This is a genomic window from Streptomyces sp. NPDC093252 (assembly GCF_040683675.1).
Classification (GTDB): Bacteria; Actinomycetota; Actinomycetes; order Streptomycetales; family Streptomycetaceae; genus Streptomyces.
The window spans coordinates 1-56,888 of the sequence record NZ_JBFBEM010000007.1 but is presented as its reverse complement, the minus strand read 5'-3'; the positions used below and the strand labels follow the sequence as shown (position 1 = coordinate 56,888).

General features: G+C 73.2%; 49 protein-coding genes and 1 riboswitch (1 of these 50 running past the window's edge). Of the genes, 23 read left to right on the top strand and 26 right to left on the bottom strand.

The window, feature by feature from the left end; all coding sequences use genetic code 11:
* On the top strand, nt 1-1,865 hold the final stretch of the coding sequence (locus AB0O01_RS16225; RefSeq protein WP_365314404.1) for a discoidin domain-containing protein. 2,398 nt of this gene lie to the left of the window's left edge; 1,865 of the gene's 4,263 nt are visible here — the last part of the coding sequence; its start codon lies off the left edge, out of view; the stop codon is at nt 1,863-1,865.
* Between the two features lie 244 nt (nt 1,866-2,109).
* Here AB0O01_RS16225 and AB0O01_RS16220 read toward each other — a convergent pair whose 3' ends face one another.
* A complete protein-coding gene (locus tag AB0O01_RS16220) occupies nt 2,110-2,550 on the bottom strand; it encodes a DUF6299 family protein (protein ID WP_365313860.1) in 441 nt (146 codons plus the stop codon).
* A gap of 121 nt (nt 2,551-2,671) precedes the next feature.
* Here AB0O01_RS16220 and AB0O01_RS16215 point away from each other — a divergent pair, with 121 nt between their 5' ends.
* Nucleotides 2,672-2,860: a DUF5999 family protein gene (locus tag AB0O01_RS16215; protein WP_365314402.1), complete on the top strand. Its 189-nt coding sequence runs from the start codon at nt 2,672-2,674 to the stop codon at nt 2,858-2,860.
* A gap of 31 nt (nt 2,861-2,891) precedes the next feature.
* Nucleotides 2,892-3,020 carry a hypothetical protein gene (locus tag AB0O01_RS16210; protein ID WP_365313858.1) on the top strand — a complete coding sequence of 43 codons (129 nt, stop codon included), beginning with the start codon at nt 2,892-2,894 and terminating at the stop codon, nt 3,018-3,020.
* A gap of 4 nt (nt 3,021-3,024) precedes the next feature.
* Here AB0O01_RS16210 and AB0O01_RS16205 read toward each other — a convergent pair whose 3' ends face one another.
* Entirely contained in the window at nt 3,025-3,426 is a 402-nt protein-coding gene (locus AB0O01_RS16205; protein ID WP_365313856.1) for a Rid family hydrolase, read from the bottom strand.
* A complete protein-coding gene (locus AB0O01_RS16200; RefSeq protein WP_365313854.1) occupies nt 3,423-4,577 on the bottom strand; it encodes an acyl-CoA dehydrogenase family protein in 1,155 nt (384 codons plus the stop codon). Before AB0O01_RS16200 ends, AB0O01_RS16205 begins: the two co-directional genes overlap by 4 nt.
* A gap of 326 nt (nt 4,578-4,903) precedes the next feature.
* Here AB0O01_RS16200 and AB0O01_RS16195 point away from each other — a divergent pair, with 326 nt between their 5' ends.
* Together AB0O01_RS16195 and AB0O01_RS16190 are read left to right on the top strand one after the other, a co-directional pair.
* Complete coding sequence (locus AB0O01_RS16195) at nt 4,904-6,502, top strand: AMP-binding protein (protein ID WP_365313852.1); 1,599 nt, start codon at nt 4,904-4,906, stop codon at nt 6,500-6,502.
* Between the two features lie 137 nt (nt 6,503-6,639).
* Nucleotides 6,640-7,452: a PaaX family transcriptional regulator C-terminal domain-containing protein gene (locus AB0O01_RS16190; RefSeq protein WP_365313849.1), complete on the top strand. Its 813-nt coding sequence runs from the start codon at nt 6,640-6,642 to the stop codon at nt 7,450-7,452.
* Between the two features lie 248 nt (nt 7,453-7,700).
* Here AB0O01_RS16190 and AB0O01_RS16185 read toward each other — a convergent pair whose 3' ends face one another.
* Both AB0O01_RS16185 and AB0O01_RS16180 read right to left on the bottom strand, forming a co-directional pair.
* A complete protein-coding gene (locus tag AB0O01_RS16185) occupies nt 7,701-10,091 on the bottom strand; it encodes a bifunctional salicylyl-CoA 5-hydroxylase/oxidoreductase (RefSeq protein ID WP_365313847.1) in 2,391 nt (796 codons plus the stop codon).
* A gap of 267 nt (nt 10,092-10,358) precedes the next feature.
* Entirely contained in the window at nt 10,359-11,186 is an 828-nt protein-coding gene (locus tag AB0O01_RS16180; protein ID WP_365313845.1) for an enoyl-CoA hydratase family protein, read from the bottom strand.
* A gap of 461 nt (nt 11,187-11,647) precedes the next feature.
* Between AB0O01_RS16180 and AB0O01_RS16175 the strand changes: the two genes are divergently transcribed.
* Entirely contained in the window at nt 11,648-12,100 is a 453-nt protein-coding gene (locus AB0O01_RS16175) for an ATP-binding protein (protein WP_365313843.1), read from the top strand.
* 21 nt (nt 12,101-12,121) lie between these two features.
* On the opposite strand, the gene argF is transcribed toward AB0O01_RS16175, so the two are convergent.
* The 12 genes from argF to AB0O01_RS16115 form a co-directional block, all read right to left on the bottom strand.
* Entirely contained in the window at nt 12,122-13,129 is a 1,008-nt protein-coding gene (gene argF / locus AB0O01_RS16170; RefSeq protein ID WP_365313841.1) for an ornithine carbamoyltransferase, read from the bottom strand.
* Between the two features lie 184 nt (nt 13,130-13,313).
* Nucleotides 13,314-14,537, bottom strand: a complete 1,224-nt coding sequence (locus AB0O01_RS16165) for an arginine deiminase (protein ID WP_365313836.1) — start codon at nt 14,535-14,537, stop codon at nt 13,314-13,316.
* A 94-nt stretch (nt 14,538-14,631) separates the two neighbouring features.
* Complete coding sequence (locus AB0O01_RS16160; RefSeq protein WP_365313834.1) at nt 14,632-16,515, bottom strand: HEXXH motif-containing putative peptide modification protein; 1,884 nt, start codon at nt 16,513-16,515, stop codon at nt 14,632-14,634.
* A gap of 69 nt (nt 16,516-16,584) precedes the next feature.
* Complete coding sequence (locus tag AB0O01_RS16155; RefSeq protein ID WP_365313832.1) at nt 16,585-16,818, bottom strand: hypothetical protein; 234 nt, start codon at nt 16,816-16,818, stop codon at nt 16,585-16,587.
* 127 nt (nt 16,819-16,945) lie between these two features.
* Nucleotides 16,946-18,061, bottom strand: a complete 1,116-nt coding sequence (locus AB0O01_RS16150) for a caspase family protein (RefSeq protein ID WP_365313830.1) — start codon at nt 18,059-18,061, stop codon at nt 16,946-16,948.
* Nucleotides 18,058-19,260, bottom strand: coding sequence for a hypothetical protein (locus AB0O01_RS16145; protein WP_365313828.1), 1,203 nt, complete (start codon nt 19,258-19,260; stop codon nt 18,058-18,060). Before AB0O01_RS16145 ends, AB0O01_RS16150 begins: the two co-directional genes overlap by 4 nt.
* Nucleotides 19,261-19,442: 182 nt before the next feature.
* Nucleotides 19,443-24,059, bottom strand: a complete 4,617-nt coding sequence (fxsT, locus tag AB0O01_RS16140) for an FxSxx-COOH system tetratricopeptide repeat protein (protein ID WP_365313826.1) — start codon at nt 24,057-24,059, stop codon at nt 19,443-19,445.
* Nucleotides 24,060-25,160 carry an AAA family ATPase gene (locus AB0O01_RS16135; protein ID WP_365313824.1) on the bottom strand — a complete coding sequence of 367 codons (1,101 nt, stop codon included), beginning with the start codon at nt 25,158-25,160 and terminating at the stop codon, nt 24,060-24,062.
* Nucleotides 25,157-26,821, bottom strand: coding sequence for a hypothetical protein (locus AB0O01_RS16130; RefSeq protein WP_365314401.1), 1,665 nt, complete (start codon nt 26,819-26,821; stop codon nt 25,157-25,159). The genes AB0O01_RS16135 and AB0O01_RS16130 overlap by 4 nt, the downstream gene beginning before the upstream one ends.
* A 280-nt stretch (nt 26,822-27,101) precedes the next feature.
* Entirely contained in the window at nt 27,102-29,744 is a 2,643-nt protein-coding gene (locus tag AB0O01_RS16125) for a polynucleotide kinase-phosphatase (RefSeq protein ID WP_365313822.1), read from the bottom strand.
* Entirely contained in the window at nt 29,741-31,306 is a 1,566-nt protein-coding gene (locus AB0O01_RS16120; protein ID WP_365313820.1) for a 3' terminal RNA ribose 2'-O-methyltransferase Hen1, read from the bottom strand. The genes AB0O01_RS16125 and AB0O01_RS16120 overlap by 4 nt, the downstream gene beginning before the upstream one ends.
* Nucleotides 31,307-31,524: 218 nt before the next feature.
* Nucleotides 31,525-32,454 carry an LLM class F420-dependent oxidoreductase gene (locus AB0O01_RS16115; protein ID WP_365313818.1) on the bottom strand — a complete coding sequence of 310 codons (930 nt, stop codon included), beginning with the start codon at nt 32,452-32,454 and terminating at the stop codon, nt 31,525-31,527.
* Nucleotides 32,455-32,695: 241 nt separating this feature from the next.
* Here AB0O01_RS16115 and AB0O01_RS16110 point away from each other — a divergent pair, with 241 nt between their 5' ends.
* The gene (locus tag AB0O01_RS16110; RefSeq protein WP_365313816.1) at nt 32,696-32,941 is read left to right on the top strand and encodes a hypothetical protein; all 246 of its coding nucleotides are present in this window, start codon (nt 32,696-32,698) and stop codon (nt 32,939-32,941) included.
* Between the two features lie 287 nt (nt 32,942-33,228).
* Here the strand turns inward: AB0O01_RS16110 and AB0O01_RS16105 are convergent, their stop codons facing one another.
* The 3 genes from AB0O01_RS16105 to AB0O01_RS16095 form a co-directional block, all read right to left on the bottom strand.
* Nucleotides 33,229-33,702, bottom strand: a complete 474-nt coding sequence (locus tag AB0O01_RS16105; protein WP_355741061.1) for a DUF6099 family protein — start codon at nt 33,700-33,702, stop codon at nt 33,229-33,231.
* A 265-nt stretch (nt 33,703-33,967) separates the two neighbouring features.
* Nucleotides 33,968-34,336 carry a nucleotide pyrophosphohydrolase gene (locus AB0O01_RS16100; protein ID WP_365313814.1) on the bottom strand — a complete coding sequence of 123 codons (369 nt, stop codon included), beginning with the start codon at nt 34,334-34,336 and terminating at the stop codon, nt 33,968-33,970.
* Between the two features lie 37 nt (nt 34,337-34,373).
* Nucleotides 34,374-34,763 (bottom strand): cell division protein SepF, encoded by a 390-nt coding sequence (locus AB0O01_RS16095; protein WP_365313812.1) that lies wholly within the window; start codon nt 34,761-34,763, stop codon nt 34,374-34,376.
* A 265-nt stretch (nt 34,764-35,028) separates the two neighbouring features.
* Between AB0O01_RS16095 and AB0O01_RS16090 the strand changes: the two genes are divergently transcribed.
* The 8 genes from AB0O01_RS16090 to meaB all read left to right on the top strand — a co-directional run bounded on the left by AB0O01_RS16090 (nt 35,029) and on the right by meaB (nt 44,177).
* Nucleotides 35,029-35,808: a DUF4142 domain-containing protein gene (locus tag AB0O01_RS16090; protein ID WP_365313810.1), complete on the top strand. Its 780-nt coding sequence runs from the start codon at nt 35,029-35,031 to the stop codon at nt 35,806-35,808.
* Nucleotides 35,809-35,849: 41 nt separating this feature from the next.
* Nucleotides 35,850-36,035: riboswitch (cobalamin riboswitch) on the top strand.
* A gap of 29 nt (nt 36,036-36,064) precedes the next feature.
* Nucleotides 36,065-36,775: an energy-coupling factor ABC transporter permease gene (locus AB0O01_RS16085; protein ID WP_365313809.1), complete on the top strand. Its 711-nt coding sequence runs from the start codon at nt 36,065-36,067 to the stop codon at nt 36,773-36,775.
* Nucleotides 36,776-36,807: 32 nt separating this feature from the next.
* Nucleotides 36,808-37,158: an energy-coupling factor ABC transporter substrate-binding protein gene (locus tag AB0O01_RS16080; protein ID WP_365314399.1), complete on the top strand. Its 351-nt coding sequence runs from the start codon at nt 36,808-36,810 to the stop codon at nt 37,156-37,158.
* 6 nt (nt 37,159-37,164) lie between these two features.
* On the top strand, nt 37,165-37,923 hold the full coding sequence (cbiQ, locus tag AB0O01_RS16075; RefSeq protein ID WP_365313807.1) for a cobalt ECF transporter T component CbiQ: 759 nt from the start codon (nt 37,165-37,167) through the stop codon (nt 37,921-37,923).
* The gene (locus AB0O01_RS16070) at nt 37,920-38,798 is read left to right on the top strand and encodes an ATP-binding cassette domain-containing protein (protein WP_365313805.1); all 879 of its coding nucleotides are present in this window, start codon (nt 37,920-37,922) and stop codon (nt 38,796-38,798) included. Before cbiQ ends, AB0O01_RS16070 begins: the two co-directional genes overlap by 4 nt.
* Nucleotides 38,799-39,044: 246 nt before the next feature.
* Nucleotides 39,045-40,934, top strand: a complete 1,890-nt coding sequence (locus AB0O01_RS16065) for a methylmalonyl-CoA mutase subunit beta (protein ID WP_365313803.1) — start codon at nt 39,045-39,047, stop codon at nt 40,932-40,934.
* Nucleotides 40,934-43,141 (top strand): methylmalonyl-CoA mutase, encoded by a 2,208-nt coding sequence (gene scpA / locus AB0O01_RS16060; RefSeq protein WP_365313802.1) that lies wholly within the window; start codon nt 40,934-40,936, stop codon nt 43,139-43,141. The genes AB0O01_RS16065 and scpA overlap by 1 nt, the downstream gene beginning before the upstream one ends.
* A 16-nt stretch (nt 43,142-43,157) precedes the next feature.
* A complete protein-coding gene (gene meaB, locus AB0O01_RS16055) occupies nt 43,158-44,177 on the top strand; it encodes a methylmalonyl Co-A mutase-associated GTPase MeaB (protein WP_365314397.1) in 1,020 nt (339 codons plus the stop codon).
* Here meaB and AB0O01_RS16050 read toward each other — a convergent pair.
* A complete protein-coding gene (locus tag AB0O01_RS16050) occupies nt 44,089-44,508 on the bottom strand; it encodes a DUF6415 family natural product biosynthesis protein (RefSeq protein WP_365313801.1) in 420 nt (139 codons plus the stop codon). The two genes, meaB and AB0O01_RS16050, sit on opposite strands and share 89 nt — an antisense overlap.
* Nucleotides 44,505-44,921, bottom strand: a complete 417-nt coding sequence (locus tag AB0O01_RS16045; protein ID WP_365313800.1) for a hypothetical protein — start codon at nt 44,919-44,921, stop codon at nt 44,505-44,507. Before AB0O01_RS16045 ends, AB0O01_RS16050 begins: the two co-directional genes overlap by 4 nt.
* 540 nt (nt 44,922-45,461) lie before the next feature.
* Between AB0O01_RS16045 and AB0O01_RS16040 the strand changes: the two genes are divergently transcribed.
* From AB0O01_RS16040 to AB0O01_RS16030, 3 genes are read left to right on the top strand one after another with little or no spacing between them, the layout of a single operon-like run.
* On the top strand, nt 45,462-46,358 hold the full coding sequence (locus tag AB0O01_RS16040) for a hypothetical protein (RefSeq protein ID WP_365313798.1): 897 nt from the start codon (nt 45,462-45,464) through the stop codon (nt 46,356-46,358).
* On the top strand, nt 46,349-46,879 hold the full coding sequence (locus AB0O01_RS16035) for a GNAT family N-acetyltransferase (protein ID WP_365313797.1): 531 nt from the start codon (nt 46,349-46,351) through the stop codon (nt 46,877-46,879). Before AB0O01_RS16040 ends, AB0O01_RS16035 begins: the two co-directional genes overlap by 10 nt.
* Complete coding sequence (locus AB0O01_RS16030) at nt 46,876-47,430, top strand: GNAT family N-acetyltransferase (protein WP_365313795.1); 555 nt, start codon at nt 46,876-46,878, stop codon at nt 47,428-47,430. The genes AB0O01_RS16035 and AB0O01_RS16030 overlap by 4 nt, the downstream gene beginning before the upstream one ends.
* An 89-nt stretch (nt 47,431-47,519) precedes the next feature.
* On the opposite strand, the gene AB0O01_RS16025 is transcribed toward AB0O01_RS16030, so the two are convergent.
* Nucleotides 47,520-47,975: a hypothetical protein gene (locus tag AB0O01_RS16025; RefSeq protein WP_365313793.1), complete on the bottom strand. Its 456-nt coding sequence runs from the start codon at nt 47,973-47,975 to the stop codon at nt 47,520-47,522.
* Nucleotides 47,976-48,124: 149 nt separating this feature from the next.
* Between AB0O01_RS16025 and AB0O01_RS16020 the strand changes: the two genes are divergently transcribed.
* The 5 genes from AB0O01_RS16020 (at nt 48,125) to AB0O01_RS16000 (ending at nt 53,428) form a co-directional block, all read left to right on the top strand.
* Nucleotides 48,125-49,723 carry an ABC transporter substrate-binding protein gene (locus AB0O01_RS16020; protein ID WP_365313792.1) on the top strand — a complete coding sequence of 533 codons (1,599 nt, stop codon included), beginning with the start codon at nt 48,125-48,127 and terminating at the stop codon, nt 49,721-49,723.
* Between the two features lie 41 nt (nt 49,724-49,764).
* Entirely contained in the window at nt 49,765-50,733 is a 969-nt protein-coding gene (locus AB0O01_RS16015) for an ABC transporter permease (protein ID WP_365314396.1), read from the top strand.
* Nucleotides 50,723-51,652, top strand: coding sequence for an ABC transporter permease (locus tag AB0O01_RS16010; protein WP_365313790.1), 930 nt, complete (start codon nt 50,723-50,725; stop codon nt 51,650-51,652). Before AB0O01_RS16015 ends, AB0O01_RS16010 begins: the two co-directional genes overlap by 11 nt.
* 26 nt (nt 51,653-51,678) lie before the next feature.
* On the top strand, nt 51,679-52,650 hold the full coding sequence (locus AB0O01_RS16005) for an ABC transporter ATP-binding protein (protein ID WP_365313788.1): 972 nt from the start codon (nt 51,679-51,681) through the stop codon (nt 52,648-52,650).
* 79 nt (nt 52,651-52,729) lie between these two features.
* Nucleotides 52,730-53,428 carry an ATP-binding cassette domain-containing protein gene (locus AB0O01_RS16000; protein ID WP_365314394.1) on the top strand — a complete coding sequence of 233 codons (699 nt, stop codon included), beginning with the start codon at nt 52,730-52,732 and terminating at the stop codon, nt 53,426-53,428.
* 7 nt (nt 53,429-53,435) lie between these two features.
* Here AB0O01_RS16000 and AB0O01_RS15995 read toward each other — a convergent pair whose 3' ends face one another.
* The 3 genes from AB0O01_RS15995 to AB0O01_RS15985 form a co-directional block, all read right to left on the bottom strand.
* Nucleotides 53,436-55,115, bottom strand: a complete 1,680-nt coding sequence (locus AB0O01_RS15995; protein ID WP_365313786.1) for an amidase — start codon at nt 55,113-55,115, stop codon at nt 53,436-53,438.
* The gene (locus AB0O01_RS15990) at nt 55,112-55,414 is read right to left on the bottom strand and encodes a hypothetical protein (protein WP_365313785.1); all 303 of its coding nucleotides are present in this window, start codon (nt 55,412-55,414) and stop codon (nt 55,112-55,114) included. The genes AB0O01_RS15995 and AB0O01_RS15990 overlap by 4 nt, the downstream gene beginning before the upstream one ends.
* A gap of 134 nt (nt 55,415-55,548) precedes the next feature.
* The coding region (locus AB0O01_RS15985; protein WP_365313783.1) for a CHAT domain-containing protein at nt 55,549-56,888 on the bottom strand (1,340 nt) is incomplete at its 5' end.

Sequence of the window (56,888 nt, the reverse complement as noted above, 5' to 3'; positions counted from 1 at the left end):
TCCGCACCCTGACCGGCAGCTACAGCGGGGCCATCGCGGCCGGGGCCACCACCAGCCCGATCGCGCTGGGCTCCTGGACCGCGGTCGGCGGCAAGTACACCGTGCGCACGGTGATCGCCGACGACGCCAATGAACTGCCGGTCAAGCGCGCCAACAACACCAGCACCAAGGCGCTCTTCGTGGGCCGCGGCGCCAATCTGCCGTTCTCGATGTACGAGGCGGAGGACGGCGTCGTCGGCGGCGGCGCCCAGACGATCGGCCCGAACCGGACCGTCGGCGACCCGGCGGGCGAGGCGTCCGGCCGCAGGGCCGTCACCCTCAACAACACCGGCAACTACGTCGAGTGGACCACCAAGGAGCCCACCAACACCCTCGTCACCCGGTTCTCCATCCCGGACTCGGCGGGCGGCGGCGGCATCGACTCCACCCTCAACATCTACGTCAACGGCACCTTCCACAAGGCGATCAGCCTGACCTCGAAGTACGCGTGGCTGTACGGCGCCGAGGCGAGCCCGAGCAACTCACCGGGCGCGGGCCCCGCACGGCACATCTACGACGAGGCCAATGTCCTGCTGGACTCGACCGTCCCGGCGGGCGCCAGGATACGGCTCCAGAAGGACGCCGCGAACACCTCGCAGTACACGATCGACTTCATCAACACCGAGCAGGTCGCCCAGATCGCCAACCCCGACCCGGCGCGCTACACCACCCCGGGCGGGTTCACCCAGCAGGATGTGCAGTCCGCCCTGGACCGGGTGCGGATGGACACCACCGGCACGCTGCTCGGGGTGTACCTGCCGGCCGGCACCTACCAGACGACCAGCAAGTTCAATGTGTACGGCAAGGCCGTGCGGGTGGTCGGCGCCGGGCCCTGGTACAGCCGCTTCGCCGCACCGGCGAGCCAGTCGAACACGGATGTCGGCTTCCGGATCGAGTCGTCGGCCAATGGCTCGACCTTCGCCCACTTCTCCTACTTCGGCAACTACAACTCCCGCAACGACGGCCCCGGCAAGGTCTTCGGTGATCTGTCCAATGTCAGCAATCTGACCATCGACAATCTCTGGGTCGAGCACCAGATGTGCCTGTACTGGGCCGCCAACAGCGACAACGTCACCATCAAGAACAGCCGGATCCGGGACACGTTCGCCGACGCCGTCAATATGACGAACGGGTCGCAGAACAACCTGATCCAGAACAACGAGGCCCGCTCCACCGGCGACGACAGCTTCGCCCTGTTCGCGGCCACCGACAACGGCGGCGGCAACAACACCGGCAACGTCTACGAGAATCTGACGTCGATCCTGACCTGGCGGGCGGCCGGAATCGCGGTCTACGGCGGCGAGAACAACGTGTTCCGCAATCTCTACATCGCGGACACCCTGGTCTACTCCGGCATCACCATCAGCTCGCTCGACTTCGGGTATCCGATGAACGGCTTCGGTCCCGGCCAGACCAAGGTGGAGAACGCCTCCCTGGTCAGAGCGGGCGGCCATTTCTGGGGCAGCCAGACCTTCGGCGCCATCTGGATGTTCTCGGCGTCGAAGACGTTCACCGCGATCCGGGTCACCGATGTGGACATCGTCGATCCCACCTACAGCGGGATCATGTTCCAGACGAACTATGTCGGCGGGCAGCCGCAGAACTCCGTCCAGGACACCGTGCTGACGGATGTCTCGATCAGCGGCGCGCAGAAGAGCGGCGACGCCTACGACGCCAAGTCCGGCTTCGGGATCTGGGCCAATGAGCTGCCCGAACCCGGCCAGGGCCCGGCGGTGGGCTCGGCGACCTTCGTGGGCCTGACCCTGAGCAACAACGCGACCGACATCAGGAACACCACCTCGACGTTCACCGTCAACCGGCAGTGACCGACCCGGCTCACTCCTCCGACGCGCCCCGCTTCGCCTACGCGCCGAGCACCGTCTCGGCGAGGAAGCGGGGCGCGTCCCCGTGCGCCAGGCGGCCGGTGGCCACATCGGACGCGGCGGCGGTGCCGGCGCTGGTGGTGACGCCGGGAGCGGGGCGGGAGCAAGGCCGCTCCGCGCGGCTCAGGGGGCCGACTTCCGGCCCCGGGACCGGCGTCCCGCTCCGGCCACGACCGATCCGCGCGCCTCAGGGGCCGACCAGTGTCACGTCCGCCGCGCCCACGGCGTGGAAAATGGGCAACGGCAGCCCCTGGGAGCGCAGTTCGGTCACCGTCGCCTCGACGTTCGCGGCGCCCGGCACGAGGGTGCTGGGCGACGGGCGGCCGGTGTTGGTCCACGGGTGCAGGGCTCCGTCGCACAGCGCGGGGCTGCCGCCGATGCCGTAGCGCACCTGGGGCTGGGCGGTGGGAGAACCCTGGGTGACGGAGGAGCTGACGAAGACGGGGCCGGTGGCGCCGAGACAGCGGTAGGTACCGGAGAGCGTGACGGTCCCGTCGGCGGCGATCCGGCCGTAGGGGTCGACGGTCACCGACGCGAAGGGCCCGGCGGTGGCGGGGGCGGCGGGCGCGGACAGGGCGAGGGCCAGCAGGGCAGCGGCGGCGGCACCGAGAACGGGGCGGACGGACATGGGGGAGCCTCCAGGTGGGGGGTGTCGTTCCGGTACCTGAGGTACCGCGTGGGGCCCGCCGGGGCGGCGGTACGGCCGTCCGACGCCCGTGAACGTCACTCCAACGGTCGGCGCCGGGCACGTGTGCCCACCGGCCCTCGTACCCCGCCCCGACGACGTCACCGCCGTGCCGCACCTGGTGAGCGCCCACCCCGAGCAGGGCTGGAGCCTGCTCTGCGACGGCACGACCGTCTTCGACGACTCCGGTGAACCGCTGCCCGACGGACGGGTGATCGCCCCGCAACGGCCGACGGTGGCAACGGCGGCGTGACCACCGGGATGACCACCGGGTCGACCACCGCGTGACCACCGGGACCACCACGGACGACCGCCGGGACAACCGTCCCATGACCACCGCGACCACCACGGACGACCGCCGGGACGACCACCTCATGACCACCGGGACCACCGCCGGGACAACCACCGCGTGACCCTCTACGGCAGCACCGCGAACCCGTCCAGCTCCACCAGCGCCGCCTCGTCCCACAACCGCACCACCTGCACCACCGCCATCGCCGGATAGTCCCGCCCCGCCAGCCGCCGCCAGATACGGCCCAGTTCCGGGGCGTGCGCCCGGTACGCGGCGACATCCGTGGCGTAGACGGTGACCCGGGCCAGATCCCCGGGGGCGCCGCCCGCCGCCGCCAGCGCAGCCAGCAGATTGCTCAGCGCCCGCTCGAACTGCGCGGTCAGCGACGCCCCGCCGACCACCCGGCCGTCCCCGTCCAGCGCGGTCTGCCCGGCGAGGAACACCAGCCGCGACCCGGTCGCGACCACCGCGTGCGAGAACCCCGCCGCCGGCGACAGCTCCGCCGGATCGATCCGCTCGGCGCTCACCGGCCCGCCCCTTCCGCCCGCTCCCGCAACCCCCGGTACAGCTCCTTCGCGATGATCGACCGCTGCACCTCACTCGCCCCCTCGTAGATCCTCGGTGCCCGCACCTCCCGGTACAGATGCTCCAGCGGATGCCCGCGCCGCAGGGCCGCCGCCCCGTGCAGTTGGACCGCCGTGTCCACCACGAACTGCGCGGTCTCGGTGGCCAGCAGCTTCGCCGCCGCCGACCGCCGGGGCACCTCCGGGTCGTCCGGGCCGCCCGTGTCGTACGCCGAGGCCGCCGCGTACACCATCAGCCGGGCCGCCTCGGTGCGCAGGGACATCTCGGCGACCTGGTGGGCGACGGACTGGAGGTCGGCGAGCTTGCCGCCGAAGGCGTCCCGCCCGGCGGTGTGGGCGAGGGTGGCGTCCAGCGCGGCCTGGGCCATGCCGACGGCGAAGGCGCCGACGCTGGGCCGGAAGAGCCGGAGGGTGTCCATCGCGACCCGGAAGCCGCCGCCGACCTCGCCGAGAACGTCCGCCCGGGTGACGGGGACACCGTCGAAGCGCAGGGCGCCGATCGGGTGCGGGGAGAGCATGTCGAGGGGGGTGCCGGTGAGGCCGGGCCGGTCGGCGGGGACCAGGAACGCGGTGATCCCGCGGGCCCCGGCGCCGGGCGTCGTCCGGGCGAAGACGGTGTAGAAGTCGGCCTCGGGGGCGTTGGAGATCCAGCACTTCTCGCCGGTGAGGGTCCAGCCTTGGGCGCCGTCGGCGAGCGCGGCCAGTTGCAGGGCGGCGGCGTCGGAGCCCGCGCCGGGCTCGCTGAGCGCGAACGCGGCGACGAGACGCCCCTCCCCGACCCCGGGCAGCCAGCGGTCGCGCTGCGCGGCGCTGCCGTGGGTGTGCACGGGGTGGGCGCCGAGGCCCTGGAGGGCGAGGGCGGTCTCCGCCTCGGCGCACTCCCGGGCGAGGGACTCGCGCATCAGACAGAGGCCGAGGGCGCCGGAGGTGAAGAGCCGGGCCGTCAGCCCCAGGGCGCCGAGTTCGGCGACGAGCGGCCGGTTGACCCGGCCGGGGGTGCCCCGGTCGGCGAGCGGGCGCAGCCGCCGGGCGGCCAGTTCGCGCAGCTCGGCGCACCAGGTGCGCTGTTCCGGTTCGAGCGAGAATGCGGGCACGGCCGGGCACTCCTCTCCCCCACCGACATCGGGACCGCCCGGCGCGGTGCTGCCGGAACACCGGACACCGCCCACCGGACACCTCCGAGGCTATCGCGCGCCATTGACTGTCGTCACCAACGCGTTACGCTCCCTGTGTGCACATCCCCCACCGGGGACGCCCTCCACCGGGGACGCACAGCACCGCACGGCAGCACCGCGCGACCGCGTCACGGAAGCCACCGGGGAGCCGCCGGGGAGCCGCCGGAGGCGCGAGGCAGGCGCGGACACGACCCACCCGACCCACCCGGCCCACCAGGCCCACCCGGCAAGGGGGCGATCCACCCATGGACGGTCCGACCCGCTCCGCCCACGTCGACACCTTCGCGCGCGACCACCTCCCCCCGCGCGAGCAGTGGCCCCGGCTCCGCTTCGAACTCCCGGAGCTGCGCTACCCCGAACGCCTGAACTGCGCCACCGAACTCCTCGCGGGCGGCGCCCCGGACGCCCCCGTGCTGCGCACCCCGGACGCCGACCCGTGGACGTACGCCGACCTGGGTGAGCGGGTCGACCGGATCGCGCATGTGCTCACCGGGGAGCTGGGGGTGGTCCCCGGCAACCGGGTGCTGCTGCGCGGCCCCACCACGCCCTGGCTGGTCGCCTGCTGGCTGGCGGTGCTCAAGGCGGGAGCGGTCGCGGTCACCGTGCTGGCCCAGCAGCGCCCGCACGAACTGGCCACCCTCTGCGGAATCGCCCGGGTCTCGCACGCCCTGTGCGACAGCCGCTCGCTCACCGACCTCGCCCGCGCGAAGGTCCCCGGCCTGCGCGTCACGCCGTACGGCGGTGACGGTCCCGGTGATCTGCTGCGGCTCCCGGCGCCGGAGGCCCCGTTCCCGGCCGCCGACACCGCCGCCGACGACGTGGCGCTGATCGCGTTCACCTCCGGCACCACCGGGCGGCCCAAGGGCTGTCTGCACCTCCACCGGGATGTGCTGGCGGTCGCGGACACCTTCTCCCGGCATGTCCTCAAGCCCCGCGCCGACGATGTGTTCACCGGGTCGCCGCCGCTCGGGTTCACCTTCGGGCTCGGCGGGCTGGTGGTGTTCCCGATGCGGGCGGGCGCCAGTTCCCTCCTCCTCGAAGAGGCCGGGCCGCGCCGGCTCCTCCCGGCCGTCGCCGCGCACCGGGTATCGGTACTCTTCACCGCGCCGACCGCCTACCGGGCGATGCTCGGCGAGCTGGCCGGGCACGACATCGGCTCGCTGCGCCGCTGTGTCTCGGCCGGGGAGAATCTGCCCGCCGCCACCTGGCACGCCTGGCGCGAGCACACCGGCCTGAAGATCATCAACGGCATCGGCGCCACCGAGCTGCTGCACATCTTCATCTCCGCCGCCGACGACGCCATACGCCCCGGCACCACCGGCCTCCCGGTGCCGGGCTGGGAGGCGCGGGTGCAGGACGGCGACGGCAGACCGCTGCCCGACGGCAGCCCCGGACTGCTCGCCGTGCGCGGCCCGGTCGGCTGCCGCTATCTCGCCGACGACCGCCAGCGCGAGTACGTCCGCGACGGCTGGAACATCACCGGCGACACCTATGTCCGCGACACCGACGGCTACTTCCGCTATGTCGCCCGCGCCGACGACATGATCATCTCCGCCGGGTACAACATCGCCGGACCCGAGGTGGAGGACGCTCTGCTGCGCCATCCGGAGGTGGTAGAGGCGGCGGTGGTGGGGCGCGAGGACGCCGGGCGGGGGCAGATCGTGGTGGCGCACGTGGTGGTGAAGAAGGGCGCCGGACAGGACGCCGACGCGCTGCGCGCCTTCGTCAGGGCGGAGCTGGCACCGTACAAGTGCCCACGGGAGATCACCTTCCTGGACGCCCTCCCCCGCACCGCGACCGGCAAACTCCAACGATTCCGCCTACGCGAGCCACCCCACCCCTGACCCCACCCCAGGCCCACCCCAGGCCCACCCCCACCCCTGCCCCTGCCCCTGCCCCTGCCCCTGCCGAGGACATCTGCCCTGCCGCCCTCCCCTCCCCGGAGACCTCGGATGACCAGCGGCGATACCGAGTGCCTAAGATGATCAACGTGTCCGACCAGCATGCCCCACGGTCCCTCATCGTCACGCTCTACGGCGCGTACGGCCGGGACTTCCCCGGCCCCGTGCCCGTCGCCGAGCTGATCCGGCTGCTGGCCGCGGTGGGCGTCGACGCGCCCTCCGTACGGTCCTCGGTGTCCCGGCTGAAGCGGCGCGGCCTGCTGCTGCCCGCCCGCACCGCCGAGGGCGCCGCCGGATACGAACTCTCCCCGGACGCCCGGCAGTTGCTCCAGGACGGCGACAGACGGGTGTACGCCCCGCCGCCCGACGGGGACGAGGGCTGGGTCCTCGCGGTGTTCTCGGTCCCGGAGTCGGAACGGCAGAAACGGCACGTCCTGCGCTCCCGGCTGTCCGGCCTCGGCTTCGGCACGGCCGCCCCCGGCGTCTGGATCGCCCCGGCCCGCCTCTACGAGGAGACCCGGCACACCCTGCACCGGCTGCGCCTGGACGGCTATGTCGATCTGTTCCGGGGCGAGCACCTCGGGTTCGCGCCCACCGCGGAGTCGGTGGGCCGGTGGTGGGACCTGGCCGCCATCGCCAAGGAGCACGAGGCGTTCCTCGACCGCCACGGGCCGGTGCTGCGCACCTGGCGGCGGCGGACCGGCACCCCGCCCGAGGAGGCGTACCACGACTACCTCCTCGCCCTGGACTCCTGGCGCCACCTCCCCTACACCGACCCCGGCCTGCCCGCCCCCCTGCTGCCCGTCGACTGGCCCGGCGCCCGCTCGGCAGCGGTCTTCCACGAACTGCACGAACGACTGCGGGACGCCGGGGCGGAGTTCGCGGGGGTGTGACGCGCTGCTCCTGCCCGCGGGCGGAGGGGCCGCGCCGAATCTCGGGTGACGGCAGCATGACGGAAGCGCTTCTCCCGCGCCGTTGACGCGTCCACCCGTACGGTCGGCGAAGTGCGGAGCGGACTCCGCGAAGTGCTCTCCAACTCGGGCGGCCTCTGCCCTGTCGGGGCTGTCGGAGCGCGGACGGTCTCGTATCGCCGACATCCTGCTTGTAAGGCAGGCGCTCGGGGCCTGGGATGCCGGGCGGTCTAGCGGTCCAGTGTCAGGCGGGGCTTGGGGGCGTCCGTGCGGGCCGTCCTCGGGGGGCGGCTGCCCGCGCGGTACGGGTCCGGCCAGCGCACCCCCGGGCCGTCGTAGCCCTGCTCGGCTGCGGCGTGCAGGGTCCAGTGCGGGTCGTAGAGGTGGGGGCGGGCCAGGGCGCAGAGGTCGGCGCGTCCGGCGAGGATCAGGGAGTTGACGTCGTCCCAGGAGGAGATCGCGCCGACCGCGATCACCGGAACCCCGGCCTCGGCGCGGATCCGGTCGGCGAACGGCGTCTGGTAGGAGCGGCCGAACTCGGGGCGTTCGTCGCTGACGACCTGGCCGGTCGAGACATCGACGGCGTCGGCGCCGTGCGCGGCGAAGGCGCGGGCGATGGCCACGGCGTCGTCGGCGGTGGTGCCGCCGTCGGCCCAGTCGGTGGCGGAGATCCGTACGGTCATGGGCCGCTCGGCCGGCCAGCACTCCCGGACGGCGTCGAAGACCTCCAGCGGGAAGCGGAGCCGCCGGTCGAGGGTGCCGCCGTAGGCGTCGGTGCGGTGGTTGGTGAGGGGGGAGAGGAAGCCGGAGAGGAGGTAGCCGTGGGCGCAGTGCAGTTCGAGGAGGTCGAACCCGGCGTCGGCGGCGCGGGAAGTGGCGTCCATGAACTGCCGCCGGATGGCGTCGAGTTGGGAGGGGGCCAGCCCGGTCGGGGTCTGGCTGTCCGGGCGGTAGGGCAGGGGGGAGGCGGCGACGAGGGGCCAGTTGCCGGTGCCGAGGGGCTCGTCCATGCCCTCCCACATCAGCTTGGTGGAGCCCTTGCGGCCGCTGTGCCCGAGCTGGACGCCGAGGGCGGTGCCGGGGGCCCCGGTGTGGACGAAGTCGGCGATCCGGCGCCAGGCGGTGGCCTGCCGGTCGGTGTAGAGGCCCGCGCAGCCGGGGGTGATCCGGCCCTCGGGGCTGACGCACACCATCTCGGTCATCACCAGTCCGGCGCCGCCGAGGGCGCGGGCGCCGAGATGGACGAGGTGGAAGTCGCCGGGGACGCCGTCGGTGGCGGAGTACAGGTCCATGGGGGAGACGACGACCCGGTTGCGCAGGGTGAGGCCGCGCAACTGGAACGGGGTGAACATCGGCGGGGTGCCGGGCGGGCAGCCGAACTCCTCCTCCACGGCGGCGGTGAAGCCGGGGTCGCGCAGCCGCAGATTGTCATGGGTGACCCGGCGACTGCGGGTGAGCAGGTCGAAGGCGAACTGGCGCGGCGGGCGCCCGAGGCGCCGGCCGAGATCCTCGAACCACTCCAGGCTGGCGCGCGCGGCCCGCTGGGTGGAGGCGACGACGGGCCGTCGCTCGGCCTCGTAGGCGGCGAGGGCGTCGGGGAGGGCGGGGTGCTCTTCGAGCGCGGCGGCGAGGGCGAGGGCGTCCTCGACGGCGAGTTTGGTGCCGGAGCCGATGGAGAAGTGCGCGGTGTGCGCGGCGTCGCCGAGCAGCACGGTGGTGCCGTGCGACCAGCGGGCGTTGACGACGGTGCGGAAGGTGGTCCAGGCGGAGTTGCGGGAGCGCAGGGGGTGGCCGTGGAGGGCGTCGGCGAAGAGCGTGGCGCAGCGGGCGGCGGACTCCTCGACGCCCAGACCGGCGAAGCCTGCGGCCCGCCAGACCTCCTCGCGCATCTCGACGATGACGGTGGAGGCGGCGGGGGCGTAGGGGTAGCCGTGGAGTTGGATGACGCCGTGCTCGGTCTCGGCGATCTCGAAGCGGAAGGCGTCGAAGGCGAGATCGGCGGCGAGCCAGAGGTAGCGGCAGCGGTGCGGGGTGATCCGGGGGCGGAAGGTGCCGGCGTGGATCTCGCGGATGGTGCTGTTGACTCCGTCGGCGGCGACGACGAGGTCGTGCGTGGCGGCGAGGTGGTCGGGGTGCGGGGCGGGGGTGCGGAAGCGGAGGTCGACGCCGAGGGAGCGGCAGCGGTCGTGGAGGATTTCGAGGAGGCGGTGGCGGCCTAGGGCGGCGAAGCCGTGACCTCCGGTGGTGTGGGGGGTGGAGTGGTGGGGGGAGGAGTGGTGGACGATGTCGATGGTGTCCCAGCGGATGAAGTCGCGCTGGAGGGCGTCGTGGACGACGGGGTCGGCGTGTTCGATGCCGCCGAGGGTCTCGTCGGAGAGGACGACACCGAAGCCGAAGGTGTCGTCGGGGGCGTTGCGTTCGTAGACGGTGATGTGGCGGGTGGGGTCGAGGCGTTTGAGGAGGGCGGCGGTGTAGAGGCCGCCGGGGCCGCCTCCGGCTATGGCTACGCGGAGGGGGTGAGGGTGGGGGTGGGGGTGGGGGTGGGGAGGGTTGTGGGGTCGGTGCGGGTGGGTGGGGGCTGGTCGCGCAGTTCCCCGCGCCCCTGGGGTGGGGGCGATCATCGTCGGCTCCAAGTCACCGGCATGCCGGTGGGCGCGATCGCGCGGCCTGGCCGCATATCGGCACAGCACCGCGGCCCTGGGGTGGGGGTGGTCATCCTCGGCTCCAAGTCGCCCGCATGCCGCTGGGCGCGACCGGGCTGCGGAGCCCCATATCGGCACAGCCCCACGGCCCTGGGGTGGGGGCCGTCATCGTCGGCTCCAGGTCACCGGAACGCCGCTGGGCGCAACCACGCGGCCCTGGGACGGAAGGGGTCGTCGGCGTCATGGTCAGTGGCCCTTCCCTGACGGAGGGCGTTTCTCCGTGAACGCCGCGTGGAACTGCGCGTAGTCCTGGCCCGTCATCAGGAGGGCCTGGGTTGAGGCGTCCAGTTCGATCGAGGCGGCCAAGGGCATGTCGAGTTCCGCGGTGAGGAGGGCCTTGGTCTGGGCGTGGGCCAGGGTGGGGCCGTCGGCGAGGCGGCGGGCGAGGGCGTGGGCGGCCCTGTCGGTGTCGCCCTCGTCGGTGAGTTCGCTGATCAGGCCGATGCGCTCGGCCTCGGGCGCGCGGACCGGGTCCCCCAGCATCAGCAGCCGCGTGGCGTGCCCGAGTCCGACGACCCTGGGGAGCAGATACGCGGCGCCCATGTCACCGCCGGAGAGACCGACGCGGGTGAAGAGGAACGCGAACCGGGCGGACGGGTCGGCGACCCGGAAGTCCGCGGCGAGAGCCAGTACCGCCCCGGCGCCCGCCGCCACCCCGTGCAGGGCCGCGATCACCGGGAACGGGCACTCCCGGATCGCCCGGACCACCTGCCCGGTCATCCGGTTGAAGTCGAGGAGCTGGGCGGTGTCCAGGGCGAGGGTGGCGCCGATGATCTCGTCGACGTCCCCGCCGGAGCAGAAGCCACGGCCCTCCCCGGCCAGCACCAGGGCCCGGACCGCCCGCTCCCGGGACAGTTCGGCGAGGAGGTCGCGCAGATCGGCGTAGGCGCCGAAGGTGAGGGCGTTGAGTTTCTCGGGGCGGGCGAGGGTGACCGTGGCGACACCGTCGGACTCCTCGACGCGCAGATGGCGCCAGTGGGGCGTGCGGGCGGCGGAGCCGGTGAACGGACTCATGGCGGGCTGGCCTCCTCGGGCGGACGGGCTCTGCCTCATGAAGCTGCGCTTGCTCTCCCCCTGCTCCCCTCGCTCTCTCGCTCTCTCGCTCCCTGTTCTACCCCGCGAACGTATCACTCATTCGTGACCGCCGTCAGAAGTGCGCGATAGAGGGGAGGGGTGCGCGATAAGAGGGAAGGGTGCGCGGCGCTCACGGAGCGCGGGCGTCCGTTCACCCCCCGCCTCTCTCGTCACCGCTTCTCCCTCAGACGTCAATAACGCGGTAACAACGGGATCAGCCGGAGGCCCCCCGGCGTTCCCCCGGGTAAGTCGCCGAGAAAGGGGTCCCAAAGTCCCGGCGACGCCCGACCAGCGACCCTGCCGGGGGGCGTCGTACCATCCCTAAAGTTGAATGCAGGACAGCTTGAGGTGCCGCTCGGTATCACCCGGTATCACCCGCGTCGCTCAGGGATTCCTGCTCCATGAACGGACTCGCCGTGCACGATCGCTCCGCCGCCTCCGCCACCTGGCGCATCGCACTGCCCCACTCCGCCGCCGCGGTACCGGTCGCGCGGGCCCTGGTGCGCACGGCACTGGCCGAACTGGAGCACGGCGCCGACAGCGACACCGCCGAACTGCTGACCGCGGAACTGGTCGCGAACGCCGTCGAGCACACCTCCGGCGACACCCCGATCGAGCTGGTCCTCCAGTTGCTGCCGACGGGCTGCCAGGTGGAGGTCCACGACCCGGACCCGTACCCGCCCGGCGATCTGACCCGGCCGCCGGAGCACGCGCCCGACCCCTGGCAGGAGCACGGACGGGGACTGCTGCTGATCCGCACCCTCAGCTCGGCCTGCGGCCACCGCCCCACCGAGACGGGCAAGGCGGTGTGGTTCACGCTCCCGGCCGTACCGCCCCAGCGCCGGGGGCCGTAGGGCCCGATGGCCCGGTGCCCGTCAGGCGAGCGTGGCGACGAGTACCGCCTTGATGGTGTGCAGCCGGTTCTCCGCCTCGTCCCAGACGACCGAGTGGGCCGACTCGAAGACCTCGTCGGTCACCTCCAGCGAGTCCAGGCCGTGCCGTTCGTGGATCTCCCGGCCCACCTTGGTGCCGAGGTCGTGGAAGGCGGGCAGGCAGTGCAGGAACCGCACCTCGGGATTGCCGGTGGCCCGCAGCACGTCCATGGTCACCGCGTACGGCGCCAGCGCGGCGATCCGCTCGTCCCAGACCTCCTTGGGCTCGCCCATGGAGACCCAGACGTCGGTGGCGACGAAGTCGGCGCCCCGCACGCCCTCGGCCACCGAGTCGGTGAGGGTGATCCGGGCACCGCTCTCCGCCGCCAGCTCCCGCGCCCGCGCCACCACCTCAGCGGCGGGCCAGTACGCCTCGGGGGCGACGATCCGGACGTCCATGCCGAGCAGGGCGCCGGTGATCAGATAGGAGTTGCCCATGTTGAAGCGGGCGTCGCCGAGGTAGGCGAAGGCGGTGGCGGTGAGCGGCTTGGCGCAGTGCTCGGTCATGGTCAGGACGTCGGCGAGCATCTGGGTGGGGTGCCAGTCGTCGGTGAGTCCGTTGAAGACCGGCACCCCGGCGTACTCCGCCAGCTCCTCCACCGCCCGCTGGCTGTCCCCCCGGTACTCGATCCCGTCGTACATCCGGCCGAGCACCCGGGCGGTGTCCTTCACGGACTCCTTGTGCCCGAGCTGGGAGCCGGAGGGGTCCAGATAGGTGGTGGAGGCGCCCTGGTCGGCCGCCGCGACCTCGAAGGCGCAGCGGGTGCGGGTGGAGGTCTTCTCGAAGATCAGCGCGATGTTCCGGCCGGTCAGACGCCGGGTCTCGGTCCCGGCCCGCTTGGCCGCCTTCAGCTCGGCGGCCAGCTCGATCAGCCCGAGGAACTCCGCACGGGTGAAGTCCAGCTCCTTGAGGAAGCTGCGGCCGGCGAGGGCGGTCGGGACGGTCGCCATGGAGGCTCCAAATTTCGGACGGCGGAGAACAACGGATTGGAAGTCTATACGACCTTTAGCATTCTTATACGAAGCCGTCCCGAAACCGTCCCGAGACCGGCCCCCGAGGCCATCCCCCGACCGTCCCCGGGTGCGCCCCCGCCCCGCACCGCACCGCCCCGCCGGCGGACGCGCACCCCCTCGGCTACACCGCGTCCCGCTCCACCGGGCAGCTCATGCAGCGCGGCCCGCCCCGCCCCCGTCCCAGCTCGCTGCCCGGGATCTCGATCACCTCGATGCCCTGTTTGCGCAGATGGGTGTTGGTGGTGGCGTTGCGTTCGTAGGCGACGACCACCCCGGGCTCCACGGCGAGCACATTGCAGCCGTCGTCCCACTGCTCGCGCTCGGCGGAGTGCACGTCCTGGACGGCGGTCAGCACCCGGATCTCGCTGAGCCCGAGGGCGGCGGCGATGGCCCGGTGCATATGCTCCGGCGGATGGTCGGTGACCTTCAGTTCCCGGTCCCCGGCCCCGGGCTCGATGGTGTACGAGCGGAGCATGCCGAGGCCCGCGTACTGGGTGAAGGTGTCGCCGTCGACCATGGTCATCACGGTGTCGAGATGCATGAAGGCGCGTCGCTTGGGCATGTCCAGCGCCACGATCGTGGTCGCGGAACCGGCCGCGAAGAGCTTGTGCGCCAGCATCTCCACGGCCTGCGGGGTGGTGCGCTCGCTCATCCCGATGAGGACCGCGCCGTTCCCGATGACCAGGACGTCCCCGCCCTCGATGGTGGACGGGTAGTCGGCCTGGCCCTCGGACCAGAGGTGGAAGGGGGCGCCGGTGAACAGCGGATGGTGCCGGTAGATCGCCTCGAAGTGCACGGTCTCGCGCTGCCGGGCGGGCCAGCGCATCGCGTTGATGGAGACGCCGTCGTAGATCCAGGCGGAGGTGTCCCGGGTGAAGAGATGGTTGGGCAGCGGGCCGAGCAGGAAGTCGTCCAGATCCATCGCGTGGAAGCGGACCGAGGTCGGCTCGGCGTGGCCCTGGAGGAACTCCCGTTTGGTCATCCCGCCGACCAGCGCCTCGGCCAGTTCGGCGGCGGACAGCGCGGCGAACGCGGTCCGCAGCGGGCCGGTGGCCAGCGGACCGTACTCCTTCTCGTCGAAGACCCGGTCCAGGACGAGTGCGCGGGCCGCCGGGATCTCCAGGGCCTCGGTGAGCAGTTCGCCGAAGAGATGGACCTCGACACCGCGGTCGCGCAGGACGTCGGCGAAGCCGTCGTGCTCGGCGCGCGCCCGGCGCACCCACAGCACATCGTCGAAGAGCAGCGCGTCCTTGTTGCTGGGGGTGAGCCTTTTGAGCTCCAGATCGGGCCGGTGCAGGATGACGCGGCGCAGCCGCCCGGCCTCGGAATCGACGTGGTATGCCATGCCCCCATCCTGACCAATCGGGCACGTGTTCACCCACGTTTCCCCCAGAGGCCGTCATCGGCGGGCTCGCCCGGGGCCACGGCTGGGGCCGGGGCTACGGCTGGGGCTGCGGCTGCCGGAGTTCCGGGCGGGCCAGCAGGCGGCGCGCGGAGGGGGCCGGGGTGAGGGCCGCGCGGGCGACGATCCAGCCGGCCAGGGCGGGGGTGTCGCCCGGGTCGCGGTCGAGGGCGGCGGCGTAGTGGCGGCACGCGGTGGCCGGGTCACCGGCGGCGAGATGGTCGTCGGCCGTGCGGGGGGCGGTGGGCGCGGTGGCGAAGGTGTGGGTGCGCAGATCGGTCCAGGTGCGCCGGTCCGGGCGGAGCCGGAGGGTGCCGGGCGGGCCGGGCAGCGCGTTGCGCAGCCGCCACTCGGTGCGGTGCAGGGCGGCGGCCGTCCGGGCGCGGGCGAGGGCGGCCGGGGGGACGGGTTCGCGCAGCCAGCCGTCGAGGGTGGCGGCGAGCCCCGACACCAGGCGGTGGCCGGCGGCGGTGAGCCGACCGCTGGTCAGCAGCGTCCGCACCACCAGCCGGCTCTGGAGCCGCCGGAGCGCGAAGTGGTAGGCGGCCCGGTCGGCGTGGTCCGGGTGCTCCGGGTCGGCCGTCCGCTCCCGCCAGAACCCGGCGACGGCGGTGAAGGCGTACGCCCCGTGCAGCAGCCCGGTCAGATGGCGCGGGTCGCCCCGCCAGGGGGCGTAGAAGCGCTCGGCGCGGTCGTCGTCGAGGAGGGGGAAGAGATGGAGCAGGGCGCCGAGTTTGCTGTGCTGGAACTCGTGCACCAGCGCCTCCGCGAGCGGCAGCGCGGTGGCGGGCCGGGCGATGACCATCGCCCCGAAGGTGTCCCCGCTGGACGCGGACACCACGACGGTCGCCGGGGCGGGCGGGGTGAGCGCGGTCCGCCCCCAGGGCACGACGGCCCGGATCCAGGCCGGGTCGAGCCGCCCCGGCACCATCCCGACCCCATCAGCGGCCACCAGCCCGACCCCGTCGGCGGCCACCAGCCCGACCGCCTCCTCGAACACCCGCTGCCACGCCTCCGCCTCGGCCTCCTCCAGCCGCGCGGGCGCAACCGGGTCGTCGAGGTCGCGGTACGGATCGAGGTCGTCGAGCGGGACGGAGACGGAGCCGTCGGCGAGGGTGAGGGTGAGGGTGCGCAGGGGGAACCAGCCCGGGGAGTCCCGCTCCCCGGCGGTCCGTCGCGCGCCGATCGGCGCGGTCGCCGGGCGGCAGCGCAGGGTGTGGGTGCGGCCGTGGCGGTCCTGCCCGGTGAGGGTGAGCACCCCGGCGGAGGTACGGGCTCGGCCGAGGGCCGGTCCGTGGGTCGCCGGGCCGGGTGTCGCCGGGTCGTTGATCGCCGGGCCATCCGTCGCCGGACCGCCCATCGCCGATCGATCGGCCACCGCTCCGTCCATCGCCGGGTCGCCCAGGGCAACCGCCCCGTCCGCCACCGGCAGCCCCTCCCCCGCCGGGTACAGCACCGCCCGCCCCAGCCCCGGCAGATGCAACCCCCCGTCGGTCAGCGCGACCCGCAGATCCGCCTCCGTACCGGCCCGCAGGGACGCGGCGACGGCGAGGGCGGCGAGGTGACCGGCCTCCGCCCACAGCGGGGGGCCGCCGGACGACGTGCCGTGGACGCGGCGCAGCAGATGGGCGAGCCAGCCGCCGGTCGAGGGGGCGAGGAGCAGCGCGTCGACCGCGTCCGGCGCCCGTTCGGCGGCCTCCTTGACGGTCCGCCAGGTCTCGGCGGGCCCGGTCAGCGGGGTGGGCAGTCCGGCGAGCCGGTCGAGCAGGGTGCGCAGCAGGAGCAGCCGGCGGGCCCGCTCGCCACGGACCAGGAAGGCCACCGCCTCGTCCGACCCGCCCCCGGTGGCCAGCTCCGCGAACAGCCGGTCGGGCATCCGGAACGGGGCGGTACGGGGCGGGGGCACGGACGCGCTGCTCATGGGCGGGGACCTCCGGTCGCGGGGCGGGCGTGCGGTGGGGTGGGGCGGGTCAGCCGGTCCGCCCGGCGGTCACTCGGCCCGCCCGCTCGGCCCCTCGTTCCCGCCCTTCTGGACACCGTGCCGGGCGCGCAGGACTTCTTGCAGCACACGGGCCTGGGCGCCCAGCGGAGGGAGTGCGTCCACGGCGGACAGGGACAGCCCCGTGAGGTCGGCCAGGTCCGATTCCCAGAGCCCGGTACCCGCCGGGACGGCCGGCACCGGGCCGGCGACCTCGGCGTGGTGCACAGCGGACGGCTGGTTCAAGATGGTCCCCCTTCTCGCACAGCGGTGCGCAGCGACGCGTGCACGTAACGCTCCCTGTTCTGCCCATGTCCGTTTCCATCATGACCATTCATGTGCGGGTCGAAAACCATCTGATCCCGCCACTCGATCATTTCTGATCACTTCCGCGTGCTGCGGCATCCGCGAACTCCCGCAGCACCGCCTCCAGTTCCGCCGCCCGCCCCGGATCGTCGTCCAGCGAGAGCACCGCCTCGTACAGGTCCCACAGCGCCTCGGGGCGGTCCCGGGCCAGCCGGGTGAGGATGCCGGTCACATCCGTGCGCGCTTTGCTGTGGCGGGGCAGGGTCGCGGTGACCCGCGGGTCCAGCGCGGCGACCACGGTCTGCCGCTCACCGGGGTCGTTCATCAGCGGGTACGCCATCAGTACCGACACCGCCCGCAGCAACGGGGAGGCCCGGCGCACTGCGGGAGCGGGCGGCGCGGGCGGCGCCGGGGTCAGAATGTCCGTGCGGTCGGGGCTGTCCAGCCGGATCTCCGGGTACTGGAGGGTAACGCCCGCTTCCCTGAGGGCCGCGATACGTGTCTTCACGGCCGGAAACAGCTCCTCCGGATCCGGCGGGGCGGGCAGCGCGGCGGCCCGGTCGGCGAGCAGACCGAGGACGATCTCCGAGAACAGCCCCGTCCCGCGCACCGGATCGTTGGCGGCGGCCCGGCCGCGTCCGGCGGCCCGCAGCACGCTCTGCCGGTGCGCCAGATTGCGGCGCCCCACCGGCAGTCCGTCCGGCGGCAGCGGCTCCCGGAAGGCAAGCGCCTCCTCGAACGTCTCGCAGGCGTCCACGATCCACAACTGCTCGGCGAACCCCGGCACCGCGTCCCCGGCGTACCGCTCCAGCGCCGAGTCGAGGCCGATGGCGAGCTTGTCGTCGGTCCCGGCGTCCGCGCAGAACAGCCGGAGCTGCCCCGCCCGGTCCAGCACCCCGTGCCCGCCCCACCACACCCACAGCACCTCGCCCCGTTCCTGCGGCAGATCCCGCACCAGCACCCGGCGCAGCGTGGCGTGGTCGGCCCGCTCGTACGGCACCCCCGGGACGTACGGCGGCAGCGGTGCGAGGTGCAGCCACAGCCGTTCCTCGGGCACCCCCGCCGCGCGCAGCAGCCGCCAGAAGGCGACGGCGTCCCGCGCCGGGCCCGGCAGATCCCAGGCGGGCCCGGCCTCGTACCGCTCGACGCCGACGATCAGGGCGGTGACCCGCGGGGCGGTCACGGCAGCCGGTCCGCGATGTGGCGGTAGACCTCGGGGTTGGTCCAGTAGGCGCTGTGCGCGGCCGGGAACGGCTGGCGGCTGTCGACGGCGACATCGGTGACCCGGCCCGGGAAGAGCGGTCCGCCGAGGTAGGAGAGCAGATCGCGGCGGTCGTAGAGGTTGAGCCAGTCGGGGACGTGGGGCGGCAGCGGGGCCGGGTGCTCCAGCGAGGGCAGGGAGCCGGACTCGTAGAGGAACGGGCCCTGCGAACCGGCCGTCACCAGCAGCCGCACCTGCGGCAGCGGGGCGCCGACCAGGGTGTCCAGGGCGATGATCCCGCCCAGGCTGTGGCAGACCAGGGTGACCGGCGCCGCCAGCCCGGCGACCAGGGTGCGCAGTCCGTCGCGTACGGCGGCGCCCCGGGCGAGGTAGCGCAGGATGTCCCCGGCGGCCGGGTGCGCGGCCTCGGTCAGGGCCCGGCGCCGCCGCACCACCGCGCTGGTCGCGGCCGACCCCGCGGCCCGCAGCAGCACCGACCGCAGCCCCCGCTCACTCCCCCGCGGCGCACCCCCGAGCGCCTCGGCGAGCTGCCGTACGACGGTGTCGCGGGTGTCGCCCGCCGGGATCAGCGGGTCGTCCGCGGCGAGCAGTTCGGCGATCACCCGGGCGGCGAGGCTCCGCGCGGCGAGGTCGGCGAGGTCGTCGGGGCCGAGGGCCTCGGCGGCGGCCCCGAGCAGGGGATGCGCGGCCAGTTCGACGGCGGCCCGGCCGAGCCCCGGGCCCAGGGCGGCGGCGGGGTCGTCGCCCCGCGCGGCGAGGGCGGCGAGCCGCGCCTGGAGAAGCTGTTCCGGCACGGCCGCACCGGGCGGGCGCTCCCCCGCCGGGCCCGCCATGGCGGCGGCGAGGGCGAGTTCGGCGTACGGGTCGGCGTAGAGCGCGGCCCAGTCGTCCGCCTCCGCCTCCGGACCGCCGGAGGGGCCGCCGTACGGACCGCTGTCCGGGGGCGGGCCCTCGGCGAGGCCGCCCCGGGAGGTGCCGCCCTCGGGCGGCAGGCTCAGCCCGCCGCCGGCCAGCGCCGCGCCGTACGGTTCGCCCCAGTAGTAGGGCACCACGCGCAGTCCGGGGCGCAGTGCGGTCAGCCCAGCCGCGACCCGCCCCGCGAGCTGGGAGAAGCCGGGCTCGCGCACCCCGGTCCCATGGACGAAGACAACCGCCGTCATGTGCCCCCCGTGACACCTGTGCAGTCCGCGTACGACGTTCGTGCGATGGTCGATGGCGATGGCTGATGTGCGCTGTGCGACGTTCGCTGTGCGTCGTTCGATGTAGCGTCAACGTAAGAGTATCCGGGGCCGGTTGGGGCGCGGCAAGCGCGGCGGAGACTGCCCCGCCCCACCCGGGTCGGCTACAACGGCACCGGTGCCATGTCGCACTCGATCCGGCGGCGCTGCCGGGCCGCGACCAGCCAGGGGTGCTCGGCGCGGACCACCCGGGAGAACCCTTCGACGGCCTTGCGCTGGAACTCGTCCGCCTCGGCGCCCCGGCCCAGACCGCGCAGGTCCAGGGCGAGGTTGGAGGTGACCGCGAGGGTCAGCGGGTGCTCGGGCCCGGCGACCTCGGCGAGCAGCAGCAGATTGTTCTCGTCGATCTGCCGGGCCTTGTCGAAGTCGAGCCGGGCGTACGCCGTGTTCGCCTGTCCGGCGGCGACGGTCAGGGTGGTGACATGGCGGGGGCCGAGGGTGGCGGCGAGCCGGCGGGCCGCCTCGTCCTCCAGTTCCTGCGCCTCGTCGAGCGTGGCCAGGGCCCGCAGCGTGGCGGCCAGATTCGCCTTCGCCACCAGGATGTACGCGTGGTCGGCGCCCAGGCGCAGTTCCAGGCGCCGGATGGTCACCTCGGCGAGGCTGCGGGAGCCCTCGAAGTCGCCGTCCAGGCGCCGGTCCACGGAGAGGTTCATGGCCGTGGACAGGGAGTCGAAGTGGTCGGGGCCGTAGCGGGCGACGAACCGGCGCAGGGTCTCCTCGACCAGCTTCAGCCCCTCGCCGAGCGCGCCGTCCCGGCGGCGGCACACCGCGAGGTCGCGCGCGAGCCGCAGCGCGAGCGGATGCTCGTCGCCGAGCGCGGCGACCGCCCGGCGGTAGGCGTCCTCCTGGAAGTCGCGCGCGGCCGGGTAGTCGCCGTTCTCGCGCAGATCGAGGGCGAGCGCGTTGAGGGTGTTGAGGGTGAAGAAGCTGGCCGAGCCGAACAGTTGCTCGCGCTGGCGGGCGTTCTCCTGGTCCAGCTCCAGCGCCTCCCCGAACTCCCCGCAGAACCGCAGGTCCACGCCGAGGGCGTGGGTGGCGCGCAGGGTGATCGGGTCGTCGGCCCCGAACAGCGAGCGGGCCAGGTCGGCGGCCTCGCGGGCCAGGTCGCGGCCCTCCTGGAACCGGCCCTGGTACCCACGGGCGTCGGCCAGTTCGCACAGGGAGTCGATCAGGTCCTCGGGGTCGGCGTCGATGCGGCGGCAGACCTCCAGCGCCTTCTCGGTGAGCGGGATCGACTCGGGGACCTGGCCGATCTGGCGGAGCAGGAAGCCGAGGCTCTTGGCGATCTTGATGACATGGATGTCCTCCTCGCCGGAGGCGGCGATCCAGGCGTTCCAGCACTGCCGGGCCAGATCCGTGGCGCCCTCGTGGTCGCCCCAGTAGTAGAGGAACCAGACGGTGTCGAAGACCAGGTCGCGGACATAGGTGTCGGTGCTGAGGACGGCCTGCGAGGCGAGGACGTGCGGCAGCAGCGCCTGGTAGGCGCGCCACTCCAGGGACGATCCGAACGGGCCGGGCTTGGCCGCCGACAGGAGCTGATGGGCGGCGTCACGCATCTGCTCGCGTTCGGCCCGGCTCAGCTTGGCCAGGAGCACCGTCTGGAGCAGCCGGTGCATCTGGAGGGTGTCGGACCGGGGGTCCACCTTGATCAGCGAGAACTGACTGAGGTCACGCACCGCCCGGTTGAGCTTGATCGACTCGCGCAGCAGCGGGTCCACGTCGGGGGTGAGGTTGACCCCCCGGCTGCCGCGCAGCACCGACCGCGGGATGGGCTCGGGGGCCATGCTGGCGCAGATGTCGAGGAGCTGCCGGGCGCCGGGGTTGCGCTCGCGGATCCGCTCCAGCGAGATGTCCCAGGCGGCGGCGACGGAGACCGGGTACTCGGGCGAGGGGTCGAGTTCGAGGATCTCGGGGCTGCGGGCGTCCAGGAGCTGGACGTACTCGTCGACCTGCATCCCGGTCACCGCCCGCCAGGCGCCGGCCTGCTCGACCGCGAGCGGCAGATCGCCGAGCACCTCGGCGAGCCGGTCGGCGTCCTCGTCAGTGAGGTCGGGCGAGCGCTTCTGGAGCAGTTCGATGGACTCCTCCCGCTCGAACACATTGACCGGCAGCGAAGTGGCGACCCGCTCCCAGGCCCGGTTCCGGGAGGTGACGATGACCTTGCCGGGTCCATTGGTCGGGAAGTAGGCGCGCACGGCCTCGACATCCTCGGCGTTGTCGAAGATCAACAGCCATTTGTCGTACGGGACCCCGGAGCGCAGCGCCTCCAGTACGGCGGGCACCGCGGTGTTGGCGGCGGGCGCGCCCAGGCTGTCCTGGGCGGGGGCCACGCCGAGCTGCCCGGCCAACTGGGCCAGCGCCGCCAGGATCAGGCTCTCCCGCTCCGCCGGGATCCAGCAGATCACCCGGTAGTCGTACTGGTGGGAGTAGACGTACTCCAGGGCCAACTGGGACTTGCCGACTCCACCGAGGCCGTGCAGCGCGTTGGGGAGCACGGCGGCCGTGTCCTGGGCGCCGAGCTGCTCCTCCACGGCCCTCAGAAGCGCCTGCCGGCCGACGAACGAGGTGTTCCGGAGCGGAACGTTCACCAGAAGGGCGGGCGTTGCGGTCGTGGTGCTCTGCATGAGCTGCTCAGCCTCCGAGGCTACGTGTGGGGTGGGGTCGGATACCAGCACAGGGGGTTCTCCAGGGTCGTCGGGGGGGTTCGACGGAGGCAGGCTTCCCCCTCCGCCGGACATTCCTCCATCACCTTGGCCGTTCCCCCCGGAAGGGGACACTCCACCCATTCCGGCGTTCACCCGTTCGGCGGCGCCGGGGGTGGATCTGCCGGGTGGGACATCGTCGGTGCCACTGCCGGGCGTGCTGGTGGCCGTGGCCGAGGTGGCGGTGGTGCCCGCGCGGAACAGGCGCGGCTCGATCCGCCGGGCCCGCTCCGCGTACGGCCCGGACAGCGCCCGCATCACGGCCAGCTCGCTGCGCACCCAGGCGCGTTCGCCCGGGTCGGGGAGCACGGCGCCCGCCGGGTCGTGCAGGGCGGCGCGCAGGGCCACGCCGCGGGCTCCGGCGGCGGGCAGTTCGCCGACCACGCTGACGGTGTGGGCGAGCTGGCTGCGGGTGGTGGTGGCGAGGAGTTCCTCGCGGACGCCGTCGGCGAACTCGGGGCGTCCGTCGCCGCCGTCCCAGTCGATCAGCCCGCCCATCAGGATCTCGGCGAGATGGTCCGGCCCGGTCTCGGGCATGATCCGCCGCCGCAACTGCTCGACCAGGTCGAACTCGAAGGGCACGGCGGCCAGTTGGGTGGCGAGCCGGCGGGCGGCGGGGGTGGCGAGGGTGGAGAAGCGGCGGACGGCGGCCTTGGCGGCGCGCGGGAAGCGCGGGGCGCGCAGTCCGGGCGCGGGCGAGCCCTTGGTGAGCGCCCCGGCCAGCACCACCGGCAGCGCCCGGCGCACCCCGCGCTCACCGGTGACCAGATCGGCCCAGGCGGCCAGCGAGGCCGGTTTGAGGGACAGCACGGGCACCGGCACCGAGCCGTCGTCGCCGTGCGGCAGCGGGCGCAGCGGGTCGGGTCCGCCGGGCGGGGGCCAGTGCGCCAGCGCGTGGTTGGCGGCGCCGAAGCCACCGGCTTCGAGGACGGCGTCGTAGGGGTAGAGGGTGGCGCGGCGGCGCATGTGCGGGGGCAGCAGATGGACCAGGGCGGTGGGTCCGGCGTGGGCGAGGCGGCCGAGGAGGTCGTCGGCGGCGGGGGCGGCCCAGCCGTGGGCGAGGCCGTCGGTGACGACCAGGAAGATCCGGCCGCCGCGTCCGTCGAGGAGTTCGCCGGGGTCGGCGGCGGGGCCGGTGGGGGTGCGGCGCAGGGTGGCGGTCCCGGTGCGCGGGACCTGGACGGTGACGGTGTGCACGGCACGGAAGGCGCCGCTCTGCTCGGCGGCCTCGGCGAGCCGGGCGGTGGCCTCCTGCCAGATCCGCAGCGTCGGGGCGTCGTCCACCAACAGCACCAGGTCGAAGGCGGCGGAGCGGGTGGGCCGCAGGAACGGCATCCACAGTTCGTCGGCGACGCCCTGCTCGGCGGTGGTCTCCTCGTCCAGTTCGAAGGTGGCGCGCGAGGGGAGGCGCCGGGCGAGCTGGTGCAGGGCGCGGGCGAACAGCGCGGTGGCGCGGCCGGGCCGGGGCGCGGGGCGGTCGTCGGCGGGCAGCAGCGGCCGGGAGACGTGCAGGGTGAAGGGGCCCTCGGCGGCGGGTGAGAGCCGGGCCGGGCGCGGGGGTTCGCCGGACCGGGCGCCGGGGGGTGGCGGCGGGCCGGGGGGATCGGCGGGGCGGGGCGGGGCGACGGGCGTGCGGGGGCCGGTGACAGTGGGGCGGGCGAGGGGCGGGAGCGTCACGGCGGCCGGGGGGTCGGACGCGTCGGGGGTGGCGGGGTCCTCGGGCGGGGTGTCCGGGCGCGGCTCGTCCGCCGCGCCCTCCGGGGCGGGGCGGGTGGCGGGGTCCTGGGGAGGGTCGGCGGGGTCGGCGGGCGTGCCGGACGGGCCGCCGTGGCGGTCCCAGTAGGCGGCGAGCCAGACCGCGTCGGCGATCTCCTGCCAGCGCGGGTCCTCGGCGGCGGAACCCGGTGCGGGCACGCCGACCGGACCGGCGGTCTCGGGGAACGCCGAAGGGGGCGACGACCCCGAGAGGGGAAAGCCGTCACCCGGCCCGGATGCGTGCTCCCTGGGATAGCCCTTCATTCAGCGGCCCTTCGCGAGGTCGCGCAGGAGCATTTCCACGAGCTTACGCCCGTCACCGTCGGCCTGGAAACCACCCGCAGTAGTCATCTGGACCGCGTTCAGCAACTGGTCCAGGGAGTGGGTGCCGCCCGCCTGGACCCGCTGCACGAACAGATCGACGAGGTCCTCGGTGCCGTCCGGGCGGAGCCCCAAGTGCCCTTCCACCATGGCCAGAAGCTGGTCCCGGGTCGGGGTGCGCATCTCCAGGGGCAGGCAGCGGCGGCGGAAGGCGGCCGGGAATTCGCGTTCCCCGTTGCTGGTGATCACCACGACCGGGAACTCCCGGCACTCGACCCGGCCGTCCCGGATCCCGGCGTGGCCGCCGGGGTCGCTGGTGTGGACGCGCGCGAGGTCCGCGGTGTCCCGTACCAGTTCCGGGATGTCATAGCTTCCGTTCTCCAGGACGTGCAGCAGGTCGTTGGGCAGGTCGATGTCGCTCTTGTCCAGCTCGTCCACGAGCAGCACCCGGGGTCGATCGTAGGGCAGGAGAGCCGTGCCGAGGGGCCCGAGGGTAATGAAGTCGCCGAGAGCCGAGGGCAGTTGACCGGAGTGTGAGAAGTCCGAGGCCGGGCCGTCGGCGTCCGGCGGGATCTCGGTGCCCCCGGCCCGCCCGGCGGCGGAATCGCCCAGTCCGGCCCGCCAGGCGGCGATGGCCTGGGCGCGGCCCATGGCGTCGTAGGCGTAGAGCCCGTCGCGCAGGCCGGTGCGGCTGACGATGTTCCACTCCAGGATCCGGCCGAGGCCCAGTTCACGGGCGATCAGATGGGCGAGGGTGGATTTGCCCACGCCGGGCGGCCCGGTGATCAGCAGCGGCCGGCGCAGCAGCAGGGCCGCGTTCACGACGTCGATCTCCTCGGCGCCGAGCTGCGGGGCGATGTCCCCGGGGCCGAGCCTGCGCAGCGCGGCCTCGGGGTCGGCGGTGGGCACGTCCAGGGGCGGGCCGCCGCGGAACCGGCGCCAGGGCGGGGGCGGCGGCACCGCGGGCGGGACGGCCGGGGTCCGTCCCGTGCCGTGGAACATCCGCCAGCCGTCGGGGGACGTCTGCTGCTCCGGTGCACTCATGCCGATGCCTCCTCGCTGGCGGGACCGCCGGGGTGGGTGAGGTGGGTGAGGTGGGTGGGGTGGGTGGGGTGGGTGGGGCCGTTCAGATCATCCGGATGATCCAGACCATCCAGATTGTTCGGGTCATCCGGGTCGTCCGGGTCGTCCGGGTCGTCCAGGGAGTGGAAATCCACGGGGCGGGTCGGATCGTCCCAGAAGAAGCCGATATGGCGGCCCAGCAGCTCTCCCGGGCCGTGGCCGTCGGTCTCGGCGTTGCGGCGCAGCAGATGGACGGCCAGCGGGATGCGCTCGGGGGACGGAGCGGCGGCGAACAAGGCGGTGATCACCTCCCGGCGCTCCTCTCGGAACACCCCTCTGCGGTCCCAGATCGCGAGCCCTATCCCTTCCGCGATGGCGGCTCTGAGGGCCGCCTGTGCCATGGCGCCGGTGGGTGCGTCGAGCACCACCGCCGTATGTCTTGCTTCCCCGGCGAGGGCGGCTTGCCACGCGCCGGGCGAGCGGCCGTCCGGTTCACGCCAGCCGTGGACCGCCACTCCGTGCTCGCGCAGCACCCGCCAGCGCTCCCGCCACTGGTCCCGGACGAGGGCGTCGTCCGTCCGCATCCGCTCCAGACTGCGCAGGTGGACGCCGTACTTCAGGCTCAGCGGCAGCGGCTGTCCGTCCCCGATCCGATGGGTCAGACCGGCCACATCATGATTGAGCAGGTCGTACGGAAGAACGAATTCGACATACGGCGGCGGTGGGCGGCGCCCGCCCGGTCCGGGCTCGGGGGGCACCGACCAGAGCCGTGAGCCCTGGCGCAGCGCCCGCTCGACGGCGGCGCCGAGGCCGTCCAGGGTGGTGGTGACCGGCTCGCCGGGCTGCGGATCCCAGTAGCCGGGGACCGAGTTGAGCCAGGGGCGGACCACGATCTCGTCGCTGCCGTCGCGGGCCGGTTCCACGGCGACGACGAGGGCGCGCGGGATGTCGGGGTCGGGCGCCGCCTCGACCCGGGCGGCGCGGCGGCGGCCCAAGGGGGCGGTGAGCCCGGCGCGGGCGGCCCAGTCGTCGGCCCATTCGGTGAGCGCGGCGCGGTGGGCGGGGGCGGGGGCGATCCGGGCGGCGAGGTCGACCAGCAGGGCGGCGGGGGGCAGTCCGTCGGGCTGGGTGTTCCAGTCGAGGAGGTGCAGGAGGAGCTGGTCGGGCTGGAGGCCGGTGGGCAGGTCGACGCCGTTCAGCTCCTCGACCAGGTCGTCGCGGAGGCGGACGGCGGGCACCTCGCCCTGGGCGAGCGCGGCGCGGGCGGCGGTCAGGTCGTCGGGGGCCAGCGGTCCGGAGGGCCGCTCGGCGGGGGCGGGGGCGAGCATGTCGTCCAGCAGCCGGTCGAGGTCGTCGCCCGCGAGATCCCCTTCGAGGATGCGGACCACCTCGACCAGGACGCGTTCGCCGCCCGCCGTGCTCAGCGCGGTGCGGACCAGCACCACCACGTCCTCGCGGAGCTTGATGCCCCGCAGGTCGACCTGGCGGCGGAGCAGATCGCCGAGGACGACACCGAAGTGGAGGCGGCCCTGCGCATCCTCCATACAGCCGAGATCGCACAGCTCATTGGTCAGCCGCAGCAGCAGCCGCGTCCCGCGCGCGCGTACGGCGTCGCCCCCGGGTCCGTCGACCCCCGCGCCCATCGTCACCGACTGTCCCCCCGAAGCCGGTACTCCCTGCCTGACCGGCCAGCGAAGTTAGCACGGCAACCCAGGGTTAACCAGGGGCCTCCGGGGGCGGAGCCGCGGCCTCCGGCCAAGTTCGCCCGTTCGGGCGGCGACTTGACCGGAATCCGTCGTCCGCTGATCTCTCGGGAAATCCTCACGGTCCGTCATTTCCCCGTGGTGCATGGCTCATACGGGGCTCATGTGCCGTTCCCCTGAACGGTGTGCGGGGCTCGTGTCGAACATCTGCCCGGTACGGTCACAGCCGGGGGTCCACCGGCTCCGACTCCAGCGCCAGCACCGCGAACACCGCCTCGTGCACCCGCCACAGCGGCTCACCGGCGGCCAGCCGGTCCAGGGCCTCCAGGCCGAGGGCGTACTCGCGCAGCGCCAGGGAGCGCTTGTGGTTCAGGAAGCGGCGGCGCAGCCGGTCCAGGTGGTCCGGGCGGGTGTACTCGGGGCCGTAGATCAGCCGCAGGTACTCCGTGCCGCGGACCTTGAGGCCGGGCTGGACGAGGCGTCCCTTCGGGTCGCGCACCAGGGCGCCGAGCGGTTTGACGACCATGCCCTCGCCGCCCCGGCCGGTCAGCTCCCGCCACCAGTCGACCCCGGCCGCGACCGAGACGGGGTCGGCGGTGTCGACGTAGAGGCGGCGGGTGGTGGCCAGGAGGCCGGTGGTGTCGTGCTCGACCAGGCGGTCCAGCAGGGTGAGCTGTTCGTCGTGGGGCAGGGCGGCGAGGCTGCGGCCCTGGACGGCGAGCACCTGGAACGGGGCCAGGCGGACCCCGTCGAGGCCGTCGGTGGGCCAGCAGTAGCGCCGGTAGACCTCGGTGAACGCGGCGGCCTGCCCGGCCCGCTCGCGCTGGCGGTCCAGCAGGGCGGTGACATCGGTGCCCCGGGCGGCGGCCCGCTCCAGGGCGGCGAGCGCGTCCGGGAACACCGCTCCGGCGGCGGCGCCGACCGCCGCGTACTGGGTGCGCAGCAGGCCGGACGCCTTCAGCGACCAGGGCATCAGCTCCCCGTCCAGCAGCAGCCAGTCCGTCTCCAGTTCGTCCCACAGCCCGGCCGCGCCGATCGCCGCGCGCAGCCGGTCCAGGACGCGTTCGGTCATCGCCCCGTCCGTGAAGAAGGGGCGGCCGGTGCGGGTGCAGAGGGAGCCGGTGGGGCCGTCGGTGCCGAAGTGGCGGTGCGCGGCGGCGGCGTCCCGGCAGACCAGGGCGACGGCCCGCGACCCCATGTGCTTCTCCTCGCACACGACCCGCTCGACCCCGTCGTCCCGGTACTGCGCGAACGCCTCCGCCGGGTGCTCAAGGAACCCCTCGGCGGTACTGGTCGGGCCGGGTGCCATGGTCGGCGGGAGGTACGGCAGCAGCCGCGGGTCGATGGCGAAGCGGCTCATGACCTCCAGCGCCGCCGCCGCGTTCTCCTCCCGGACCGTGATCCGCCCGGCGTACCGGGTCTCCACGGTCCGCCGCCCCTGGACGTCCGCCAGGTCCAGCGGACGCCCGTCCTGCCCGCCGGGCGCCTCCGCCCTCAGCGGCCGGACCGGCTCGTACCAGACCTGCTCGGCGGGTACGTCGACCAGTTCGCGCTCCGGCCAGCGCAGCGCGGTGAGTCTGCCGCCGAAGACGGCGCCGGTGTCCAGGCAGATGGTGTTGTTGAGCCAGGTGGCCTCGGGGACCGGGGTGTGGCCGTAGACCACGGCGGCGCGGCCCCGGTAGTCCTCGGCCCACGGGTAGCGCACCGGCAGCCCGAACTCGTCGGTCTCCCCCGTGGTCTCCCCGTACAGGGCGTGCGAGCGGACCCGGCCGGAGGTGCGGCCGTGGTACTTCTCGGGCAGCCCGGCGTGGCAGACCACCAGCCGTCCGCCGTCCAGGACGTAGTGGCTGACGAGGCCGTCGATGAAGGTGCCGACCTCGCGCCGGAACTCCTCGCTCTCGTCCGCCATCTGGGCGACGGTCTCGGCGAGGCCGTGGGTGTGCTGGACCTTCCGGCCGTGCAGATACCGCCCGAACTTGTTCTCGTGGTTGCCGGGCACGCACAGCGCGGTGCCGCCCTTCACCATCCCCATCACCCGGCGCAGCACGGCCGGGCTGTCGGGGCCCCGGTCGACCAGGTCGCCGACGAAGACCGCGGTCCGGCCGTCCGGGTGGACGCCGTCGGTGTAGCCCAGCGCGGTGAGCAGGGACTCCAGTTCGGAGGCGCAGCCGTGGATGTCGCCGATGATGTCGAAGGGGCCGGTGAGGTGGGTGAGGTCGTTGAAGCGCTTCTCGGTGCGGACGGTGGCGGCGTCGATCTCCTCGGTCCCGCGCAGGACGTGCACCTTGCGGAAGCCCTCGCGCTCCAGTCCGCGCAGGGAGCGGCGGAGTTCGCGGATGTGCCGCTGGATCACCCGGCGCGGCATGTCGGCCCGGTCGGTGCGGCCCGCGTTGCGCTCGGCGCAGACCGACTCGGGCACGTCCAGCACGATCGCGATGGGCAGCACGTCGTGCTCCCGGGCGAGCGCGATGAGCTGCCGCCGGGCGTCGGGCTGCACGCTGGTGGCGTCGACGACGGTACGGCGGCTGGCCGCGAGGCGCTTGCCCGCGATGTAGTGGAGCACGTCGAAGGCGTCGCGGGTGGCGCTCTGGTCGTTCTCGTCGTCGGAGACCAGGCCCCGGCAGAAGTCGGAGGAGATCACCTCGGTGGGCTTGAAGTGGCGCCGGGCGAAGGTGGACTTGCCCGAGCCGGAGGCGCCGACGAGCACGACGAGGGAGAGGTCGGTGACGGGGAGGGTGCGGCCGGGGGGCGGGGTGGGGTGCTGAGCGGGGGTCTCGGTGGGGGGCTGGGTGGGGGTCCCGGTGGGGTTCTGGGTGGGGGTCCCGGTGGGGTTCTGGGTGGGGGTGGTCGGGGACTCGTTCATGCTGCCGTCGCCTCCGTTCGGCCGGTCGGGGTGGAAGGGGTGGTCGGGGCGGAGTCGGTGGGGGTGGAGTCGGTTCGGGTGAAGGCGGCCATCTGGGTCGGGGGGCCGACCTCGGGGTCGTCGGGGCCCACGGGGCGCAGGTCCACGGTGTAGCCGTGGCGGGCGGCGACCCGCTCGGCCCAGGCGCGGAACTCGGCGCGGGTCCATTCGAAGCGGTGGTCGCCGTGCCGGACGTGCCCGGCCGGGAGGGACTCCCAGCGGACGTTGTACTCGACGTTGGGCGTGGTCACCAGGACCGTGCGGGGGCGGGCGGCGCCGAACACCGCGTACTCCAGGGCGGGGAGCCTCGGCAGGTCCAGGTGCTCGATCACCTCGCTGAGAACGGCCGCGTCATAGCCCGCCAGCCGCCGGTCCGTGTAGGCCAGCGAGCCCTGGAGGAGCCGGACGCGGGACGCCTGGCGTTCGCCCATGCGGTCCAGCTTGAGCCGCCGGGCGGCGACGGTCAGCGCCCGCATCGACACGTCCACGCCGACGATCTCGGTGAACCGGACGTCCTTCAGCAGCGCCTGCACCAACTGGCCCTGTCCGCAGCCGAGGTCCAGGACACGGGCGGCACCGGAGGCGCGGAGGGCGTCGAGGAGGGCCTCGCGGCGCCGCACGGCCAGCGGGACCTGTTCTTCCGACGCCTGCGTCTCCCCGGTCCCGTCAGTCCCCTCGGTCCCCCCGGTCTCCTCGGTCTCCTCCGGGACCGCGTTGTCGATCTCCTCGACCTCGCTGTCGTCGGTCTCGGCCAGCCGGACCAGTTCCAGGCGCTCCTGGGCCTCGCGGGTCAGGGACCAGCGGCGGGAGAGGTAGCGGCTGGTGATCAACCGCTGTTCCGGGTGCTGGTGCAGCCAGCCCTCACCGGCCCGCAGCAGCTTGTCGACCTCGTCGGCGGAGACCCAGTAGTGCTTGGCGTCGTCCAGCACCGGCAGCAGGACGTAGAGATGGCGCAGCGCGGCGGAGAGGGTCAGGGTCTCCGACTCCAGGACCAGCCGGACATAGCGCGAGTCGCCCCACTCCGGGAACTCCTCGTCCAGCGCCACCGGGTCGGCGGTGACCGTCCAGTTGAGCGGCTCGAACAGGGCCCGGACCAGGCCGGGGCCGCCGCGGGCGGGCAGCGCGGGTACCTCGATGCGCAGCGGCAGCGGCTCGGCGGCGCGCTCGGGCCGCGCCTGGCACACCCCGCGCAGGGCGCTGGAGAACACGGCGCTGAGCGCCACCGCGAGCAGCGAGGAGGCGGCGTAGGGGCGGTCGTTGACGTACTGGGCGAGAGCCGCGTCCGGGGTGCCGCCGCGACCCTTGCCCTTGTCGGCCTTGTTCCGCCGCACCAGCGCCAGGGCGTCGACCTCCAGCAGCAGCGCCGCCGTGCAGCGCGCGGGGTCGGCCTCGGGGTAGAGGACGTGCGCGGTGCCGTGGGAGGTGGAGAACGTCTGCGCCCGGTCGGGATGCTTGTGCAGCAGGAAACCGAGGTCGGTGGCGGGACGTCCGGGTGCGCCGGTGGTGGTGATGGTCAGGAACATGCGGAGGGCCTCTCCGGCCGGGGATGGGTGGACAGGTGGGCGGATAGGTGGGCGGATAGGTGGACAGGTGGGTGGTCGGGGTGACGCCGTGCGCGCGAAAGCCCCCAGGACTGTGATCCTGGGGGCTGGGCAGGACGACGGTCCTACCTTCGCACGCGGGTACGGGCGTCCGCCTGCGGATATCGCGGGGGTGGGGGCGCCGGGCGGCGCGGGGGCCGCTACGACGAGGGGAGCTGCGACTGCACCTGTGCCGAGATCAGCTCCAGGTGGTCCAGGTCGTCCAGGTCGAGGATCTGGAGGTAGATCCGGCTCGCACCGGTCTCGGCATAGCGGCCGATCTTCTCGACCACCTCGGCCGGGGATCCGGCCAGGCCGTTGGTCTTCAGCTCGTCCACCTCACGGCCGATGACGGCGGCGCGGCGGGCGACCTCCTGGTCGTCCTTGCCGACGCAGACCACGAGGGCGTTGGAGTAGACGAGGTCGTCGCCCTTGCGCCCGGCCTCCTCGGCGGCGGCCCGCACCCGGGCGAACTGGCGCTCGCTGTCCTCGATGGAGGCGAACGGCATGTTGAACTCGTCGGCGTAGCGGGCGGCCAGCCGCGGGGTGCGGGTGGCGCCGTGGCCGCCGATGAGCACCGGGACCCGGGACTGGGCGGGCTTGGGCAGCGCGGGCGAGTCCTTGAGCTGGTAGTAGGTGCCGTCGAAGTCGAAGGTGTCGCCGACGGGGGTCTCCCACAGCCCGGTGACGATGGCGAGCTGCTCCTCCAGCCGGCCGAACTTCTCCTTCGGGAAGGGGATCCCGTACGCCGCGTGCTCCTCGGCGAACCAGCCCGCGCCCAGGCCGAGTTCGATCCGGCCGCCGGACATCTGGTCCACCTGGGCCACCTGGATGGCGAGGACGCCGGGCAGCCGGAACGTCCCGGCGGTCATCAGGGTGCCGAGCCGGATCCGCCGGGTCTCGCGGGCGAGGCCGGCCAGGGTGATCCAGGCGTCGGTGGGGCCGGGCAGCCCGTCGACCGAGCCCATCTTGACGTAGTGGTCCGAGCGGAAGAAGGCGTCGAAGCCGAGATCCTCGGTGGCCCTGGCGACCGTGAGCAGCGTGTCGTACGTGGCCCCCTGCTGGGGCTCGGTGAAGATGCGCAAGTCCATGGCGCCCATCCTGCCTCCTGGCCCCCCGCCGGACCGCGCGGGCCCACCCCGGGGCGCCGCTCCTCGGTCGGGTGAACTTCGTCCGGGCCCCCGGGGCGGGGTGCCGGGTCCAGTGACCCGCTTCCGCGGTGATCGTTGGCTCGGGCGGAGCCGGAGCGACCGGCGCCCGCACCCGGCCGCCGGACGCCGGGGCGACGTTTCTGAGCGGCCCTGTCGGGGGCCATGGGCCGAGGAGGCCGTCATGTCCGAGGAATCCGGGGAAACCGTGCCGCACCAGGGCGGACCGGCCGAGCCGAAGGGCCTGTTGCAGCAGATGGAGGAACTGATGGCGGCGCTGAGCGCGGATCTCAGCGCCCTGGACGCGGACCTCCAGGCGGCGGCTGCGACGGAGGGCGCACCCGGCGGAGCGAGCGGATATGACCGGCGGAGCGGGACGAGCGGGCAGAGCGGGCAGGACGGGCGGGGGCTCGGCGCGTCGGGAGGGTGAGCGTGCCCGGTCGGCACCGGACGCGTAGCGCAACCGGGCGACCGGCCCACCGTCCCGACCGAGCGTCGGACCGGATGCCCACCGTCCCGACCGAGCATCCGACCGGATGCCCACCGTCCGACCGGCGGGCCTGGGCCGACCGCCGCCAGGGGCCCCGGGCCTCCCGGTCCGGGCGGCCTCGCCCCTGGGCCTCCCGGGCCTCCCGACCCGGCCCCGGGGCCTCCCCGGTCGGCCGACCTCACCCCGGGCCTTCCCAAACCACCCCCGGGCCACCCCGGCCCCCTGGTCTAGCCCGCCTCGCGCTGGGCGAGGGCCGCCGCCTCGCGGTCCGCGAGTTTGCGGAGCATGTCCCGGATCCGGTCGCGGGACTCGTCCGCCGCGTCGATCGCCTCCATGCACTGCCAGTACGTCCCCTCGTCGGCCGCCGAGCTGGCCACGCCAACCAGGGCTATCCCCACCTCGCCGAGGAGTCCGCCGAGGTACATCAGGGCCTGCCGGGCGTCGCCCAGCTCCGTGAGCTGGGCCGCGCGCAGTTCGCCCGGGGCGAGCTTCGGCTCGTCCAGCACTCCGCAGCCGCGGCCCGCCAGTTCGGTGAGACCGAGGGCCTCACCCCGCAGCTCCGGCGGTCCGAAGACCGCGAGTCTGCTGCCGATCGCCTGTGCCAGACACTGCGCCTGCCACACCTCTGCCAAGGTCTCCGATATGCCGCCGTCCACCGCCAGCGCCCGCCTGCTCGTCACGATGAGCCGCACCGCGTCCATGGGCTGCCCCGTCTGTCCGCCCGAACTCCGCTGTCCACTACCCAGAGTGAGGGTGAGTGAGACGAAAAGCCAGAGGAAGACGGAAATCTGCGGACACTAATTCAGATTCGCCCCACGAATTGATTACGGAGGGTAGTAACGGAGTGATCGAGTCCCCGAGTTGTCCGGACTCGTCTGGCTTTTCGCCGACCGCCGCCCCCGTCACTCACGGCACAGCGGCCCGTGCGGAGCGGGGTGCTCACGGCGCGGGGCGCCGGGGCGGTGCTCACGGCGCGGGGAAGCGATGTTCGTTGCGGTCGATCTTCGCGTCCAGCGCGGCGAGCGGATCCACCCCGAGCACCTCGCACAACTGGAGGAGATACGCCAGCACATCGGCGACCTCGTCCCGCACCCGGTGCGCGGTGTCCGGGTCGTCCATCACCCGCGCCGACTCCTCCGGCGTCAGCCACTGGAAGATCTCGACCAGTTCGGACGCCTCCACGCTGAGCGCGGAGACCAGGTTCTTGGGTGTGTGGTAGCGCTGCCAGGCGCGGGCCGCCGCGAACTCGGCGAGGCGGCGCTGAAGGGCGGCGAGGTCGGGCCGGGCGGGGTTTCCGTTCCGGTCGTCGGGGGTGTCACTGTCGCTGTCGCTCATGGGACTCACGGATCAAGGATGTCGGTGTCGGGTGTGGTCAGTGGCCGGGCGCGCCCATGCCCGCCATCAGGCCCTGCACTTCCGTGCCGGGCGGGGTGAGCAGGAACACATTGCGGTCCACCCGGTGCATCCCGCTGTTCAGGCCGAAGACCACGCCGGTACTGAAGTCCAGGACGCGTTTGGCGACATCGGGTTCGGCGCCGGTGAGGTCGAGCAGGACCGGGATGCCGGACATCAGGGTCTCGGCGACCTCGCGGGCGTCGGCGAAGATATTGACCCGCAGCACCACGAAGCGGCGGCGGGCCTCGGTCTCCGCGTCCGGCAGCGCCCGGTGCCCGACGGCCGACGGCCAGGCGTCCCGGCCGCGCAGCGGAACGACCTGGGCGAGCCCCTCCCACTGTTCATCGGTGACATCGCGTCGGTTCACCGGCTCCCCCGATCCGTCTCGTCGTGTCGTGCCATGCGCCGTGTCGTGCCTCGGCACGGCCTGCACCAGCCATTCTTACGCCAAGTCACCCGTTCGGCCCACCAACGACACGGTGTGCGACCGACTCGTACAAAGGTGTGACGTACTGCATAGGGTCCGGCCGGGAAATCCGCGGGTGCGGTGACGATTTTCGGGCACGCGTCCGTATCTCCTGTCGTACCGCGTCGTACGCCGTCGTACGAGTCCGTTCGTGTCAGGAGGCCGCATGCCCTTCTCCCGCACCAAGGTGGGAAGCATCTTCGTCTTCGGTGCCATGGGTCTGACCCTCACCGCGCTCGCCTACCCGGCCATGCTGGGGGTGGAGACCACCACCGAGGACCAGAACCGGATCATCGCCAACACCCCGTGGGGGCCGCTCACCGAGGCGGACCGGGACTTCGTGGTGAAGGTCCGGGCGGCGGGGCTGTGGGAGTACCCGCTGGGCGAACTGGCCATGGAGCGGGGGACGACGGCGGAGATGAAGGAGGCGGGCAAGCATCTGATCGTGGGGCACGCGGGGCTGGACGAGCTGTGCCGCAGGATCGCCCCCGATCTGAACATCACCCTGCCCAACCAGGCGAGCCCGCAGCAGCAGCAGTTCGTGGCGACGGTCGCCGCCGAGCAGGGGAAGTCCTTCGACTCCACGGCCGTGCAGATCATGCGGGTCACCCACGGCCAGATCTTCCCGGTGGTCGCCAAGACCCGGGCCAACACCCGCAACACCCTGGTCCGCCAGCTCGCCGACCTCGCCAACGACACCGTCCTGGACCACATCACCGTCCTGGAGAAGACCGGGCTGGTCAACCACGACCAGGTCAACTTCCAGCAGACGACCTCGCCCAAGCTGCCCAAGGACCAGCTCACCCCGCCGCCCCCGCAGCCCGGGGTGCCCGTGGTGGTGCTCACCCCGCGCCCCGATCTGGGGATCAACACCGCGAATCCGGCGCCGAGTCCGTCGGCGGCGACGGGGGCGGAGGCAGGGGCGGCGGCGGGGCAGACCGGCTGACCCCGCGGTCCGGGCCCGCTTGTCACCGTCCGGTCCGCGCACTACTGTCACCTCGCCTTGGTGAACGGGAAATCCGGTGCGGAACCGGTGCGGCCCTCGCCACTGTGATCGGGAAGTCCTGCTCCGGCCCTCACGGGCAGCCACTGGGTCCCTCGGGACCCGGGAAGGCGGAGCACGGGCGGTGGTACCCGTCAGCCAGGAGACCGGCCAAGGCGCGTCGTCCATCCACGAGGTGCTGGAGAGGGTCTGCTGAGCCATGCACATAGCCGAGGGTTTTCTGCCCCCGGCGCACGCGATCGCCTGGAGTGTCGCGTCGGCGCCGTTCGTCGTCCACGGAGTGAGAACACTCACCCGTGAGGTCAAGGAGCATCCCGAGAGCACCCTGCTGCTCGGGGCGTCCGGGGCCTTCACCTTCGTCCTGTCCGCGCTGAAACTGCCGTCGGTCACCGGGAGTTGCTCCCATCCGACCGGCACCGGTCTCGGCGCCATCCTGTTCCGGCCGCCGATCATGGCGGTGCTGGGCACCATCACCCTGCTGTTCCAGGCGCTGCTGCTGGCCCATGGCGGGCTCACCACGCTGGGCGCCAATGTCTTCTCCATGGCGATCGTCGGGCCCTGGGCCGGGTATGCCGTCTACCGGCTGCTGCGGCGGTCCGGCGCGCCGCTGATGGCGGCGGTGTTCTGCGGCGCGTTCGCCGCCGATCTGTCCACCTACTGCGTGACCAGCGTGCAGCTCGCGCTGGCCTTCCCCGACCCGGGCAGCGGATTCCTGGGCGCGCTCGCCACGTTCGGGTCCATCTTCGCCGTCACCCAGCTTCCGCTCGCGGTGAGCGAGGGGCTGCTGACGGTGCTGGTGATGCGGCTGCTGGTGCAGTCCAGCAAGGGCGAGCTGACCCGGCTGGGCGTGCTGGTCACCGGTACCGGCAAGCGGCAGGCAGAGGGACCGGAACAGGCGGTGGCGCGGTGAAGCGGAACACGAGGATCAAGCGGATCAAGCGGATCAAGAAGAGTACGAGGATCAATCTGCTGTTGCTGCTCGCGGTGGCCGCGCTCGCCGTGCTGCCGCTGGCGCTCGGGCTCGGGGACCACAAGGAGGAGCCGTTCGCCGGGGCGGACGCCGAGGCCGAGACGGCGATCACCGAGATCGAGCCGGACTACGAGCCCTGGTTCTCGCCGCTGTACGAACCGCCGTCCGGGGAGATCGAGTCGGCGCTGTTCGCGGTGCAGGCCGCGATCGGCGCGGGGGTGCTCGCGTACTACTTCGGGCTGCGGCGCGGGCGGCGGCAGGGCGAGGAGCGGGCGGTGGCACCGCCGGTGGAGTCCTCGGGTGACCCCGCCGCGCGGGGCTGAGGCCGGGTGCTGCCGATCGACGCGGCGGCGCACGGCAGCCGCTGGCGCCGCCGTCATCCCGTCGACAAGGCCGTGCTCGGTTTCGGGCTGACCGCGCTGGCGATCTCGCTGCCGCCCTGGCCCGGTGCCGTGCTGGTGCTGCTCACCGCGCTGGTGCTGCTGCTGGGCCCGGCCGGGGTGCCGGGGCGGCGGCTGTGGCGGGCCTACCGGGTGCCGCTGGGGTTCTGCGTCACGGGCGCGCTGCCGCTGCTGGTGCGGGTGGGCGGAACCGGCGGAACCGGCGGCTTCGTGGGGCTCGCCGAGGGCGGGCCGGTGCGCGCCGCCGAACTGCTGCTGCGGACCTCGGCGGCCTCGCTGGGGGTGCTGCTGTTCGCGTTCACCACACCGATGTCGGATCTGCTGCCCCGGCTGGTGCGGGCCGGGGTGCCGGCGCCGGTGGTGGATGTGGCGCTGGTGACGTACCGGATGAGTTTTCTGCTGCTGGACTCGGTGCGGCGGATCCGGGACGCGCAGGGCGCGCGGCTCGGGCACACCACCCGGGCGGCGCGGTGGCGGTCGCTGGCCGGGCTGGGGGCGACCGCGTTCGTCCGGGCCTTCGACCGGGCGGCCCGGCTCCAGTCCGGGCTGGCCGGGCGCGGCTACGACGGCACGCTCAGGGTCCTGGTCCCCGAGACCCGGGTGTCCGTCCGTTTCACCGCGGTGAGCGCGGCGCTGCTGCTGGCGCTGGCCGCGCTGACCCTCGTCCTGGAAAGGCCCCTGAGATGAACGCCCCCGCCGCCCCCTCCCTCCCCCTCGTCGCCCTGCGCGGTGCCGGTTTCGCCTACGAGGAGGGGCCCCCGGTGTTCGGCGGGCTGGACTTCGCCGTCGCCGAGGGGCGGGCGCTGGCGTTGCTCGGGCGCAACGGCAGCGGCAAGACCACGCTGATGCGGATGCTCAGCGGCGGACTGCGCCCGGCGTCCGGGGAGCTGAGGGTGGAGGGGCGGGTGGTCTCGTACGACCGGGCGGGGCTGACCCGGCTGCGGACCACCGTGCAGTTGGTGGTGCAGGATCCGGACGATCAGCTCTTCGCGGCGTCGGTCGGACAGGATGTGTCGTTCGGGCCGCTGAACCTGGGGCTGCCGGACGCGGAGGTGCGGGCCCGGGTCGCCGAGGCGCTGGCGGCGCTGGACATCGCCGCGCTGGCCGACCGGCCGACCCATCTGCTCTCCTACGGCCAGCGCAAACGGACCGCCATCGCGGGCGCGGTCGCGATGCGGCCCCGGGTGCTGATCCTGGACGAGCCGACCGCCGGACTCGATCCGGACGGACAGGAACGCCTGCTGGAGACCCTGGCCGGGCTGCGGGCCGGGGGCACGACGGTGGTCATGGCGACCCATGACGTCGATCTCGCCCTGCGCTGGGCGGACGACGCGGCCCTCCTCACCCCGGCCGGGGTCCACAGCGGCCCGGCGGCGACCGCCCTCGCCCGGACGGACCTGCTGGCGGCGGCCGGGCTGCGGCTGCCGTGGGGCGTGGCGGCGGCACGGCTGCTGCGGGCACGGGGGCTGCTGGGCGCGGACGAACGGGGCCCGCTGACGGCGGAGGAACTGGCGGCGGTGGGGGGCGGGGCGGGAGTGGGGTCGGGGGGGAACCCGGGGTAGGCCCGGGGTGGGGCCGGGGGTGGAACCCGGGGTGGGGCCGGGCGGCGGCCGGAAGGGCGGGGACACCCCCTGGAGTGCCCGGTCGCGCCCTCTAGAACACCTGGTCGTACCCCCTAGAACGCCTGGTCACACCCCCTAGAACACCTCGTCGCACCCCCTAGAGTGCCTCGTCACACCCCCTAGGAGAAGAAGGTCACAGCCGCGTCCACTGCTGCTCGTTCGGCGTTCTGGCCTAGCATCCGAGCCATGACGGTCCTGCCTGACGACGGGCTCTCCCTGGCCGCCGAGTTCCCCGAAGCGACGCATGAGCAGTGGCAGCGCCTGGTGGCGGGTGTCCTGCGCAAGTCGGGCAAGGAAGTCTCGGGAGCCGCGGCGGAGGACGCCCTGTCCACGCTGCTGGAGGACGGGCTCAGCACTCGTCCCCTCTACACCGCGCGCGACGGCGCGCCCGACCCCGGGCTGCCCGGCTTCGCCCCGTTCGTGCGGGGCGGCACGGCCGCCGGCGGCACCTCCGGCGGCTGGGACGTACGGCAGCGGCACGCGACGGCGGACAACGCGGCCGTGCTCGCCGATCTGGAGAACGGGGTCACCTCGCTGTGGCTGGTGGTCGGGGCGGAGTCCGGGATCCCGGTCTCCGGGCTGGCCGGTGTGCTGGAGGGCGTGTATCTGGATCTGGCGCCGGTCGCCCTCGATGCCGGGCCCGAAGTGGCCGCCGCCGCGCGGGAGTTGCTGCGAATCTCGGCCGAGGGGCGGGTCCTCCCGGCGGCGCTGCGCGGCACCCTCGGCGCCGACCCGCTCGGGCGGGAGGCACGGACCGGTGAGCCGGGTGACCTCACGGAGATCGCCGGTCTGCTGCGGCTGACGGAGGGCAGCGGGCTGCGCCCGGTGACCGTCGACGCCCTGCCGTACCACGAGGCCGGGGGGTCGGCGGCGCAGGAGCTGGGCGCCTCGCTGGCGACCGGGGTGGCGTATCTGCGCGAGCTGACCGGGGCCGGGCTGGGCGCGGCGGAGGCAGCGGCCCGGCTGGACTTCCGGTACGCGGCGACCGCCGACCAGTTCCTGACCATCGCCAAGCTGCGCGCCGCGCGGCGGCTGTGGGCGCGGGTCACCGAGGTGTGCGGGGCACCGAGCCCGCAGCGGCAGCACGTGGTGACGTCCTCGGTGATGAGCACGTCCCGCGACCCCTGGGTGAACATGCTGCGCGCGACGGTCGCCACGCTGGCGGCCGGAGTGGGTGGCGCGGACGCGGTGAGTGTCCTGCCGTTCGACCACGCGCTGGGCCGCCCCGACGCGTTCGCGCGGCGGATCGCCCGCAACACCTCCACCATCCTCATCGAGGAGTCCCATCTCGCCCGGGTGATCGACCCGGCGGGCGGCTCCTGGTACGTGGAGCGGCTGACGGACGAACTCGCCCGTGCGGGCTGGGAGTTCTTCCAGGAGATCGAGCGGGCGGGCGGTCAGGCCACGGCCCTGCGGTCGGGGCTGGTACGGGACCGGCTGGCGGCGACCTGGTCGGCGCGCAAGGCGAAGCTGGCGAAGCGGCGGGAGCCGATCACCGGGGTGAGCGAGTTCCCGTTCCTGGCGGAGAAGCCGGTGGTGCGCGAACCGGCGTCCGAGCCGGCGTCCGACGGGACGGCGTCCGCCGAGTCGACATCCGGCGGGCCGTCGTCCGGGGGACCGTCGTCCGGGGGACTGTCGTCCGGAGGGCCGTCGTCCGGGGGGCTGCCTCGGGTGCGGCGTGACGAGGACTACGAGGCGCTGCGCGCCCGCTCCGACGCCCATCTCGCCGCGACCGGGGCCCGCCCCCGGGTGTTCCTGGCCGCGCTGGGCCCGGCCGCCGCGCACACGGCGCGGCTCACCTTCGCCGCCAACCTCTTCCAGGCCGGGGGCATTGAGCCGGTCACCGAGGGCACCTTCGCGCGGAGCGGGGCGCGCGAGGCGTGCCTGTGCTCCAGCGACGCGCTGTACGAGGAGCGGGCCGGGGCGGAGGCCGCCGAGATGCGGGCGGCGGGCGCCACGCACATCTTCCTCGCCGGTCGCCCGGGGCAGTACCCGGAGGTGGACTCGTACGTCTTCGCCGGCTGCGACGCCGTAGCCGTTCTCACCGCCACCCTCGACCGCATGGGAGTGTCCTGATGCCGTCCCCGTCGCCGGGTTCGTCCGTACCTGACTTCACCGGGATCGAGCTGGGCACGCCCACCGTGGCGGGCGGCCCCGACGAGTGGCGGGCGGCGGTGAAGAAGGCCGGTGACGGCGACGATCTGCTCTGGGAGACCCCGGAGGGCATCACCGTCGCGCCGCTGTACACCGGGCAGGACCTGGAGGGCCTGGACTTCCTGGGCACCTATCCGGGCGTCGCCCCCTACCTGCGCGGCCCGTACCCCACGATGTACGTCAACCAGCCCTGGACGATCCGCCAGTACGCGGGCTTCTCCACGGCGGAGGAGTCGAACGCCTTCTACCGGCGCAACCTCGCGGCCGGTCAGAAGGGCCTGTCCGTCGCCTTCGACCTGCCGACGCACCGGGGCTACGACAGCGACCATCCGCGGGTGACCGGCGATGTCGGCATGGCGGGCGTGGCGATCGACTCGATCTACGACATGCGCCAGCTCTTCGACGGCATCCCGCTGGACCGGATGACCGTCTCGATGACGATGAACGGGGCGGTGCTGCCGGTCCTGGCCCTCTACATCGTGGCGGCGGAGGAGCAGGGGGTACCGGCGGAGAAGCTGGCCGGGACCATCCAGAACGACATCCTCAAGGAGTTCATGGTCCGGAACACCTACATCTACCCTCCCAAGCCCTCGATGCGGATCATCTCCGACATCTTCGCGTTCACCTCGCAGCGGATGCCCCGCTACAACTCCATCTCCATCTCCGGCTACCACATCCAGGAGGCCGGGGCGACGGCAGATCTGGAGCTGGCGTACACCCTCGCGGACGGGGTCGAGTACATCCGGGCGGGGCGGGAGGCGGGGCTGGACGTGGACGCCTTCGCGCCCCGGCTCTCCTTCTTCTGGGCCATCGGCATGAACTTCTTCATGGAGGTCGCCAAGCTGCGGGCGGCGCGGCTGCTGTGGGCGAAGCTGGTGAAGCAGTTCGACCCGCAGAACGCCAAGTCCCTGTCCCTGCGCACCCATTCGCAGACCTCGGGCTGGTCGCTGACCGCACAGGACGTCTTCAACAACGTCACGCGGACGTGTGTGGAGGCGATGGCGGCGACGCAGGGCCACACCCAGTCCCTGCACACCAACGCCCTGGACGAGGCACTCGCCCTCCCGACGGACTTCAGCGCCCGCATCGCCCGTAACACTCAATTGCTCATCCAGCAGGAGTCGGGGACGACCCGGGTCATCGACCCGTGGGGCGGCAGCGCGTATGTGGAGCGGCTGACGTACGACCTCGCCCGGCGGGCCTGGCAGCACATCCAGGAGGTGGAGCAGGCGGGCGGCATGGCGCAGGCCATCGACGCCGGGATCCCCAAGCTGCGGGTGGAGGAGGCGGCGGCGCGGACGCAGGCGCGGATCGACTCGGGGCGTCAGCCGGTGATCGGGGTGAACAAGTACCGGGTGGACAGCGATGAGCAGATCGAGGTCCTGAAGGTCGACAACTCGTCCGTGCGCGCCCAGCAGATCGACAAGTTGCGGCGGCTGCGGGAGGAGCGGGACGAGGCGGTGTGCCGGGACGCGCTCGACGCGCTGACGCGGGCGGCCGGGGGCGAGGGCAACCTCCTGGAGCTGGCGGTGAACGCGGCCCGCGCGAAGGCGACGGTCGGGGAGATCTCGGACGCGCTGGAGAAGGTGTACGGGCGGCACGCGAGCCAGATCCGTACGATTTCCGGTGTGTACCGCAACGAGGCAGGTGAGTCCCCGTCCGTGGACCGGACGCGGGCGCTGGTGGACGCGTTCGAGGAGGCCGAGGGGCGTCGGCCGCGCATCCTGGTCGCCAAGATGGGGCAGGACGGGCATGACCGGGGCCAGAAGGTGATCGCGACGGCCTTCGCCGACCTGGGCTTCGATGTGGATGTCGGCCCGCTGTTCCAGACGCCGGGCGAGGTGGCGCGGCAGGCGGTGGAGGCGGACGTTCATATCGTCGGGATCTCGTCCCTGGCCGCCGGTCATCTCACCCTCGTACCGGCGCTGCGGGAGGAGCTGGCGGCGGAGGGCCGGGAGGACATCATGATCGTGGTGGGCGGGGTGATCCCGCCGCAGGATGTGCCGACGCTGCTGGAGATGGGGGCGGCGGCGGTGTTCCCGCCGGGGACGGTGATCCCGGACGCGGCCCATGACCTGGTGCGGCGGCTGGCGTCCGACCTCGGCCACGGCCTCGGCCACGACGACTGAGGCGGCCATGGCCCGGGTGATCGATGTCGACGCGTATGTGAAGGGTGTGCTGGACGGGAAGCGCGCGGTGGTGGCCCGTGCGATCACCCTGGTCGAGTCCACCCGCCCGCAGCACCGGGCGCTGGCGCAGCGATTGCTCACCGAGCTGCTGCCGCACAGCGGGCGGGCGCGGCGGATCGGGGTGAGCGGGGTGCCGGGGGTGGGGAAGTCCACCTTCATCGACGCCTTCGGCACGATGCTGACGGGGTTGGGTCATCGGGTGGCGGTACTGGCCGTGGACCCGTCCTCCAGCCGTACGGGGGGTTCGATCCTCGGGGACAAGACCCGGATGGAGCGGCTGGCGGTGGATCCGGCGGCGTTCGTGCGCCCCTCCCCCACGGCCGGGACGCTGGGCGGGGTCGCGAAGGCGACGCGGGAGTCGATGGTGGTGATGGAGGCGGCGGGGTACGACGTGGTGCTGGTGGAGACGGTGGGGGTGGGGCAGTCGGAGACGGCGGTCGCCAACATGGTGGACTCCTTTCTGCTGCTGACGCTGGCCCGGACCGGTGATCAGCTCCAGGGCATCAAGAAGGGGGTGCTGGAGCTGGCCGATGTCATCGCCGTGAACAAGGCGGACGGGCCGCACGAACGGGACGCGAGGGCGGCGGCGCGGGAGTTGGCGGGGGCGCTGCGGTTGATGCACGGGAGGGACGCGGCGTGGACACCGCCGGTGCTGAGCTGTAGTGCGCGGGAGTCACTGGGGCTGGATGTGGTGTGGGAGCGGCTGGAGCAGCACCGGGCACTGCTGGACGGCACGGGGCGGCTGGCCGCGAAGCGGCGGGAGCAGCAGGTGGACTGGGTGTGGAGCATGGTGCGGGACGAGGTGCTGGGGAGGTTGTACGCGGACGCGGGGGTGCGGGAGGTGGCGCCGGGGCTGGAGCGGGCGGTGCGGGAGGGGGAGGTGACGGCTACGGTGGCGGCGGAGCGGATTTTGGGGGTGTTCGGAGGAGAGGGGCTTCCCAGCGAGGGGCGGGGCGGCTCGGGTGCGGGGTGCTGAGGTTCTCGTAGTGGTCGCAGAGGGCGCCGACGGACCGGGCGAGAAGGCGGGCGTGGGCGAGGCGGGCCGCGGGTGAGGCGCGCGGCCTCACGGCGAGCCGCGCTCTGGCCTCGGCCACGGCGGCGAGGGCACAGGCCCGGGGGATGTCGTCCTCGGGAAAGCGGGCTGCCGCCCGCTGGACTTCGGGGATCGCGAGCATGAGGTGTCCGCGCAGTTGGAGCAGGAGGGTCTCCGGTTCGGGCTCGTCGGGGGGTTCGTCATGTTCGCCGAGGAGGCGCCGGACGGCTTCGCGCATGGTGGTGAGGTCGAGGGGGTGGTCAGGGGTACTCATGCCGGGGGCTCCGAGCCGTCGGCGGGGTGGCGGCCCTCGCGCATGAGCCGGCGCAGGGCTCTGCCGGTGTCGCAGGTCCCGGCGTCGCGGGTGCAGGGGGCGCACCCGGGTGCGTGATCGAGGAGTGTGCGGTACGCCTGCCGAGCGGTGTGGTGGGTGCAGGCGCGCGGGAACCAGCACACCTGGTCCCGGCGTGGGTGGAGGTCAACGGCCGTTTCCGGCGTGAGGGGGGCTTCGGTGGGGTCCCAGAGGCAGACCGCGCCGCGGATCTGGTCGGCGGTGAGGGTGTTGGTGGGTGGGAGGGGGAGCAGTTCGACTGGGTCGCGTGGGGTGTGGGAGAGCGGGGGTTCCTCCGGTACGGCCTCCAGCGCCGAAGGCCCGATCGTTCGCTGTGACTGACGTCGATTGCTCAAGTGACGTTCTCCAGGGGTCGTTGACATGTGAGCGCCCCGGCCCGGCAGACGCTTGCTCGGCACGTTCTCCGGCGGCGTCGCTTTGGCACTGCCATCCAGGTCAGGCAAGTTCACCCCTGAAACGGCTGATGAGACAGGTCATCGGGCTCAGGGCGCGGGATCGTGGTCCCGGTGATTTTTACCTTCGGGCTGCCGCCGCGAGAACCCTGGCGGTACCTTTCGGAGGTGGCCGGGAACCAAGCGTTAGCCAGAGCAATGGGCGATCTGGGTCTGTCCCAGGCGGAATTGGCCCGCAGACTGAACGCCGAGAACGAAGTACTGACAGGACGCGAAGGGCATCTGACGGATCGAGATGTGAGGCGTTACCTCACTGGCGCCACCAGGTGGCCTCATGCGAGGCAGCGAATCTGCCTGGAGCGGGTATTGGGGCGCCCGGCCGTCGAGCTGGGTTTCGGCCCAGGGCCCATTCCGCGTTCTCGGGCCACCACGTCCGTCGCGGAAGGGTCGTCCAGTGACACCGCCCGGCCCGCGCGGGTCGGCATGAGCGACGTACACCGTTTCCACCGCGACTACGTCAGGATTCTGCGGGACGACTGGAGAGTCGGAGGCAGCAGCCAGGTGGAGAGCGATGCCGTTGAACTCTCCACACGCATTCAGTCGACCCTTTCCTCGGGTTCGGCCTCACATCGAGTACGTCAGAGGCTTTACTCACTCGCCTCCGACGTGATCAGCACTGCCGCTTTCGCCGCGATCGACGCCAAGATCCGTAGTCGTGCCCGTAGCCATCTGGACAGAGCGGTCACACTGGCCGGGCTGTCCGGAGACAGCGAGACGCAGTACCACGTCTGGAATCACCTGGCGATGGCCGCCGGACAGCGGGGAGACCACACCGAAGGACTTGCCGCCGCCGATGCCATGAAAGGGCTGTGGATCGCCCGCCGTGATTCCCTGTACGCCTCTCTGGCTCATATGCGCACCGCGAGGGCGATGGCCCGCTGTCACCAACGAGGGGAGGCTCTGCGAGCACTCGCCGCAGCGGACAAGTCATTCGACAGGGCCAGGGACGAGGAACGGCCGGCGTGGATCGGGTTCTACGATCAGAGTGAGGTCGATGGACTCTCGGCCAGCATCTGGTTCGCCTTGGGCGACTTCGGCACGGCTGAGTACTTCTTCCATCGGACCCTGTCGGGTATCCGCCCGGAACTCGTGCGGAACCGGGCCCTGTACACCGCGCATCTCGCTCTGTCCCAAGCAAGCCAGGGAGAGGTGGAGTTGGCCTGCTCAACAGGTCAGCGGGCCCACGATCTGCTCATGGCGGGATCGGGTTCGAAACGCACCGTCGACACCCTCGGTAAGGTACGGCATCTGGTTGCCGCCACGGGATCGACGGCACCCGATGTGACTTCCTGGATCGAAAGGTCGCGCCAATGGACGTGAAGCGCTATGGGCAACAGGACGCGAAAGCCATCCGCACGATGCTCCTGGACATTCACGATGCCGCCTATGCGGGTTCGACGGCTTCCTTCGATTCCCGGGAGCGTTTCGCGGAGTTCGTCGATGGTTGGAGCAGCCGGGACGGCTGGGTCTGCCTGGTCGGGTTCGACGGGGACGAGCCGGTGGGCTATGTGTACGGTGCCCCGTTCAGCCCTGGCGGCTGGTGGCGGGGATCGGAGCGGCCCGAGTCATTGGCTGTCACCGAGCGGGCGTTTGCCCTGTCCGAGCTGATGGTGTTGCCGCGATGGCGAAAGACAGGTGCCTCGGTGGGACTCCATGAGGCTCTCGTCGCCAGCAGGAGCGAAGAGGCGGTGACACTGTTTGTCGACCTCGCGCATCCCAAGGTCGTCGCACTCTACGAATCCTGGGGATACGAGAAGGTGGACGAATCAAAGCCCTATGACGACTCCCCGGTGTTCGGGGTGATGCTGCGGCGTCTCAAGCCACAGGCCCGGATGCCGTGATCCGCACCTACGGCCCCGACGAGGTCGAGCCGTTGCTCGACCCGCTCGCCGACGTCTGGGCCGACGCCCACCCAGAGCTGATCGACAACCCGGACGCCGATACCGCCGGGCTGTCCGTACCCGCACTCCGACGCCAGATCACCGGACAACTCAGGCATCCCGGCTTCGTCCTGGCCGTGGCCCACGCGGACAGCACCCCGGTCGGCTTCGGCTACGGGTTCCCGTGTTCCGCCGCGTACTGGTTCGGCCCCGGTCTCCTGAACCAAGTACCGGAAGGCGCACGCACTCAGCGGCTGATGGGGCTGTGCGAGCTGGCCGTCCGCCCGCCCTGGCAGTCCCGGGGCATCGGCACCCGGCTGCACACCGAACTCCTCCGGGCCGTCGCACCGCAGTGGTCCTCGCTCCTCGCCCTGCCATCCAACCACCAGGGCCGCACGCTCTACACCCGGCTCGGATACCGGTACGCGGGGCCGTACCGGAACTCACCCGACGGCCCCGAATTCGATCTGCTGCTCCTTCGCCTCACACCCGATGAGGAACACCGACCCTGACAGGCGCGACGTCATCAGTGGCGGGCTGCTGATGCTGGGCCGCCCGCCCGACCGAGCACACGCAGTCGGCGCCTCACGGGCCGAGCCGATCAATCACCCCCCAACGACAACCCCTCCACCACCCCCAACCCCCCCACCGGATCCGCCCGGTACACCGCCGTCCACACCACGGGCCCGCACGGCTCCCCGTTCGGCCACTCCTCCGTCAGGCGTGTGTCCCGCGCGTCCGTCACCACCACCCGCCCCCCGGCCGTCTCCGTCACCCTCAGCCGTACCGGCACCGTGACCGCGCCGATGTCGTCGGGCAGCCGTACGTCCAGCCTCGCGTACGGAGCGTCCGCCTCCCCCGACGGCTGCTCCGCGCATCTGTCCGCCACGCACAGTCGGAGCGTCGCCGCGTCGGTGGCGCCGAAGTCGGCCGGGCGCCAGGCCACGGCCACTGATGAGTCCGCGGTCGCCAGGGTGCAGGGGGCGCTCCGGGTGCCGAACACCGTGCAGCCGCTCAGCGCTGCCGCCGTACCGAGGGTCCACAGGACGCGTCGCATGGACGCGGATCGTACGGGGCCGCCCGCGGCGGTGCCACGTGGTGAACATCTCCCCACCGGAGGACCAAGGGCCGGGACAAGGACTTGATCTTCTCTTTACTGCAATTAGCATGCAACAGCATCAGTAAGGCAGTAAGGGTGGGAGACCCATGTCGAAGCGACGACGGATACGGACGGCCGCGTTCGCGGGCGCGATACTCACGGGCGTCGGTGCCTGTTCGGCGCCCGGGGGCGGGAGCGAGGGCGGCGGAGGCGACGCCGACTCCGTCGTTGTCGGTGTCGCCTCCGAGCCCGACACGCTCAGCCCGCTCCTCGGGTACGGCAAGGACGGGAACTCCAAGATCTTCGACGGGCTGCTCGCCCGCGAGGCCGATCTGTCGCTGCGCCCGGCGCTGGCGAAGCAGCTCCCCGAGGTGTCCGGGGACGGGCTGACCTACACCTACGCGCTGCGCGAGGGCGTGCAGTTCAGTGACGGGGAGCCGCTCACCGCCGCCGATGTGGTGTTCACGTACGAGACCGTTCTTGATGAGGAGACGAACAACACGGCGCGGAGTGAGCTGGATGCCATTGAGACCGTGCGAGCGGAGGGGGACGGGGAGGTTGTCTTCACGCTCAAGTACCCCTACTCCGGGTTCGCCGCGCGTACCGTGCTGCCGATCGTGCCCGAGCACATCGCGGGCGGGCAGGATCCCAACACCGGGGAGTTCAACACCGAGCCGGTGGGGACGGGGCCGTACACGCTGTCGTCGTGGAGCAAGGGCGAGAAGCTGACCTTCAAGGCCAACCCCAATTACTGGAACGGGGAGCCGGAGGTCAAGACCGTCACCATGGCGATCATTGAGGACGATGATGTGCGGGCCACCCGGCTGCGGTCGGGGGATCTCGACGGGGCCGTGCTGCCGCCCAATCTCGCCGCCACCTTCGAGGGGGAGAACGGGAAGAAGACGTACGAGGCGAAGACGTACGACTTCCGGGCCGTGACGCTGCCGCAGTCGGGGGCGGTGACCGGGGACACCGCCGTGCGGCGGGCGCTCGATCTCGCCGTGGACCGGCAGGCGATGGTCGACAGCATCCTCGACGGGGCCGGGACGCCCGCGTACGGGCCGCTGCCGGTCGGGGACACCTGGTTCGCGGACGGGATCGAGCGGGAGCAGGATCTCGCCGAGGCCGGGCGGATTCTCGACGCGGCCGGGTGGAGGAGCGGAGCGGACGGAGGGGTGCGGGCCAAGGGTGGGCAGCGGGCCTCGTTCACGCTGCTGTACCCCTCCGGGGACAAGGTGCGCCAGGACCACGCCCTCGCCTACGCCTCCGACGCCAAGAAGGCCGGCATCGAGGTGAAGGTGGAGAGCGCCACCTGGGAGGTCATCGAACCCCGGATGAAGGACGACGCCGTGCTCGCCGGGTTCGGCAGCGTCGGCGACCCCGACTTCGGGCTCTACACCCTCCTCCACTCCACCCTCGCCGGGGACGGGTTCAACAACATGGCGCGGTACGAGAACCCGGCGGTGGATGCTGCTCTTGATGACGGGCGGCGCAGCGCCGAGCAGGGGATTCGGGAGGGCGCCTACGACACCGTGCAGCGGGAGCTGGTGGAGAATCCGGGGTACACCTTCCTGACGCACGTCAACCATGTGTATGTGCTCGCCGACCGGTGGGGCGCGCTCAGCACCCAGATCGAGCCGCACGAGCACGGGTTCGCCAGTGGGCCCTGGTGGAATCTGGAGAGCTGGAAGCAGCCCGCCGCGTGAGCCTCCATGTCCTGGGCGGGCGACGGCTTCCCTGGGGGGACATGGGGCGGCTCGCGGCGCGGCGGCTGGTGTTCGCCGGGCCCGTGCTGATGGTGGTCACCTTCGGGGTGTTCGCGGTCGCCGCCGCCTCGCCCTTCGACCCCGTCAAGGCGTACGCCGGGACCGCCGCGCTCGGCGCGGACGCGGAGACCCTGGCGCGGCTGCGCGAGAACCTGGGCGTGGACCAGCCGTTCACCTCCCGCTGGTGGAACTGGCTGACCTCCGCCCTCGGCGGCGACCTCGGCTACTCCACCGTCCTGCGCCAGCCCGTCACCCAGGTCATCGGGGAGCGGCTGGTGTGGTCGGCGCTGCTGTGCACCCTGGCGTTTCTGGTGGCCGTGGTCGCCGGGACCGTGCTCGGGGTGCTGGCCGCCCGCCGCCCGGGGTCGTGGCTGGACCGGGCCGTCACCTCCCTCGCCTACATCCTGGAGGCGGCCCCCGTCTTCTGGATCGCCCTGCTCGCGGTGTGGCTGTTCGCGCTCCAGCTCGGTCTGTTCCCGGCGGGCGGCCTCACCGACACCGCGAGCGAGGTCGTCACCCCGGGGCAGGTGGCCGGCCATGTGGTGCTGCCCGCCGGGGTGCTCGCCCTGTCCCAGCTCCCCTGGTTCACCCTGTACGTCCGTCAGGGCGTCGGCGACGCGCTCGCCGAGGACCCGGTACGCGGCGCGCGGGCGCGCGGGCTCAGCGAACGGACCGTACTCCTCGGGCACGCCCTGCGCTCCGGGCTGCTGCCGGTGCTCACCCTGATCGGCTCCCGGGTGCCGGAGCTGATCACCGGCGCCCTGCTGGTGGAGACGGTTTTCAGTTGGCCCGGGATCGCGGCGGCGACCGTCGAGGCGGCCACCGCCGTGGACTTTCCGCTGCTCGCCGCGCTCACCACGCTGGCCACCGCCGCCGTACTGCTCGGCAATCTGCTCGCGGATCTGCTGTACGGCCTCTTCGACCCGAGGGTGAGATTCCGTGACATGTGAGACGACAGATGAGACGACAGGTGAGACACCATCGGCGGCATCTGTCGTCCAGGGGCCGGGTGGCGGCTGGCGGTCGTACGGGGGCGCGCGGCGCTCCACCCGTGCCGTCCGGGTGCGGGTGTCGGCCGTTCTGGTCGGGGCGACCGTGCTCGCCGTGCTACTCGTCCCGCCGCTGGTCCGGCTCGACCAGCAGGCCGTCGATCTGGCGCTGAAGCTCCGGCCGCCGAGCTGGGCCCATCCGTTCGGGACCGATGACGTGGGGCGGGATCTACTGCTGCGGTGCGTGTACGGGCTGCGGGTGTCGCTGCTGGTCGGGCTCGCCGCCGCGCTCACCGCCACCGTCGTCGGGACGGCCGTCGGCGCGCTGGCCGGGGCGCTGGGCGGCTGGGTGGACCGGCTGGTGATGCGGGCGGTGGACACGCTGGCCTCCGTACCGCATCTGCTGATGGGGGTGTTCATCGTGGCGATGTTCCGGCCGGGGGTGTGGCCGGTGGTCGTGTCGGTCGCGCTCACCCACTGGATCTCCACCGCCCGGATCGTGCGCGCCGAGGTGCTGTCGTTGCGGTCGCGGCCGTATGTCGACGCGGCCGTGTCCGGGGGCGCGTCGCGATGGCGGGTGACCGTGCGGCATCTGCTGCCGGCCGTGCTGCCGCAGGCCGGGCTGGCGGCCGTACTGATGGTGCCGCACGCCATGTGGCACGAGTCGGCGCTGTCCTTCCTCGGTCTGGGCCTGCCCTCCCACACCGCCAGCCTCGGCACCCTCATCCAGGGGGCCCGCAGCTCCCTGCTCGCCGGGGACTGGTGGCCCACCCTCTTCCCCGGGCTGTTCCTCATCGTCCCGACCCTCGCCCTCGCGGGACTGGCCGGGGCCTGGCGGGAGCGGATCAACCCCCGGCGCCGATCGGAGCTGATGCTGTGAAGGAGTCGGAGAAGGAAAGAGCGTCTGTGCTGGCGGTGCGCGGGCTGTCCGTGCGGTTCCTGCTGCCGGGCGGGGTCCGGGTCGCGGCCGTCACCGACGTCTCCTTCGACGTGGCCGCCGGGGAGTGCCTCGCGCTGATCGGGGAGAGCGGGTGCGGCAAGTCCGTGCTCGCCTCCGCGCTGCTCGGGCTGCTCCCCGGCAACGCGCAGAGCGCGGGTGCCGCCCGGCTCGGCGCACTGGATCTCCTCACCGCCGACGAACGCACCCTCGCCCGGACGGTCCGGGGACGGCTCGTCGGGCTGATCCCGCAGAGCCCGGCCGCGCATCTCACCCCGGTGCGCCGGGTGCGGTCCCAGGTGCAGGAGACGGTGGCCGCGCTCACCGGGGTGCGCGGGCGGGCCGCCGTACGGGAGGCGGCCGAACGGGCCGCCGGGCGGGCCGCGTTCCCGGCCACGCACCTGGACCGGCATCCGCACGAACTGTCCGGCGGACTCGCCCAGCGGGCCGCCACCGCGCTCGCGCTGGTCGGTGACGCGCCCCTGCTGCTCGCCGACGAACCCACCACCGGCCTCGACCGCGACCTCGTCGACCACACCGTCGACGAACTGCGCGCCCATGTCGACGGCGGGGAGGGCCGGGCGCTGCTCGTCATCACCCATGATCTGGCCGCCGCCGAGCGGATCGCGGACCGGGTGGCGGTGATGTACGCGGGGCGGATCGTGGAACTCGCCGACGCCAAGGACTTCTTCGGCGGTCCCGGTCCCCGGCACCCCTACAGCAGGGGGCTGCTGCGGGCGCTGCCCGACCGGGAGTTCACGCCGATCCCGGGGCTGCCGCCCGAGCTGAGCGATCTGCCGCCGGGCTGCGCCTTCGCCGCCCGCTGCCCCCGGGCCGACACCGCCTGCGCCGCGCCGCCCCCGGTGACCGACGGCACGGCCTGCCATCATCCGCACACCCGGGAGGGTTCGCGTGATCTCCAGGAGGGTTCGCGTGCTTGAGCTGATCGGCATCACCGCCGGATACGGGGGCGGGGGCGGGGGTGGATACGGGGGTGGATTCGGCGGTGGCCGGGCTGCGGTGCCGGTCGTGCGGGACGCCTCGCTGACGGTCGGGCCGGGGCGGGCGGTCGGGCTGCTCGGGCCCAGCGGCTGCGGCAAGTCCACGCTGGCCCGGGTCGCCGCCCTGCTGCACCGGCCCGACGCCGGGACGGTCGTCCTGGACGGCGAGCCGGTACGGGGCTGGCGGCACCGGGCGCCCCGCGCCCAGCGCACCGCCATCGGCGTCGTCTTCCAGCAGCCCCGGCTCTCCGCCGACCCCCGGCTGCGGCTCACCGATCTGATCGCCGAGCCACTGCGGGCCACCGGGCGCCGGGAGGAGATCGGCGACCGGCTCGCCGAACTCGCCCCGGCGGTGGGCCTCACGCCCGATCTGCTGGGCCGCCGCCCGCACGAGGTGAGCGACGGCCAGCTCCAGCGCGCCTGTCTGGCCCGTGCGCTGGTGCTCCGGCCGCGCTGGCTGATCTGCGACGAGATGACCGCGATGCTCGACGCGTCCACCACGGCGGCACTGGTCGGCGCGGTGGAGCGCTACCGGGCCGACACCGGCGCCGGGCTCCTCGCCGTCGGGCACGATCGCGTCCTGCTGGAGCGGTGGTGCGACGGGGTGGTGGAGTGGGCGCAGGTGTCGGCAGCGCAGATTCCGGAGGACCGACGGACTCCGGAGGACCGACGGACTCCGAAGGACCGACGGACTCCGGAGGCTCCGGCGGCGAAATGAGCGGCCGTCAGGCGGAGAGTTCCGCGGCCTCCTCCGCCGTCAGCCGGGGCGCGGGGTCTCCCGCACCCGCCGACCGCAGAGCCGTGGTGGGCGTGGCCGTCGGATCGGCGGGACGCCGGGTGTGCCAGTCGGTGACCGCCTGGTACGCGGCGACGACCTCCAGCAGCCGGTCCTCCTCGTAGGGCTGGCCGCCCAGCAGCACCCCGGAGGGGAGGCCGGAGACGAACCCGGCGGGGAAGCCGATCAGGGGCAGTCCGAGCAGGTCGAAGGGGACCACATCCGTCTGGAGGACGACATCGCAGTCGTCCAGGATGCCGTCCAGGACCTCGCGCAGCAGATGGTTCTTGGCGCGCTGGGCGGTGATCCACTCGTCGCCGGAGATCATCAGGCCCTGGAGCCAGCTCAGCAGGGACACCCCGAACTTGGTGGGGTCCTCGCGCAGCCAGTGCCGGAACGGCTCGGTGCGTTCGGGGAGCCGGGCCGCGTTGAAGGTGGTGGTGAGGAGGGACCAGTCGGCGGGGTAGGTGATGTCGATCAGGGTGACGCCGGGGATGGCGTCGAGGGTGTCGAGCAGTGCGGAGCGTACGGCGGTGGCGGTGCCGGAGAGGAAGGTGGCGGGGACGCCGATCCGGGTGGCGTGCCGGAGCTGGACGGCCCCGCGCCGGGAGCGGACCGGGGTGGCGGCCCGTACGAGGTCGGGGACGCCGGGGAGACCCAGTGTGCGGGGGTCGTTGGGGTCGGGTCCGGCCATCACGGACAGCATCAGGGCGGCGTCCATGGCGTCCCGGGCCAGCGGGCCGGGGTGGTCGCGGGTGTAGGAGAGGGGGATGACGCCGTATACGGAGGCACGGCCCATGGTGGGCTTGAGGCCGGTGAGATTCTGTCGGTTGGCGGGCAGCACGATGGAGCCGCCGGTCTGGGTGCCGATCGCCGACGCCGCGAGCCGCCCGGCGACCGCGCAGGCCGAGCCGGTGGAGGAACCGCCGGGGTCGGTCGCCGGGTTGTCCGGGGTCCAGGCGTTGACGGTGGTGACCGTGCCGTTGGGCCGGGTCGCCCGGGTGGTGGCCAGCGGCCCCATCTGGCCCTTGCCCAGCACGATCCCCCCGGCCCCGGTGAGCCGCGCGACGGCGGTGGCGTCGTACTCCGGGACGAAGTCCTCGAAGATGAACGAGTTGCAGCGCGTCGGGACGTCCCGGGTGAAGTAGTTGTCCTTGATGCAGAGCGGGATGCCGTTGAGGACCCCGCGCCGGGAGGTGGCCCGGCGGTCGGCGGCGCGGGCCGCGTCGAGGGCCCGTTCGGCGGTCACCTCGGCGTACGCCTGGTAGACGGCGTCGTAGCGCTCGATGCGGGCGAGGTACGCCTCGGTGAGGGCGACGGAGGTCAGCTTGCGCTGCCGCATCAGGACGGCGGCCTCGGTGAGGGTGGCCTCGGTGGGGTCGCGCCGGGCGGCGTCGCGGACCTGGATGTCGGGGAGGTAGGGCGCGGCGCTCCGGCTCGCGGTCGCGGGGGCGGCGACCGCGGGCGAGGGCAGCGTCAGCCCTCCGGTGACGGCCCCGGTGACGGCGGCCGAACCGGCGAGGAAGGTGCGGCGGTTGAGGGCGCGGCGCGTGCCGGCGCCTCCGGCGGTGCGCTCCGGGCCGGTCGGGCCGGTGCCGGTGCCTGTGCCTGTGCGGGCTGCGGTGCTCATTCGGCGTCCGCCTTCCCGGTCCAGGACTCGGTGATGGAGGGGTAGAGCAGCGGGGCCGCGGCCTGCTGGGCGTAGATCGCCTCGGGCTTGCGGGTCACCGGCGGGGCCCAGCCGGCCAGGGCCGGGGGCGAGGAGGTGACGAACGACCGCAGGGAGGCGAGCGCCTGAGCGCGGGTCGGTACTCCTGTCTCCGGGTCCGGGGTCTCCGGCAGCAGTTCCAGATCGAATCCGGCGAGGGCGAGTCGGGTGCGTATGTAGGCGTCCACCTGCTCGGCGGTGGGCGGGGGCGGCTGGCTCAACGTGTCCTCCCGGGGCGGGACAAGGTGGGAGTGGGGGGCGATGAGGTGATTGGCCAGACTTCATCACCCATCGATATCCGCCCCATTAACCCCCGGTGTCACGGTTGTTGCCCCGATGCCCTTCGCCTGGGGTGTCAGGGTCCGGCGTGGATCTGGCAGGCCCATAGGCTCGGGGTGAGCGGGTAGGTCTCGCGCAGGACGTGCACGGCCCGGTGCAGGGCGCGGGCCGTGCGAGCGGTGTCGAGGGTGCCGTCGGGGCGGGTCAGGGCCGCGTACACCCGCTCGGCGACCTCCGCGCCGATCAGATCGTCCAGGTGCCAGAGGGAGCCGACGACATGGGGGAATCCGGCCATCCGGAAGGCGCTGACGATGTGCACGGCCTCGTCGGCGAGTTCGGGGCTGGTGCGCAGGGTGGCGCAGGCGGAGAGATAGGCGAGGCGGACCGACGGCAGGCGCAGCCGGGCCAGGTCGCGGACGGTCAGCGGCCGGGTGGAGTGGTCGTGCAGGACGAGCCGGGCGGCGGAGGGGCGGTCGGGGTCGGCGAGGGCGTGGCAGGCGAAGTGGACGGAGGTGTGGCGGTGCAGGGCGGCGGTGACGGCGGGCCGGGTGGCGTCGGGGCCGCTGAGCAGGACGGCGCCGGGCAGCTTCCGGGCGAGTTGCCCGGCCTCCTCGCGGGCGCCCGGGAGCGGGATCTGGCCGGGCGCCTCGGGGACGCTGACGACGAGGGGGCCGCCGCCGTCCACCGGACGGGTGAGGCGCTCGCGGGCGTGGTGCAGGGCGCGCAGGGTCGGGGTGTAGGAGGAGATCACCCGGTCCAGGGCGCCGGGCCCGCCGTCGGCGGGCTGGGCCGCGTGGAGGGGGAGCGGGCCGAGGAGTCCGCCGGGGGACCACCACAGGCGGGCCGCCGCCTCCGGCAGCCGGTCCAGGACGGGGCCGGTGACGGTGTGCCAGAGCCAGTCGAGGGTGTCCCGTACGGTGCGCTGGGCGCGCTGGGACTGCTTGCGGGTGGTGCCGGGCGCCTCGATCCGGGCGAGCGCCTCCTCGAAGTCCCCGAGTCGTCCGCGCACCGCGTCGGCCCCGAGCGCGGGCAGGGGTACGGCGTCGATGGAGTGTTCGGTGACGAGCAGGGCGTCGCTGCCGTACGGGGAGACGTTGACCAGCGCCACCGGGCCCTCGGCGGCGACGGCCCGGACCTCGCCCTCGTCCCACTCCCGGACGGGGCGGAGCAGCCCCAGGTGGGGGTGGGCGGCGCGGATGCGGGCGGTGAGGTCGCGCCATGCGTCGGCGAGGTGCTGGCGGAGGTCGGCGGTGGGGTGGGGGGGGGTGGGGGGGTGTGGGGGGGGGGGGGCCAGCTGGCCCCTGGTGAGGAAGCGGGCGGTGCAGCTGGCGGTGCCGATCAGGGCGCGGGGGGGGCGGTGGCGGAGGGCGGCGGTGGCCAGCAGGGCGAGCGGGGGCAGGAGTTGCAGGTAGTAGT

What these genes read in the sequence shown, in the direction of transcription:
- AB0O01_RS16220 (WP_365313860.1), bottom strand. Translation starts at nt 2,550, where the DNA reads ATGTCCGTCCGCCCCGTTCTCGGTGCCGCCGCCGCTGCCCTGCTGGCC.
- AB0O01_RS16195 (WP_365313852.1), top strand. Translation starts at nt 4,904, where the DNA reads ATGGACGGTCCGACCCGCTCCGCCCACGTCGACACCTTCGCGCGCGAC.
- AB0O01_RS16190 (WP_365313849.1), top strand. Translation starts at nt 6,640, where the DNA reads ATGATCAACGTGTCCGACCAGCATGCCCCACGGTCCCTCATCGTCACG.
- AB0O01_RS16185 (WP_365313847.1), bottom strand. Translation starts at nt 10,091, where the DNA reads ATGATCGCCCCCACCCCAGGGGCGCGGGGAACTGCGCGACCAGCCCCC.
- AB0O01_RS16180 (WP_365313845.1), bottom strand. Translation starts at nt 11,186, where the DNA reads ATGAGTCCGTTCACCGGCTCCGCCGCCCGCACGCCCCACTGGCGCCAT.
- AB0O01_RS16175 (WP_365313843.1), top strand. Translation starts at nt 11,648, where the DNA reads ATGAACGGACTCGCCGTGCACGATCGCTCCGCCGCCTCCGCCACCTGG.
- argF (WP_365313841.1), bottom strand. Translation starts at nt 13,129, where the DNA reads ATGGCGACCGTCCCGACCGCCCTCGCCGGCCGCAGCTTCCTCAAGGAG.
- AB0O01_RS16165 (WP_365313836.1), bottom strand. Translation starts at nt 14,537, where the DNA reads ATGGCATACCACGTCGATTCCGAGGCCGGGCGGCTGCGCCGCGTCATC.
- AB0O01_RS16160 (WP_365313834.1), bottom strand. Translation starts at nt 16,515, where the DNA reads ATGAGCAGCGCGTCCGTGCCCCCGCCCCGTACCGCCCCGTTCCGGATG.
- AB0O01_RS16145 (WP_365313828.1), bottom strand. Translation starts at nt 19,260, where the DNA reads ATGACGGCGGTTGTCTTCGTCCATGGGACCGGGGTGCGCGAGCCCGGC.
- fxsT (WP_365313826.1), bottom strand. Translation starts at nt 24,059, where the DNA reads ATGAAGGGCTATCCCAGGGAGCACGCATCCGGGCCGGGTGACGGCTTT.
- AB0O01_RS16135 (WP_365313824.1), bottom strand. Translation starts at nt 25,160, where the DNA reads ATGAGTGCACCGGAGCAGCAGACGTCCCCCGACGGCTGGCGGATGTTC.
- AB0O01_RS16130 (WP_365314401.1), bottom strand. Translation starts at nt 26,821, where the DNA reads ATGGGCGCGGGGGTCGACGGACCCGGGGGCGACGCCGTACGCGCGCGC.
- AB0O01_RS16125 (WP_365313822.1), bottom strand. Translation starts at nt 29,744, where the DNA reads ATGAACGAGTCCCCGACCACCCCCACCCAGAACCCCACCGGGACCCCC.
- AB0O01_RS16120 (WP_365313820.1), bottom strand. Translation starts at nt 31,306, where the DNA reads ATGTTCCTGACCATCACCACCACCGGCGCACCCGGACGTCCCGCCACC.
- AB0O01_RS16115 (WP_365313818.1), bottom strand. Translation starts at nt 32,454, where the DNA reads ATGGACTTGCGCATCTTCACCGAGCCCCAGCAGGGGGCCACGTACGAC.
- AB0O01_RS16110 (WP_365313816.1), top strand. Translation starts at nt 32,696, where the DNA reads ATGTCCGAGGAATCCGGGGAAACCGTGCCGCACCAGGGCGGACCGGCC.
- AB0O01_RS16105 (WP_355741061.1), bottom strand. Translation starts at nt 33,702, where the DNA reads ATGGACGCGGTGCGGCTCATCGTGACGAGCAGGCGGGCGCTGGCGGTG.
- AB0O01_RS16100 (WP_365313814.1), bottom strand. Translation starts at nt 34,336, where the DNA reads ATGAGCGACAGCGACAGTGACACCCCCGACGACCGGAACGGAAACCCC.
- AB0O01_RS16090 (WP_365313810.1), top strand. Translation starts at nt 35,029, where the DNA reads ATGCCCTTCTCCCGCACCAAGGTGGGAAGCATCTTCGTCTTCGGTGCC.
- AB0O01_RS16085 (WP_365313809.1), top strand. Translation starts at nt 36,065, where the DNA reads ATGCACATAGCCGAGGGTTTTCTGCCCCCGGCGCACGCGATCGCCTGG.
- AB0O01_RS16070 (WP_365313805.1), top strand. Translation starts at nt 37,920, where the DNA reads ATGAACGCCCCCGCCGCCCCCTCCCTCCCCCTCGTCGCCCTGCGCGGT.
- AB0O01_RS16065 (WP_365313803.1), top strand. Translation starts at nt 39,045, where the DNA reads ATGACGGTCCTGCCTGACGACGGGCTCTCCCTGGCCGCCGAGTTCCCC.
- scpA (WP_365313802.1), top strand. Translation starts at nt 40,934, where the DNA reads ATGCCGTCCCCGTCGCCGGGTTCGTCCGTACCTGACTTCACCGGGATC.
- AB0O01_RS16050 (WP_365313801.1), bottom strand. Translation starts at nt 44,508, where the DNA reads ATGAGTACCCCTGACCACCCCCTCGACCTCACCACCATGCGCGAAGCC.
- AB0O01_RS16040 (WP_365313798.1), top strand. Translation starts at nt 45,462, where the DNA reads ATGAGCGACGTACACCGTTTCCACCGCGACTACGTCAGGATTCTGCGG.
- AB0O01_RS16035 (WP_365313797.1), top strand. Translation starts at nt 46,349, where the DNA reads ATGGACGTGAAGCGCTATGGGCAACAGGACGCGAAAGCCATCCGCACG.
- AB0O01_RS16025 (WP_365313793.1), bottom strand. Translation starts at nt 47,975, where the DNA reads ATGCGACGCGTCCTGTGGACCCTCGGTACGGCGGCAGCGCTGAGCGGC.
- AB0O01_RS16020 (WP_365313792.1), top strand. Translation starts at nt 48,125, where the DNA reads ATGTCGAAGCGACGACGGATACGGACGGCCGCGTTCGCGGGCGCGATA.
- AB0O01_RS16015 (WP_365314396.1), top strand. Translation starts at nt 49,765, where the DNA reads ATGGGGCGGCTCGCGGCGCGGCGGCTGGTGTTCGCCGGGCCCGTGCTG.
- AB0O01_RS15995 (WP_365313786.1), bottom strand. Translation starts at nt 55,115, where the DNA reads ATGAGCACCGCAGCCCGCACAGGCACAGGCACCGGCACCGGCCCGACC.